This window comes from Bacillus sp. JK62, assembly GCF_053663455.1.
Genome location: NZ_JBSJQA010000003.1, coordinates 114,453 through 170,855 on the forward strand (window position 1 = coordinate 114,453; position 56,403 = coordinate 170,855).

General features: G+C 47.7%; 57 protein-coding genes and 1 pseudogene (2 of these 58 running past the window's edge). 30 read left to right on the plus strand and 28 right to left on the minus strand.

Going from position 1 to position 56,403, the window contains the following annotated elements:
* Together ACWJJ4_RS10135 and ACWJJ4_RS10140 are read left to right on the plus strand one after the other, a co-directional pair.
* A protein-coding gene (locus tag ACWJJ4_RS10135; protein WP_007409236.1) for a coproporphyrinogen III oxidase crosses the window boundary here: on the plus strand, positions 1–1,099 show its 3' portion. 404 nt of this gene lie to the left of the window's left edge; 1,099 of the gene's 1,503 nt are visible here — the last part of the coding sequence; its start codon lies beyond the left edge, outside the window; its stop codon occupies positions 1,097–1,099.
* A gap of 101 nt (positions 1,100–1,200) precedes the next feature.
* Positions 1,201–2,490, plus strand: coding sequence for a lysine N(6)-hydroxylase/L-ornithine N(5)-oxygenase family protein (locus tag ACWJJ4_RS10140; protein WP_003155267.1), 1,290 nt, complete (start codon positions 1,201–1,203; stop codon positions 2,488–2,490).
* 26 nt (positions 2,491–2,516) lie between these two features.
* On the opposite strand, the gene ACWJJ4_RS10145 is transcribed toward ACWJJ4_RS10140, so the two are convergent.
* Genes ACWJJ4_RS10145 through ACWJJ4_RS10155 form a run of 3 tightly spaced genes read right to left on the minus strand, consistent with a single transcriptional unit; the run spans position 2,517 to position 4,617 of the window.
* Positions 2,517–3,731 (minus strand): cation:proton antiporter, encoded by a 1,215-nt coding sequence (locus ACWJJ4_RS10145; RefSeq protein ID WP_326360262.1) that lies wholly within the window; start codon positions 3,729–3,731, stop codon positions 2,517–2,519.
* 7 nt (positions 3,732–3,738) lie between these two features.
* On the minus strand, positions 3,739–4,236 hold the full coding sequence (locus tag ACWJJ4_RS10150; RefSeq protein WP_061890517.1) for a cation:proton antiporter regulatory subunit: 498 nt from the start codon (positions 4,234–4,236) through the stop codon (positions 3,739–3,741).
* A gap of 27 nt (positions 4,237–4,263) precedes the next feature.
* Positions 4,264–4,617: a hypothetical protein gene (locus ACWJJ4_RS10155; RefSeq protein ID WP_007610381.1), complete on the minus strand. Its 354-nt coding sequence runs from the start codon at positions 4,615–4,617 to the stop codon at positions 4,264–4,266.
* Between the two features lie 184 nt (positions 4,618–4,801).
* Here ACWJJ4_RS10155 and ACWJJ4_RS10160 point away from each other — a divergent pair, with 184 nt between their 5' ends.
* Positions 4,802–5,569 carry an enoyl-CoA hydratase gene (locus tag ACWJJ4_RS10160; protein WP_454021629.1) on the plus strand — a complete coding sequence of 256 codons (768 nt, stop codon included), beginning with the start codon at positions 4,802–4,804 and terminating at the stop codon, positions 5,567–5,569.
* 24 nt (positions 5,570–5,593) lie between these two features.
* Here the strand turns inward: ACWJJ4_RS10160 and ACWJJ4_RS10165 are convergent, their stop codons facing one another.
* Positions 5,594–5,779 (minus strand): YhzD family protein, encoded by a 186-nt coding sequence (locus ACWJJ4_RS10165; protein WP_071392043.1) that lies wholly within the window; start codon positions 5,777–5,779, stop codon positions 5,594–5,596.
* A 105-nt stretch (positions 5,780–5,884) separates the two neighbouring features.
* On the opposite strand from ACWJJ4_RS10165, the gene ACWJJ4_RS10170 reads away from it, so the two are divergent.
* From ACWJJ4_RS10170 to ACWJJ4_RS10195, 6 genes are all read left to right on the plus strand, one after another.
* Complete coding sequence (locus ACWJJ4_RS10170) at positions 5,885–6,781, plus strand: ABC transporter ATP-binding protein (RefSeq protein WP_003155257.1); 897 nt, start codon at positions 5,885–5,887, stop codon at positions 6,779–6,781.
* Positions 6,774–8,033 (plus strand): ABC transporter permease, encoded by a 1,260-nt coding sequence (locus ACWJJ4_RS10175; RefSeq protein ID WP_102421684.1) that lies wholly within the window; start codon positions 6,774–6,776, stop codon positions 8,031–8,033. The genes ACWJJ4_RS10170 and ACWJJ4_RS10175 overlap by 8 nt, the downstream gene beginning before the upstream one ends.
* A gap of 110 nt (positions 8,034–8,143) precedes the next feature.
* Positions 8,144–9,367: a metallophosphoesterase family protein gene (locus tag ACWJJ4_RS10180; protein ID WP_454021630.1), complete on the plus strand. Its 1,224-nt coding sequence runs from the start codon at positions 8,144–8,146 to the stop codon at positions 9,365–9,367.
* The gene (locus tag ACWJJ4_RS10185) at positions 9,364–12,246 is read left to right on the plus strand and encodes an ATP-binding protein (RefSeq protein ID WP_327968531.1); all 2,883 of its coding nucleotides are present in this window, start codon (positions 9,364–9,366) and stop codon (positions 12,244–12,246) included. Before ACWJJ4_RS10180 ends, ACWJJ4_RS10185 begins: the two co-directional genes overlap by 4 nt.
* A gap of 73 nt (positions 12,247–12,319) precedes the next feature.
* A complete protein-coding gene (gene yhaM, locus ACWJJ4_RS10190) occupies positions 12,320–13,264 on the plus strand; it encodes a 3'-5' exoribonuclease YhaM (protein WP_003155251.1) in 945 nt (314 codons plus the stop codon).
* Positions 13,265–13,378: 114 nt separating this feature from the next.
* Positions 13,379–13,606, plus strand: coding sequence for a sporulation YhaL family protein (locus ACWJJ4_RS10195; protein WP_025649547.1), 228 nt, complete (start codon positions 13,379–13,381; stop codon positions 13,604–13,606).
* Positions 13,607–13,644: 38 nt separating this feature from the next.
* Here ACWJJ4_RS10195 and ACWJJ4_RS10200 read toward each other — a convergent pair whose 3' ends face one another.
* Complete coding sequence (locus ACWJJ4_RS10200; protein ID WP_101562859.1) at positions 13,645–14,496, minus strand: peptidylprolyl isomerase; 852 nt, start codon at positions 14,494–14,496, stop codon at positions 13,645–13,647.
* Between the two features lie 158 nt (positions 14,497–14,654).
* On the opposite strand from ACWJJ4_RS10200, the gene yhzE1 reads away from it, so the two are divergent.
* Together yhzE1 and yhzE2 are read left to right on the plus strand one after the other, a co-directional pair.
* Positions 14,655–14,741 (plus strand): sporulation protein YhzE1, encoded by an 87-nt coding sequence (gene yhzE1 / locus ACWJJ4_RS10205; protein WP_017417375.1) that lies wholly within the window; start codon positions 14,655–14,657, stop codon positions 14,739–14,741.
* Between the two features lie 124 nt (positions 14,742–14,865).
* The gene (gene yhzE2, locus ACWJJ4_RS10210; RefSeq protein ID WP_003155248.1) at positions 14,866–14,952 is read left to right on the plus strand and encodes a sporulation protein YhzE2; all 87 of its coding nucleotides are present in this window, start codon (positions 14,866–14,868) and stop codon (positions 14,950–14,952) included.
* Between the two features lie 56 nt (positions 14,953–15,008).
* Here yhzE2 and ACWJJ4_RS10215 read toward each other — a convergent pair whose 3' ends face one another.
* Entirely contained in the window at positions 15,009–15,227 is a 219-nt protein-coding gene (locus ACWJJ4_RS10215) for a hypothetical protein (RefSeq protein WP_003155245.1), read from the minus strand.
* Positions 15,228–15,287: 60 nt separating this feature from the next.
* Positions 15,288–15,818 carry a DUF3267 domain-containing protein gene (locus ACWJJ4_RS10220; RefSeq protein WP_007409225.1) on the minus strand — a complete coding sequence of 177 codons (531 nt, stop codon included), beginning with the start codon at positions 15,816–15,818 and terminating at the stop codon, positions 15,288–15,290.
* Positions 15,819–16,029: 211 nt separating this feature from the next.
* On the opposite strand from ACWJJ4_RS10220, the gene ACWJJ4_RS10225 reads away from it, so the two are divergent.
* A complete protein-coding gene (locus ACWJJ4_RS10225; RefSeq protein WP_003155243.1) occupies positions 16,030–16,371 on the plus strand; it encodes a YhaI family protein in 342 nt (113 codons plus the stop codon).
* On the opposite strand, the gene ACWJJ4_RS10230 is transcribed toward ACWJJ4_RS10225, so the two are convergent.
* Positions 16,368–16,979, minus strand: a complete 612-nt coding sequence (locus tag ACWJJ4_RS10230) for an HTH-type transcriptional regulator Hpr (RefSeq protein WP_454021631.1) — start codon at positions 16,977–16,979, stop codon at positions 16,368–16,370. The two genes, ACWJJ4_RS10225 and ACWJJ4_RS10230, sit on opposite strands and share 4 nt — an antisense overlap.
* A gap of 179 nt (positions 16,980–17,158) precedes the next feature.
* The gene (locus ACWJJ4_RS10235) at positions 17,159–17,515 is read right to left on the minus strand and encodes a YtxH domain-containing protein (RefSeq protein ID WP_007409224.1); all 357 of its coding nucleotides are present in this window, start codon (positions 17,513–17,515) and stop codon (positions 17,159–17,161) included.
* Positions 17,516–17,632: 117 nt separating this feature from the next.
* On the opposite strand from ACWJJ4_RS10235, the gene ACWJJ4_RS10240 reads away from it, so the two are divergent.
* A complete protein-coding gene (locus ACWJJ4_RS10240) occupies positions 17,633–17,824 on the plus strand; it encodes a hypothetical protein (protein WP_003155235.1) in 192 nt (63 codons plus the stop codon).
* Between the two features lie 57 nt (positions 17,825–17,881).
* On the opposite strand, the gene ACWJJ4_RS10245 is transcribed toward ACWJJ4_RS10240, so the two are convergent.
* From ACWJJ4_RS10245 to ACWJJ4_RS10255, 3 genes are all read right to left on the minus strand, one after another.
* Complete coding sequence (locus tag ACWJJ4_RS10245; protein ID WP_003155234.1) at positions 17,882–18,400, minus strand: tryptophan transporter; 519 nt, start codon at positions 18,398–18,400, stop codon at positions 17,882–17,884.
* Between the two features lie 120 nt (positions 18,401–18,520).
* Complete coding sequence (gene serC, locus ACWJJ4_RS10250; RefSeq protein WP_454021632.1) at positions 18,521–19,600, minus strand: 3-phosphoserine/phosphohydroxythreonine transaminase; 1,080 nt, start codon at positions 19,598–19,600, stop codon at positions 18,521–18,523.
* Between the two features lie 136 nt (positions 19,601–19,736).
* A complete protein-coding gene (locus ACWJJ4_RS10255; protein WP_007409220.1) occupies positions 19,737–20,174 on the minus strand; it encodes an HIT family protein in 438 nt (145 codons plus the stop codon).
* Between the two features lie 490 nt (positions 20,175–20,664).
* On the opposite strand from ACWJJ4_RS10255, the gene ecsA reads away from it, so the two are divergent.
* Genes ecsA through ACWJJ4_RS10270 form a run of 3 tightly spaced genes read left to right on the plus strand, consistent with a single transcriptional unit; the run spans position 20,665 to position 23,374 of the window.
* Positions 20,665–21,408 carry an ABC transporter ATP-binding protein EcsA gene (ecsA, locus tag ACWJJ4_RS10260; RefSeq protein WP_003155231.1) on the plus strand — a complete coding sequence of 248 codons (744 nt, stop codon included), beginning with the start codon at positions 20,665–20,667 and terminating at the stop codon, positions 21,406–21,408.
* Positions 21,401–22,627, plus strand: coding sequence for an ABC transporter permease (locus ACWJJ4_RS10265; RefSeq protein ID WP_040238339.1), 1,227 nt, complete (start codon positions 21,401–21,403; stop codon positions 22,625–22,627). Before ecsA ends, ACWJJ4_RS10265 begins: the two co-directional genes overlap by 8 nt.
* Before the next feature lie 42 nt (positions 22,628–22,669).
* A complete protein-coding gene (locus ACWJJ4_RS10270; RefSeq protein ID WP_025649550.1) occupies positions 22,670–23,374 on the plus strand; it encodes an EcsC family protein in 705 nt (234 codons plus the stop codon).
* A gap of 20 nt (positions 23,375–23,394) precedes the next feature.
* Here ACWJJ4_RS10270 and ACWJJ4_RS10275 read toward each other — a convergent pair whose 3' ends face one another.
* From ACWJJ4_RS10275 to hmoB, 3 genes are all read right to left on the minus strand, one after another.
* A complete protein-coding gene (locus ACWJJ4_RS10275; protein ID WP_058906678.1) occupies positions 23,395–24,582 on the minus strand; it encodes a M20 family metallopeptidase in 1,188 nt (395 codons plus the stop codon).
* Between the two features lie 68 nt (positions 24,583–24,650).
* Entirely contained in the window at positions 24,651–26,036 is a 1,386-nt protein-coding gene (locus ACWJJ4_RS10280) for a hypothetical protein (RefSeq protein ID WP_369614349.1), read from the minus strand.
* 118 nt (positions 26,037–26,154) lie between these two features.
* A complete protein-coding gene (gene hmoB, locus ACWJJ4_RS10285; RefSeq protein ID WP_003155224.1) occupies positions 26,155–26,655 on the minus strand; it encodes a heme-degrading oxygenase HmoB in 501 nt (166 codons plus the stop codon).
* Positions 26,656–26,777: 122 nt separating this feature from the next.
* Between hmoB and ACWJJ4_RS10290 the strand changes: the two genes are divergently transcribed.
* The 6 genes from ACWJJ4_RS10290 to ACWJJ4_RS10315 all read left to right on the plus strand — a co-directional run bounded on the left by ACWJJ4_RS10290 (position 26,778) and on the right by ACWJJ4_RS10315 (position 35,704).
* Positions 26,778–28,919, plus strand: a complete 2,142-nt coding sequence (locus ACWJJ4_RS10290) for a transglycosylase domain-containing protein (RefSeq protein WP_102421691.1) — start codon at positions 26,778–26,780, stop codon at positions 28,917–28,919.
* Between the two features lie 123 nt (positions 28,920–29,042).
* On the plus strand, positions 29,043–30,104 hold the full coding sequence (hemE, locus tag ACWJJ4_RS10295; RefSeq protein ID WP_032875175.1) for a uroporphyrinogen decarboxylase: 1,062 nt from the start codon (positions 29,043–29,045) through the stop codon (positions 30,102–30,104).
* Positions 30,105–30,179: 75 nt separating this feature from the next.
* On the plus strand, positions 30,180–31,115 hold the full coding sequence (gene hemH / locus ACWJJ4_RS10300; protein ID WP_058906681.1) for a ferrochelatase: 936 nt from the start codon (positions 30,180–30,182) through the stop codon (positions 31,113–31,115).
* A gap of 27 nt (positions 31,116–31,142) precedes the next feature.
* Positions 31,143–32,576 carry a protoporphyrinogen oxidase gene (gene hemY, locus ACWJJ4_RS10305; protein WP_003155220.1) on the plus strand — a complete coding sequence of 478 codons (1,434 nt, stop codon included), beginning with the start codon at positions 31,143–31,145 and terminating at the stop codon, positions 32,574–32,576.
* A 147-nt stretch (positions 32,577–32,723) separates the two neighbouring features.
* Entirely contained in the window at positions 32,724–33,296 is a 573-nt protein-coding gene (locus tag ACWJJ4_RS10310) for a TetR/AcrR family transcriptional regulator (protein ID WP_032874350.1), read from the plus strand.
* Positions 33,297–33,370: 74 nt separating this feature from the next.
* Positions 33,371–35,704, plus strand: a complete 2,334-nt coding sequence (locus ACWJJ4_RS10315; protein WP_033574487.1) for a YhgE/Pip domain-containing protein — start codon at positions 33,371–33,373, stop codon at positions 35,702–35,704.
* A 50-nt stretch (positions 35,705–35,754) separates the two neighbouring features.
* On the opposite strand, the gene fabHB is transcribed toward ACWJJ4_RS10315, so the two are convergent.
* Positions 35,755–36,732, minus strand: a complete 978-nt coding sequence (fabHB, locus tag ACWJJ4_RS10320; RefSeq protein WP_003155217.1) for a beta-ketoacyl-ACP synthase III FabHB — start codon at positions 36,730–36,732, stop codon at positions 35,755–35,757.
* 137 nt (positions 36,733–36,869) lie between these two features.
* Positions 36,870–37,076: a hypothetical protein gene (locus ACWJJ4_RS10325; protein WP_052585646.1), complete on the minus strand. Its 207-nt coding sequence runs from the start codon at positions 37,074–37,076 to the stop codon at positions 36,870–36,872.
* Between the two features lie 131 nt (positions 37,077–37,207).
* Here ACWJJ4_RS10325 and ACWJJ4_RS10330 point away from each other — a divergent pair, with 131 nt between their 5' ends.
* Complete coding sequence (locus ACWJJ4_RS10330; protein WP_015388474.1) at positions 37,208–38,239, plus strand: M42 family metallopeptidase; 1,032 nt, start codon at positions 37,208–37,210, stop codon at positions 38,237–38,239.
* 40 nt (positions 38,240–38,279) lie between these two features.
* Here ACWJJ4_RS10330 and ACWJJ4_RS10335 read toward each other — a convergent pair whose 3' ends face one another.
* Together ACWJJ4_RS10335 and yhfH are read right to left on the minus strand one after the other, a co-directional pair.
* A complete protein-coding gene (locus ACWJJ4_RS10335) occupies positions 38,280–39,569 on the minus strand; it encodes a cation:dicarboxylate symporter family transporter (protein WP_003155211.1) in 1,290 nt (429 codons plus the stop codon).
* Positions 39,570–39,803: 234 nt separating this feature from the next.
* Positions 39,804–39,944, minus strand: a complete 141-nt coding sequence (gene yhfH, locus ACWJJ4_RS10340) for a protein YhfH (protein WP_012117221.1) — start codon at positions 39,942–39,944, stop codon at positions 39,804–39,806.
* Positions 39,945–40,095: 151 nt separating this feature from the next.
* On the opposite strand from yhfH, the gene ACWJJ4_RS10345 reads away from it, so the two are divergent.
* The 4 genes from ACWJJ4_RS10345 (at position 40,096) to ACWJJ4_RS10360 (ending at position 44,236) form a co-directional block, all read left to right on the plus strand.
* A complete protein-coding gene (locus tag ACWJJ4_RS10345) occupies positions 40,096–40,830 on the plus strand; it encodes an MBL fold metallo-hydrolase (RefSeq protein WP_014304736.1) in 735 nt (244 codons plus the stop codon).
* 12 nt (positions 40,831–40,842) lie between these two features.
* A complete protein-coding gene (lplJ, locus tag ACWJJ4_RS10350; protein WP_003155205.1) occupies positions 40,843–41,838 on the plus strand; it encodes a lipoate--protein ligase LplJ in 996 nt (331 codons plus the stop codon).
* Between the two features lie 80 nt (positions 41,839–41,918).
* On the plus strand, positions 41,919–42,563 hold the full coding sequence (locus ACWJJ4_RS10355) for an SDR family oxidoreductase (protein WP_003155203.1): 645 nt from the start codon (positions 41,919–41,921) through the stop codon (positions 42,561–42,563).
* A 131-nt stretch (positions 42,564–42,694) separates the two neighbouring features.
* A complete protein-coding gene (locus ACWJJ4_RS10360) occupies positions 42,695–44,236 on the plus strand; it encodes a fatty acid--CoA ligase family protein (RefSeq protein WP_014304738.1) in 1,542 nt (513 codons plus the stop codon).
* A 47-nt stretch (positions 44,237–44,283) separates the two neighbouring features.
* Here ACWJJ4_RS10360 and ACWJJ4_RS10365 read toward each other — a convergent pair whose 3' ends face one another.
* Entirely contained in the window at positions 44,284–44,679 is a 396-nt protein-coding gene (locus ACWJJ4_RS10365; RefSeq protein ID WP_003155199.1) for a hypothetical protein, read from the minus strand.
* 154 nt (positions 44,680–44,833) lie between these two features.
* On the opposite strand from ACWJJ4_RS10365, the gene ACWJJ4_RS10370 reads away from it, so the two are divergent.
* Entirely contained in the window at positions 44,834–46,084 is a 1,251-nt protein-coding gene (locus ACWJJ4_RS10370) for a M48 family metallopeptidase (RefSeq protein WP_003155197.1), read from the plus strand.
* A gap of 44 nt (positions 46,085–46,128) precedes the next feature.
* Here ACWJJ4_RS10370 and ACWJJ4_RS10375 read toward each other — a convergent pair whose 3' ends face one another.
* Positions 46,129–47,277, minus strand: coding sequence for a S8 family peptidase (locus ACWJJ4_RS10375; protein ID WP_003155195.1), 1,149 nt, complete (start codon positions 47,275–47,277; stop codon positions 46,129–46,131).
* Positions 47,278–47,764: 487 nt separating this feature from the next.
* On the opposite strand from ACWJJ4_RS10375, the gene ACWJJ4_RS10380 reads away from it, so the two are divergent.
* Entirely contained in the window at positions 47,765–48,643 is an 879-nt protein-coding gene (locus ACWJJ4_RS10380; RefSeq protein ID WP_326374962.1) for an ABC transporter substrate-binding protein, read from the plus strand.
* A gap of 14 nt (positions 48,644–48,657) precedes the next feature.
* On the opposite strand, the gene ACWJJ4_RS10385 is transcribed toward ACWJJ4_RS10380, so the two are convergent.
* The 7 genes and pseudogenes from ACWJJ4_RS10385 to ACWJJ4_RS10415 all read right to left on the minus strand — a co-directional run bounded on the left by ACWJJ4_RS10385 (position 48,658) and on the right by ACWJJ4_RS10415 (position 55,437).
* Positions 48,658–49,233 carry a histidine phosphatase family protein gene (locus ACWJJ4_RS10385; RefSeq protein WP_007610462.1) on the minus strand — a complete coding sequence of 192 codons (576 nt, stop codon included), beginning with the start codon at positions 49,231–49,233 and terminating at the stop codon, positions 48,658–48,660.
* A gap of 50 nt (positions 49,234–49,283) precedes the next feature.
* Positions 49,284–50,375: an acetyl-CoA C-acyltransferase gene (locus ACWJJ4_RS10390; RefSeq protein WP_454021633.1), complete on the minus strand. Its 1,092-nt coding sequence runs from the start codon at positions 50,373–50,375 to the stop codon at positions 49,284–49,286.
* Positions 50,363–51,799, minus strand: coding sequence for an acyl-CoA synthetase (locus ACWJJ4_RS10395; protein WP_326374961.1), 1,437 nt, complete (start codon positions 51,797–51,799; stop codon positions 50,363–50,365). The genes ACWJJ4_RS10390 and ACWJJ4_RS10395 overlap by 13 nt, the downstream gene beginning before the upstream one ends.
* Positions 51,800–51,810: 11 nt before the next feature.
* Positions 51,811–52,368 (minus strand): biotin transporter BioY, encoded by a 558-nt coding sequence (locus ACWJJ4_RS10400; protein WP_326374960.1) that lies wholly within the window; start codon positions 52,366–52,368, stop codon positions 51,811–51,813.
* 130 nt (positions 52,369–52,498) lie between these two features.
* Complete coding sequence (locus ACWJJ4_RS10405; RefSeq protein WP_369719112.1) at positions 52,499–53,014, minus strand: methyl-accepting chemotaxis protein; 516 nt, start codon at positions 53,012–53,014, stop codon at positions 52,499–52,501.
* A 243-nt stretch (positions 53,015–53,257) separates the two neighbouring features.
* Positions 53,258–53,998: pseudogene (locus ACWJJ4_RS10410) on the minus strand (protoglobin domain-containing protein); the annotation flags it as partial.
* Complete coding sequence (locus tag ACWJJ4_RS10415) at positions 53,914–55,437, minus strand: FAD-dependent oxidoreductase (protein WP_454021634.1); 1,524 nt, start codon at positions 55,435–55,437, stop codon at positions 53,914–53,916. The gene ACWJJ4_RS10415 and the pseudogene ACWJJ4_RS10410, both read right to left, overlap by 85 nt.
* 124 nt (positions 55,438–55,561) lie before the next feature.
* On the opposite strand from ACWJJ4_RS10415, the gene ACWJJ4_RS10420 reads away from it, so the two are divergent.
* Positions 55,562–56,403, plus strand: partial view of an SDR family oxidoreductase gene (locus ACWJJ4_RS10420; RefSeq protein WP_007610477.1) — the 5' portion only. 16 nt of this gene lie beyond the right edge of the window; the window shows 842 of its 858 coding nt (coding positions 1–842); its start codon is at positions 55,562–55,564; its stop codon lies beyond the right edge, outside the window.

The following is a 56,403-nucleotide window of genomic DNA, read 5'->3' on the forward strand; positions in this document are numbered from 1 at the left end:
CGATCTGAAAAAAGATTATCTGATCCATGATGAAAAAATCAATCTGATGCAGGAGATTGTCGACCGTCAGCTCGCTGCGGTTCCCGATCTGTACCGGGTCAAAGATGAAGTCAGCATATATATCGGCATCCCGTTCTGCCCGACAAAATGCGCCTACTGCACGTTTCCGGCTTATGCCATTCAAGGACAGGCGGGAAGAGTCGGCTCCTTTTTATGGGGGCTTCACTATGAAATGCAGAAAATCGGAGAATGGCTGAAGCGGCATGATATCAAAGTGACGACCATTTATTTCGGCGGCGGCACGCCGACAAGCATTACCGCTGAAGAAATGGATCTTTTATATGAAGAAATGGTCCGCTCTTTCCCGGATGTCGCGAATATTAGGGAGATTACCGTTGAAGCGGGCCGTCCCGACACGATTACGGAGGAAAAGCTGGCCGTTTTAAATAAGTATAAGATTGACAGAATCAGCATCAACCCGCAATCTTATGAAAACGAAACGCTAAAGGCCATCGGCAGACACCATACAGTTGAAGAAACCATCGAAAAATACCATCTTTCCCGCAAACACGGCATGAATAATATCAACATGGACCTGATCATCGGCCTGCCGGGAGAAGGGACGGCTGAGTTCAGGCACAGTCTTGAAGAAACGGAAAAGCTGATGCCTGAATCTTTGACCGTTCATACGCTTTCTTTTAAACGGGCGTCAGAAATGACGAGAAACAAGCATAAGTATAAAGTTGCCGACAGGCAGGAAGTATCCCGCATGATGGATGACGCCGTCCGCTGGACAAAAGAGCACGGCTATACGCCGTACTACTTGTACCGGCAGAAAAACATTCTCGGAAACCTAGAAAATGTCGGCTACTCTTTCCCGGGTCAGGAGAGCATCTACAACATTATGATTATGGAAGAAGTGCAGACGATTATCGGTATCGGCTGCGGCGCGGCAAGCAAATTCATTCATCCGGAAACCGGAAAAATCACGCACTTCGCCAATCCGAAAGACCCGAAATCATATAATGACCGATTCGAGCATTATACAGAAGAGAAAATCAAATACTTAGATGAGATGTTCGTCAAATCTGCATTATAATATCAAAAACGGCACGGAATCAGCGTGCCGTTTTTTTATGTTTAACCGTCTGTAAAAACGGGAAAAGATCATCAGACTGTTATTCGCAAGAGGTGCATAATATGTATGATGTCATAGGAGCGGGAATCGGGCCGTTTAATTTAGGGCTTGCCGCATTGTTAGAGGATATACCCGGAACAGACGCTCTTTTTTTCGATAAAAAGAAAGAATTTGCGTGGCATCCCGGTCTATTAATTAAAGGAACGGATTTACAGGTGGCGTTTCTGGCGGACCTGGTCACGCTCGCCGATCCGAAAAGCCGCTACACGTTTTTAAACTTTCTCCATGAACATGACCGGCTGTACCGGTTTTATACGTTTAATGAATTTGATATTCCGAGACGGGAATTTAACGACTATTTAAGCTGGGCGGCTTCAGAAATCAAATCATGCCGTTTCGGCTCAGAGGTAATCGGCGTGAAAAATGCCGGCGGACATTATGAAGTCAGCGTCAAAAACATTGAGGACGGAAGCATCAGTGTCTATCAGACGAAGCATTTCGTCATGGGGACGGGGTCTGAACCGCTTATTCCCGCAGAGATTGATGACGGGGCGCGTCAGGACACGATGGTCAGCACGGAATATTTGTTCCGGAAAGACGAGCTCGCCGGCGCCGAATCAATTACAGTGGTCGGCTCCGGACAGAGCGCCGCGGAGATCTTTTCTGACTTATTGCATGATGAACAATACCGCCGCAGCCGGCTGCAATGGGTGACACGCTCCGCCGGATTTCGAGAATTGGAAACCGCCAAGCTCGGGCAGGAAATGTTTACACCTGATTATGTGGAATATTTTAACCGCCTGCCTTTTAAAGAACGGCTGAACACACTCCCTGAGCTGGACGGACTGCGCCACGGCATTGATTCTGACACACTTGCCGCCATTTACGATGCCCTGTATCACAGATCGATCAGCGGAGGTTCACCTGACGTGTATATTCAGCCGATGGCGGAGCTTGAAAAAATTGAAAAGCAAAACGGGCGCTGCGTACTGAGCTTTCATCAATGGCAGATGGATGAAACCTTTACGGCCGATTCAGAAAAAGTGATATTGGCGACCGGCTTTAAACCTCATATTCCGGAATGGTTTACGGCAATTGCCCCCGATATTGAATGGGAGGATGAGAAACGGTTTAAAGTGACGGCCGATTCCCGTCTTGTCTTTAAGGACGACAGGCGGCATCACTTTTTCACATTAACGAATCTTGATCATGCTCACGGAACGGGCGCTACGAATTTGAAGCTGTCTGTTTACAGAAACCAAAAAATCATCAATACCATTCTGGGAAAAGAGCATTTCTCCATTAATAAAAAAACGGCTTTTCAGCAATTTCTTCCCGCTCAAAAAAACTGACCTCTTATGAAGAGGTCAGCTTTTTTTTATGATTTCTGCGGCTTCTTTTCAGGCGTCTTCCATTTGAATATGCTGTTCAGCAGGAGATATATCCGCTTCGATTCTTTCGTGAGCAAAGGGCCGAAGATGGCCAGTATCAAAACATATAAGGCGGCGAAAGGTTTAAGTGAAGCGGACAGGCCGCCGGCGATGCCGAGATTTGCGACGATAATGGAGAATTCGCCGCGGGACACAATGGTCAGCCCGATATTGGACGATGCTTTATGAGAAAGCCCCGCCCGGCGTCCGGCGATCATGCCGGCGATAAAGTTTCCGGCAATCGTCAGCAGAACGGCGCCGAGGGCGAGCCATACCGCATCTCCGAGTGAAAACGGATCAATGCTGAGGCCGAAGCTGAAGAAAAACATGGCGCCGAAAAAGTCACGGAACGGCACGACAAGATGCTCAATCCTGTCAGAATGGGCCGTCTCCGAAAATACGAGTCCGAGCAAGAGCGCGCCGATCGCTTCAGCGACATGAATCGTTTCGGAAAAGCCGGCAATGAAAAAGAGCGCGGCGAAAATGACGATGACAAATACCTCGTTTGAACGGATATCAAGCAGCTTGTTCAGCAGAGGCGGCAATTTCCGAGCGGCAATGAAAAACAGCAGCATATATCCGAAAGCGATCACGATTGACATCAGCGCGCCCCCGACAGACGTCGCGTCTCCCAGAACAAGCCCGGAAACGACGGACAAGTAAACCGCCAGAAAGATATCCTCAAACATAATGATGCCGAGAATCAGTTCAGTTTCCGGATTGGCCGTGCGCTTTAAATCGACAAGCACCTTTGCGACAATGGCGCTTGATGATATCGTGATGACGCCCGCCAATACAAGCACTTCCAAAAAGGAAAAGCCCGTGATAAAGCCGTAGATCAGCCCTAAACTGAAATTAATCAGAATATAAATCGTTCCGCCGGCGGCGATTGAACGTCCGGATTTGACTAATTTTCCGACCGAGAATTCAAGCCCGAGGTAAAAGAGGAGGAACAGGACGCCCATCCGTCCGAAAAACTCAATCACTTCCCGGCTTTCGATAAACGTCAGGTCAATGATGCCCGCTTGGGGCGCGTGCGGCCCGACAAGCATTCCTAAAATGATCAGGAAGGGGATGATCGAGAATTTAATTTTATTGGCGATGACACTCGCAATGGCCACAAGAACTAACGCCGTACCGACTTCAAATACGAGATGATCCATAAACAGATCACACTCCGTCTCTGGAGAGGAAGTCTTGGATCAGTTTTTTCAGATGCTTTCTTTCACCTGAGAGGACGAGTGTATCGTTTGCTTCAAGGAGCGAATCAGCGCCCGGGTTTAAAAACTTTTTCTGGTCATGCTTAATGATGGCGATAACCGTCACGTCATAGTTTTGGCGCACATCCAGTTCGCCGAGCGTCCGCCCTGCCGCTTTTGCCCCTTTTTCAACTTTAAACCATTCGATAATCAGATCGCTGAACGCCATTTCAATCGATTCAAGCGCCTGCGGTTTGTACACCATCCCGCCGATAATCGCGGCAATCTGTCTTGCTTCCGTATCATCAAGTGAAATGCTTGCCAGAAGCTCATCAGGGTCGCGGTCATCAAATCTGTAAATTTCCCGCCTGCCGTCATCATGAATGATGATCGTCATTTTTTCATGATTTCTCGTTTCGATTTCGAATTTTTTCCCGATGCCGGGCAGATCGTTTTCTTTAATATTCATAAAAAATCCCTCCGGAATATACTGTTTTTACACCGTAAATACAGATTGGCAATGAGAAATGGTCTGATGCCGGAGGTAATTTGACTGGTATTGTATCGGAATGGCGCATGTCCTTTCCATTGTGGAATCAATGAATTGATCAAGAGGTTTGACAGATAACAGGGAGATCATCCGGGATAACGCACCGTATCCTTTTGACAGGCCTTGCGGAGCGGTTTTGGTTTGAACCGGCGTCTTTGCCGATTCCGTTTCCTGCGGGTAAACCGAAATTTGTACATGGCTGTCTGTTTCTGTCACCAATTGGGAAGGAAGAGCGACATCCGAAGGGGGGAACAGCACCATAAAAAAGCTCAGTAATAAGCTGAGTATCACATATTTCATTATCGGTGTTTTTCCCCCCTTTTGTTTTGTATATCAATTTCACTATATAAAAATGTATGTTCAGTTTCAAATGATATGCATTTTTCGGTATCTGTTGACCTTGAAAAATAAAGGAGTTTGGCTTCGGGGGAAGGAATATATCATTTGAACAAAATATGTAAGCGGATTCAAGGAGGGAGTAAACATGCAGTATATTTGTTATGAAGAAAAAGGAAAGATCGCAGAGATTGTGCTGAACCGGCCTGACAATTACAACGCGCTGAATGAACAAATGCTCCGGGAATTGGAAAATGCATGCGTTATGGCAGCCAACAGTGAAGCGCTTATCGTCCTCTTGCGGGGGGAAGGCAGGGGATTTTCCGCGGGCGGTGATATCCAGATGATGACGTCTGATCATGATTCAGGAGAATATGAACGGCTCATGAAAATGATTGAATCCATTACGCTGACGCTCTATGATATGAAAAAAATTGTGATAGCCGCCATCCACGGAGCCGCGGCGGGGCTCGGGCTGAGTTTCGCGCTGTGCGCCGATGTGGTGCTCGCCGAAGAAAACGCCCGACTCGCGATGAATTTCATCGGCATCGGATTGGTTCCCGACGGTGGAGGCCATTATTTATTAATGAGACGTGTCGGTGAGATCGAAGCGAAAAAACTGATTTGGAGCGGTGAAAAATTGCCGGCTGAAAAAGCGGTGCGGCTCAAGCTTGCCGACGGGCTGTTCAGCGGCGGCCCTGCGGAGGGGGCACAACCGTATATAGACCGATTGCTGCATGCGCCGCTGTCAGCGATGATTGAAACGAAGGCTATTTATCAGAGCCTTCATATCAGCCGGTTAAAAGACGTTTTGTCTCTTGAACGAAAGGCCCAGGAAAATATGAGAAAAACGGATGATCATAAAGAGGGCATCCGCGCCTTTTTAGAAAAACGGACGCCTCAATTTAACCGGTAAAATACAGAAGCCGGAAAGCTTCTGTTATCTGTGGAATAAAATCAGCTTTCCGGCTTCATTTACCAAGCGGTGAGTACTGTTCTCAAGCTTTTTTTCCTTTAACAAAGCCTCTCCGGCGGCCTTCGCCTCCGCCTCATTATCTGCTTCGATCCGTTCATCCAGCATCGTTTCTCCCGACGCATGGAATGCGGTCAATACATATTGTCCCATCATGTCACCCCCTTTATAGAATGATATTCTGATAAAGAATTTAAAATCCTCCATTAATTTTTACCCATTATTAGTATATAATGGGTCAAGGAAGGAGTTGGATTCGTGCTTACAATTGAAAATGTAACGAAAACATTCGGCAGCTTTACCGCTGTTGACAATTTGAACCTGCAAATACCTGAAAGGGAAATGTTCGGGCTGCTCGGCGCAAACGGCGCGGGAAAAACGACGACCTTTCGGATGATTTTAGGTCTTTTAAGCCTGACTGACGGGCATATCACCTGGAAAGGGAAGCCGGTCAATTATTCCATCAGTGAAAAAATCGGCTATCTCCCGGAAGAGCGGGGGCTGTATCCGAAAGTGAAGGTGAGTGACCAGCTTGTCTATCTGGCGAGACTAAAAGGAATGAGCAAAAAAGAGGCGGAAAAAGAGCTCATGACATGGCTCGAACGCTTCGGCATTACAGATTACAAGAATAAGAAAGTCGAAGAGCTGTCAAAAGGAAACCAGCAGAAAATCCAGTTTATTTCGGCCGTCCTGCATAAGCCTGAACTGCTGATTCTCGATGAACCTTTCAGCGGTCTTGATCCGGTGAATGTCGAGCTGCTGAAAGAAGCGGTTATTTCTTTGAAAAACAGCGGCGTTTCCATCGTTTTTTCAAGCCACCGAATGGAGCATGTGGAAGAACTTTGCGAGAATTTGTGCATTCTCCAGAAGGGAAAACCCGTCGTTCAAGGCAATCTGAAAGACATTAAGCGGTCTTTCGGCAAAAAAAATGTCACCGTTCATTCAGATGATGACCTCAGCTTTTTAAAAACGCATGAAGGTGTCGTGAAATGGAAGGAAACAAATGACGGAATCAGACTGCAGGTCGCGAATGAACCGGTTTCTCAGGATATTTTCCGGGCGCTGCAAGGGAAAGGTTTTATACGGAAGTTCGAATTGGAAGAGCCGTCACTGCATGATATTTTTATAGAAAAGGTGGGGGCCGTATATGAATAAATTTTGGATTATGCTGTTTCATACATATAAAAACAAAATCGCGACAAAGTCATTCATTATTTCGACCGCCATTACCGTTTTATTAGTATTAGCGGTGACCAACCTGCAATCGATTATTTCCGTGTTTCAATCGGATGACGGCAAGCAGCAAATCGCGGTGATTGATGAAACGGGCGGGCTGTACCCGGCGTTTGCAAAACAGCTTAAAGCGGCGGATACAGACAATGATCTGCAGGCAATGGAGACGAAGGAGTCCGAAAAAGATGCCGTAAAGCGTGTCAAAGACGGTGAATGGGACGGACTGTTTATCATCAGACAAGATCAAAAAGGAACGATAACAGGAGCATACAAGGCGCTGACCATTTCCGATGAATCAGCGTATAAACTGCTCAAGCAGGCTTTAACCCAGACAAAAACCGCTGTCGAAACCGCCAAGCTCGGCATTTCGGCAGAAAAAGTCAGCAGCCTCTACACTCCGCCGGAAGTCAGCAAAGACGCGCTGGAAAAAGGGGCGAAATCTGAGGAAGAGCTCGGTCAGGTAATGGGGCTTGTATACATCATGCTGTTTGTCATCTACTTCTCAGTTATCATGTACGCAAGCATGATTGCGATGGAAGTGGCGACGGAAAAATCGTCCCGCGTCATGGAAATTTTAATTTCAAGCATGCCGCCGATTCAGCAGATGTTTGCCAAACTGTTCGGTATCGCGCTCGTGGGGATCACACAGTTTGCGGTGCTGATTGCAGCGGGTTATCTCTCACTGAAGCTGAACCCTCATAATGATGCGTCGTCGCCGATCAGTGCATTTCTCAATTTTACGGATGTTCCTGTCTCGACGATAGTCTATGCCGTCATTTTCTATTTGCTCGGCTATTTTCTTTACGCGACGCTTGCCGCGTTTCTCGGCAGTGTTGTCAGCCGGATAGAGGACGTACAGCAGACGATTCAGCCGATGGTTTTTTTAGTCGTGGCAGGTTTTATGATCGCCATGTTCGGCATCGGTAATCCTGACGCCGGTTTTATTACCGTTACATCTTACATTCCGTTTTTCACGCCGATGATTATGTTTTTACGCGTCGGGATGCTCGATATCCCGTTTTGGCAGGCTGCGGCCGGGATCGCCCTGACACTGGTCACTATCGTGATCTTTGCGGCGGTCGGCGCGAAAATTTACAAAGGCGGCGTATTGATTTACGGAAACGCCAGCGGATTCAAAGCGATCAAACAAGCGCTGCGCATCTCCAAAAAATAAGTGAAACAGCCCGGAACAGCCGGGCTGTTTTTTTATTTTGCAGAACGTGCATTCGTATAAAAACGGTGCTAAAATAAGGGTAATTCAATCTGCAGAAAGGGGAGGGCGAGATGGCTGATCTGACGTTTATTCATGCCGCTGACCTGCATCTGGACAGCCCGTTTTACGGCATTTCGAATCTGCCTGAACCGGTATATGCGCATATTAAAGAAAGCACATTTCACAGCGTCCGCCGTCTGACGGACGGGGCACTCCGGGAGCAGGCAGATTTCATGCTGCTTTCGGGGGATCTGTTTGACGAAGCCAATAGAAGTTTAAAAGCCCAGCTGTTTTTGAGAAAACAGTTTACGAGATTACAGGAAGCGGATATCCAAGTGTTCGTCATATTCGGCAACCATGATCATTTGGGCGGTAAGTGGACGCCGATTGAATGGCCGGAAAATGTACATATATTCACCTCGGGTACACCGGAGGAAAAGTCTTTCTTTAAAAACGGAGAGCTTGCGGCAAGCATATACGGATGCAGCTATCAGGAAAGAAGCGTAACGGTCAATCAGGCGGCCCGTTACCGGAAAATGACCGGAGCGCCTTATCATATCGGCATGCTCCACGGCATGTTATCAGGAGCGGAAGGGCATGACCCGTACTGCCCGTTTACGAAAGAAGACCTTGAAAAAAGCGGCATGGATTACTGGGCGCTCGGACACATTCATAAACGGCAGGTTCTGTCCGCCCAGCATCCCGCCGCTATTTACCCCGGGAATATTCAAGCCCGGCATTTAAAAGAAACCGGGCCTAAGGGATACTATCTCGTCCGGGCGGCAAACGGTGAGATGTCTTGGGAATTCAAAGAAGCGCATGATGTGTTATGGGAGGAAATTGATCTTGATATCTCCGGAGCTGAACATATGACTTCACTTCTGAAAGCCGCATCGGATACATTCTCCGGCTTGCGCGCGGCGGGCCGCCCGGCATGTGTCAGGCTGGTGCTTCGCGGCGCGGCGCCCCGCTTTTGGACGGAGGCGCCCGCAGGCATCGCAGAGGAGTTTCTTTCCGCTTTACAGGAGGAAGAGGCCGAAGAGGAATGTTTCGTCTGGCCGCTCGCGCTTGAGGATCGGACGGATGATACAGACAGCGTGCCGCCCGATCCGTTTTTTAAAGGGCTGCTTCAGGACATAGAACAATGCGCGGACATGAGCGGTGTATTTGAAGCCCTTGAGCGTCACCCCGTATATCGGCGTCAGATCACTTCATTTACAGATGAAGAGATACTGGATATTAAGCAACAGGCTCAAGCCGTTTTAAGACGCCAGATGAAGGAGATTCAGCGATGAAAATAACGGCGATGCATATTTACCAATACGGAAAATTTTCCGATCGAAGTTTTCAGCTGTCAGATTCTCCCGTGCAAGTGATCTACGGATTAAATGAAGCGGGTAAAACGACATTGATGTCCTTCATCAAAAGCGTGCTGTTCGGTTTTCCGAAATCAAAAAAATACGAACCGAAAAACGGCGGGGTTTACGGCGGCACTGTGGAATTGAAGCATGGCGATCACGGTGCCGTCAAAATCGAACGGACAAAAGGCGCTGCCGAAAAAGTCAGAGTGTATACGGCTTCAGGCGAAATCAAGGACGGAGAATGGCTCAAACAGCTTCTCTCCGATACAGACCGGGCGCTGTACGAAGCGATCTATTCGTTCGATGTATTCGGACTGCAGGAGATTCAAGCTTTTAACCGGGACAAAATCGGCGAGTTTCTCCTGTATTCGAGCTTATTCGGGTCGGAAGCGGCGGCAAAGCTTGACGGGCGGCTGGCAAAAGAACTTGACAGGATGTATAAGCCGAACGGGCGGAACCCCCGCTTAAATCAGGAGTTGGATACATTAAAGCGGCTCAGCGCCCAGCTGAAACAGGCGGAAGCTGCGGAAGCGGGCTATCACAGCCTTCTGGAAGAGAAAAAAAGCGCCGGCGGCCGTTTGCAGGATGCTGAAGCACGATTGAAAGACATAACTGAAGAAATCAAAACAGTAAAATCGGCGATAGAAGCAAAGCCGCTCGCAGACAAAAAAACAGCCTTGGAAAGCGAACTTTCTTCTTATCCGGAAGCATTGAAGCAATTCCCGAAGGACGGGATGCATCAGCTTGAAAAATACGAATCGCATCTCCATCCGAAAGCGGCCCGTCTTGAGGGACTTCGGGCAAAAGCGGCTGAACTCAGGCGGCAGGCTGAGCTGCTCGCTCCAAATGAGGACTTGCTGCAAACAGAGCGGCAGCTGCAGGAGCTTTCCGGCGAGCAGCATATGTACGAATCGCGCGGTGAACAGCTTGCCGCCATCCAATCACAGATCCGGCAGACATCTGCCCGCGTTTCGTCAGGATTGCAGCAGCTCGGAAGACATGAGGAAGACGGCATTCTTTCACTGAACACCGATTATGAATATGAATGGCGGCTGCAGGAAGCCGTGCAGAGCGCCGGACAGGCAAGAGAAAGAAAGACACAGCTTGATGCGATTTTCGAACAAGCGCGGCTGGAGCTGGAAGAAGCCGAACGAAAACATGCCTTGACGGCGGAAAACATTTTGGACCCCGCTGTCAGGAAAGAAAAAGAAGCCGCTTTACAATCATATAAGCAAACAGCTGATACAGAAGGAAACGAATGGCAGGCACATGTACAGCAGCTGGAAAAACAGCGCGCCAAACAAAAAAAGCTCTTTCTCGGTGCGGGCATTCTGTTCATTGCGATTTTCGCTATGTTAAAGGAATGGCTGCCCGCCGCCCTTTTTACCGGCGCTCTGCTGCTGTATATGCTGTCCGGCATACAAAAGCCGCTGCCGTCAGAAAGAGGAGGGCCCGGACACAAGAAAAAGAAGCCGACGATCTCCAAAGAAGCGGCTGATCTTCTGCAGGAAGAGCTTTGGCGTGACGGCCGGCACCGGCAGCAGCTGATTGCGGATCAAGCCGTGCTTGAACAGAAAGAAGCGGCATATGAAAGAGTCATCCGCCAATATGAAGAATGGGAGGCGGAAATGGCGCCGTCTGAAAAACAGGCGGAACTTTTTATGAAGGAACTGGGGTTTTCAGGAAGTCCTTCCCATCTTCTTGACGCATATCATGTGATGAAAGATGTCAAAAAAGAAATCCTTAACAAGCATGAGCTGACCATTGAAGCGGGCCGGCTGCAAAAGCTGCAAAGAGCATTTGAGGACCGGGTCAAAAAGCTGAGTCCTTCAGACGGAAGGGAGCTGTCCGTAAAAGAAAGACTGCGCGTTTTGCTGGTACAGGCGGAACGAGCCCGTGAGGAAGCAAAACGAAAGCAGGCGCTCGAAACGGATCTGCTGCATGCACAAGAGCAAATGCGTGAATTAAACGAAGAAGTCCATTACTACGAACAGCAGGTCAAACAGCTTTTCATGGCGGCAGGCGCAAAAAACCGCGAACACTTTTGTGAACTCGCCAGGCTGAATGAAAGCCGCCGGGAAACAGAGCGGCAGCTGCGCGAAATCAAAACGCACTTGTCCGGCATAGGCGGAAAACAGCTTGAGCCGTTTATGAGCCGCACAGTGTCCGAACTTGAACATACAGTCGTTCAGAAGGAAACAGAGAAAAAAACGCTTGAGGAAAAAAGCGCGCAGCTCCGTGAGAAAACCGCTTTATTAACGGTGAAACAAGAGCAGCTGGAGTCCTCGGGGCTTGTATCCGATTTAAAACAGCAGACAGAAATGCAGAAGGAGCGCGTGAAAAAAACCGCTAAAGAGTGGGCCGCATTACAGACGGTCAGACACATCATCAGGGAAAAAATGGAGCGGCATAAAAAAGTGACGCTTCCCCGTCTGTTAGAAACCGCCGGTGCATTATACGGGCCGCTTACGGACGGACGCTACCACAAATTGTATTTCTCCGAGGCGGATGATTCCATTATGGTCATGCGGAAAGACGGAACGGTGTTTTCTGCTGGCGAACTCTCACAGGCGGCATGCGAGCAGCTTTATGCGGCGATCCGTTTTGCCCTTGCGTCAGAGAGAGAATCTGCGGTATCATTGCCGTTTTTACTTGATGACAGTTTTGTCCATTTTGACAGGCAGCGGCTGCAGCGGCTGTTTGATGTGCTGAATCAGCTCTCAGAAGGCGGGCGGCAGATACTTTATTTCACCTGCCATGAGCATGTCAGCCGGTCTTTTCACAGCGGACAAGTCATGCGGCTCCTGTCATAAAAGAGTTTATTTTCAAAAAAGAGGTATGTGCTATACTGGTATTATGTAAGATATGGAGGGAGCTTTTAATAGAATGGCAAAAGGTATTATGCTGCACGAGGTCGGCGAGCAGGTCGATCAGTACTTTCTGATTAAATCTTCGACTAAAGGAATCGCAAGCAACGGAAAACCATTCCTGACGTTAATGCTGCAGGACCAATCAGGAGATATCGAAGCGAAGCTGTGGGATGCCAAACCGACTGATGAAGTAACGTACGCGGCGCAGACGATCGTGAAGGTGATCGGAGATGTCCATCACTATCGCGGACGAAACCAGCTTAAGCTGAGAAACATCCGGCCGGCCGGCGAGAACGAAAATGTCAGTATTGATGATTTTCTGGAAACGGCGCCGATTCCGAAAAATGAAATGATGGAAACCGTCACTCAATACATTTTTGAAATGAAAAATCCAAACATCCAGCGGATCACAAGACATCTGGTCAAAAAATATGCGGCGGAGTTTATGGATTACCCGGCGGCGGCTAAAAACCACCATGAGTTCGTCTCCGGGCTCGCGTATCATGTAGTGTCCATGCTGAACCTGGCAAAAGCGATTGCCGATCTGTATCCGTCTCTTGACCGGGATTTACTGTATGCCGGAGTCATTCTGCATGATCTCGGCAAAGTAAAAGAGCTTTCAGGCCCCGTCTCCACGACGTACACCGTGGAAGGGAATCTGCTCGGGCACATTTCGATCATGGTGACAGAGCTTTCAAAAGCGGCCGAAGAGCTTCAGATTGACGCTGAAGAAGTGCTGATTCTGAAGCATTTGATTTTAAGCCATCACGGAAAAGCGGAATGGGGAAGCCCGAAACCGCCGATGGTGAAAGAAGCGGAAATTCTGCACTACATTGACAATCTGGATGCAAAAATGATCATGATGGACAGAGCGCTGGAACGGGTGAAGCCGGGCGAATACACAGAGCGTGTATTTGCGCTTGAAAACCGTTCTTTCTACAAACCGACGTTCCATCAATAAGATAAAAAGGCCGATTCTCTATGATCGGTCTTTTTTACGTTCAGCTCTCATAACTTGTCTTTATCAAGCATAGCTTAGAATAAAGACTCTTGGTGAAAAAGGGAGGAAACCGACGTGCTATTTTTTCCTTGGTGGGTATACCTTTGCATTATCGGAATTATTTTCAGCGCCTATAAGCTTTTCACAACAGCTAAAGAAGAGGAAAAGCTTGACCAGTCGTTTATTGAAAAAGAAGGAAGGGTGTATATTGAACGGATGGAACAGGAACGCGAGCGCCGTATGGCGGCGCCCGTAAGTGAAAACGCGGATGCGGAAGAAAACTCCAATCATTCCATCGCATAAAAAAACTGTGCGGCTCGCCGAGAGCCCGCACAGTTTTTTTATTTAGATTCAGAAGAAGTTGAAGTGTTAAACGTGTCTTTTAAGTCTTTGTCTTCCACTTTTACGTCAGCTTTTTTCATGACTTTTTGAATTGCCGCCTGTACAGCTGAGTTGTCGTTTAATTTCTGTTTAAGAACTTCTTCTTTCAGTTCTTTTTTCATGTCATCATATTTGCCGCGTTCTTCTGTCTTTTTGATGATATGATAACCGAATTTTGTTTTGACCGGATCGCTGACTTGTCCGACTTTCAGACCGAATGCAGCTTTGCTGAATGTTTCATCCATTGACTTTTTATCGAACCAGCCAAGGTCGCCGCCGTTGTCTTTTGAGTTGTCAGTTGAATATTCTTTCGCAAGCGTTTCAAACTTCTCGCCTTTTTTCAGCTTTTTCTCCACTTCGTCAGCTGTCTTTTTGTCAGCGACAAGGATGTGGCTCGCACGGATTTTACCTTTTAAGCCGTCGTAATATTCTTTCGTATCAGAGTCAGTCACTTTGATGTTGTCTTTCGCCGCTTTTTGTGCAAGCAGTTCGTACTTCACCTGATCTTTCAGGTAATCTTCGCCGTACTGCTGTTTAAGGGCGCTGTACTGATCGCCGAGCTGCGTTTTGTACTCTTTCAGCTTGTTATCGATTTCTTTATCCGATACTTTGTATTTTTTTGCTAATACTTTTTCTTGTACGAGCTGTGTCAGCACACTTGCGCCCGCGGTTTTTTTCATATTCGTGTAGAGCTCGCCTTTTGTTACATTTCCGGCATCCGTCTTGGCAATCACGTCGTTGTCGCCGCTGCTGCAAGCGCTGAGAGCCAGGACGCTCGTTGCCGTAATAGCTGCTATCGCGATTTTCTTCATTCCTTTAAACACTCCTAATCATCCAAATTAAATTGCATATGCGTATCATAACATATTGTGGCTTTCTGTAAAAAGATTTTAAATAAAGGGCATTCGTCTAGTCAAACTTTTTCCTGATACATACAAATATATTGATCATGAAAAGGAGGTAATGAACCATGGGCGGAGGATATTCAAACGGTTTCGCACTGCTCGTAGTATTGTTCATATTGCTTATCATCGTAGGTGCAGCTTACATTTGTTAAGCGAAACGGATCGCTTTTTCTAAAAGCGGTCCGTTTTCTTACCCGGGCGCCTAATCGTTTCAGAAGTAAATTGCATATGATGTAATTGGAAAAATAAAACGTTTTGTAGGAGGTGCTTTTGGAGATGGGTGAAGTATTTGCAGGCGGTTTTGCATTATTGGTTGTTCTGTTCATCTTATTGATCATCATCGGCGCTTCTTGGCTTTATTAAGAAAAAAATATGGCTGTCGGGGGTCAGACCTCCGTCAGCCATATTTTTTTGCCTGTTTACACAGTAAAGGAGATCTCGACGAATGAAGAGATCAGTAAAATTAAAATAGATACATTAATAAAACGGAATACCTTATCCTGCCGGTCTTCAGGAATCTCTCTGACAAGGCATAATGTATTTGTGAGCCTGTTTATGAAATAAAGAATAAACAGGGCAGCCACGATAAAATAGAATAAAATGATGGGAGATTCCCCCTCTCTCTGAACTGCTCCCATATTACATTACCAAATATTTATTAAAAAAGATAGAATGTAACCTGAAAAATCAGCGGGATATCAAGACTCCGGCACTTTTTTTACTAATATATCAAAACCGTCGGATTCCTGGTCAATCAGACATGATTTGGGCGCTTTGACCAGGTGCAGCGCAAACAGAAGATCAGGCAGGCAATAACCCGCATGAATGCTCGAAATCATATAAAAGTAATGAGCGTGTCTCGGAAATGCCAGTCCGGCATAAAACAATAACGGCGTAATGAATAAAAACGGGCTGATCGTAGAAATCAGCATCGTCGTTTTCGGTATGCCTTTCCATGTCGGCATCCGCAAGAAGTACATTTTCATTTCCTTTTTTCTTTTTTTACAGATCATCGGCAGGACATGTATGACTTTATGTACAAATAAAGTAACAACGAGCAGAACACAAAAAGCAAACACGTGCCCGTCACTTAAACTGATATTCGGACGCAGCAGCCCGAATGCCAAGAAGTTGCATATAAAAAACAGGATCATAAAACCTACAGCAGTCAATAATAAACGAACCGCACCATAATCTTTGATCAGATTAATGGTTTTCCAGCAATTCATCAGAGTCATCCTTCCGTACAAAGATGGAATACAATCTCAAAATAATTTACTCTCTTCAGGAGAAAAAATCAATCCTTTTTTAAAGAAAAAAAATAACCCCGGAAAGGGAAGAACAGAAGAGCTCGGTGAAACATGGAAATGTACGGTTTAACCTTTCTTCTCTATTCATTATCAGCTAAAATAAGATTAAAGATAGAAAGAAGTGAAACGGATGGATTCAATGGATCAGCGTATCGGGCGTTTAGAATATTACATACAATTGCTGGTGAAAACGGTGGATATGGATAAGTACCCTTTTTATGCGATGATGATTGAAAAAGGGCTGACCGAAGAAGAAGGAGAAGAGGTCGGGCGGATCTGCCGCGAATTGGAGGACGAGCTGGAGTCGCAAAAAGCGCAAGGCTTTGTGACGTTTGACAAGCTCCTTGCGCTTTTTGCGGGACAGCTGAACGAAAAATTAGATGTTCATGAAACGATTTTTGCTCTGTATGAGCAGGGGCTTTATACAGCGCTGATGGAAGAATTTATTGAGATTATGAAGCACTTTGATTAACTGTTGATCGGTTCCAGCTCTTCAGCCGTTTCATGGACAGCCGCTTCGTCCGTTTTTTTCTTCAGCCTTCCGTCTTCACTATCAAAATCATTGTTTATGTTTGTCAATGATTTCTCGAATATCTCCATAAAATCTTCGCCGTAAATGTGGCGGATGACACAGGTTAATTCTTCAACTTCCGGAAACTTCCCGAATAAGTGGTAGATCGGCTGTGAGCCTTTAAACACCGCGTTTCTCGACGGGTCAAACTCCTCAAGCAGGCTTTCGAATACATTTTCCCCTTCTTCTGTTAACTGAATGTACGTGTTCCGTTTATCATTCAGCCGCTTGGAAAATTTCAGATATCCCCGTTCTTCAAGCTTTTTTGAAAAGTTAAATGCAGTTGATACGTGCATAACGCCGAATTTGGCGATTTCTGAAATAGAAGCTCCTTTAAGCTGATAGGCAATCCATAATATATGATGCTCATTAATATTAAGGTCGTACGGCTTCAGCCAGTTCTGCCAGTCTTTCTCGATAGATTTCCAGAGCGCTTTGGACAGCTGCGCCATTTTTTGGGTATAGATTAAAGCTTCTTTTAGATCGTAAGGCGGTTCAACACGATTCAATACAGATCACCTGCTTCACATTTTCTTTTCCTCTATTATGCCAATAAAATAAAGATTAATAAAGATGAAAATTTAAGAATTTTATAATAAATTCTTCATCCGTTGCTGGGAAAGGCTTTAAACCGCAAAAAAAAGTGCGGAACGCAATATGTCCGCACTTTTTTTGGTTGTATAGGATATTAGTTTTGTAAGGTTTTCTCCAGCTGTCTGATTTTCTCTTCAATATCAGCGATTTCCTTTTGGAGATCCTGCTGGTGCGGCTTGATTTCCTCCTGCCACCTTTTAATGCTGGTCTGAAGCTCTCCGCCTACGTCTTTAATGACTTCTGCGCTTTCTTTCGCCGTTTGGACAAGCTGGTCCTTAAGCGCCATTCCGTCTTTTTTTAACCGTTTGATTGTGTCCTCAATTGAATTGCAATTTGCTTTGATTTTGCCCCGCAGCTCTTTTCCGGATGAAGGAGCCGAAAGTAACACCGCTGCGCCTCCGATCAATCCGCCTACGAAAAGGCCTGTTAAAAGGGAACGTCCGTCAGCCATTTGAAATCACCCCGTTTTTTTTCTCATAACTTTTATCATTTTTGTTCAGAAGAATAAACTTCTATACATAGCTTGCTTTATTTTAGCATATTTTTTAAGGGAAAAGGAGGGAGAAGGTTGTCTGTCTTTATGATTGTTTTATCTTGTATGGCTCTTGTCTTTGCGGCGGGCGCCGTTTATTACCTGAAACTGCTCGGCCAGGCCGCTTCTTATCCGCCGAAGCGGGTCGTCCGCCAAAAGGCCATCGTCTGCTCAGCAGGAACCGCCCTCACATTGTTCCTTATCTTTTTCACAAAACTTCTCGTATAAAACATGCTGAAACACATTAAAAAACCTCTTCCGGCCGGAAGAGGTTTCGGTATGCGGTTATTTCACCGTTTCAATCATATTGGACCGTTTTAAGATCGTCTGCACAATCGGATGCATAATGATAATGGCGATCGCATTCAGCGCAGCCGCCGGAAGGACGACCGCGAGCACCAAGGCGGTGAATCCGCCCGGCAGGCCGACAATCAGAAGGGCCAGCGCCAGAAAGAGCAAACCGGAGATGAAGGTGCCGGCTATCGTAATGACGGCGGCCGCCGCTGTCTTTACGCTCTTTTTCACCAAAAGCGCCAGCGCGAGAAACAGAAACGCCGTTACCGGTTTTTCAATGATATTCGGAAGCTGTCCGCCCGGAAAAGATGTCGTGAGTGCGGAAATGATTCCCGTTACAATCCCGATCATCAGCACATTCTGCACACGGGGGAATAACAGAATACCCATAAACATCATCACAAGCATCATATCGGGTTTCATTCCGAATAATACCGGCGGCATAATGGAATGAAGCACCGCTCCGATTGCCGCAAACAGGGCCATAATGACTAATTCTTTTGTTTTCATACTAAGCTCTCCTCTGCTAAGCTTTTTCGCCATCCAATAATATGCTCGTCATTTATTGCGATGGCCGGAAAAATTGATATGCAAACAGTATATCAAAGGAACTGTTATGTTAGAAGAAATTTATTCGTTTTCCTGCTGGAACTTTTTCATAAACTGAGCCAGTTTTTCACAATCAGCCAGGCTGAAGGCGTTGTAGATAGACGCCCTGCATCCTCCGACTGAGCGGTGGCCTCCGAGTCCGGTCATTTTAGCCGCTTTCGCTTCTTCAACGAATTTTTTCGTGAGACTGCTGTCGCGGAGGGTGAATGTGACGTTCATGTGAGAACGGCTGTCTTTTGCGGCATGCCCCGCGTAAAACCCGCCGCTTGCGTCGATTGTGCCGTACAGGACGTCGGCCTTTTCCTGATTGCGCCGTTCAGCCGCTTCGACACCTCCGTTTTCAGCCAGCCATTCAAGGACGAGGCTCAGCATATAAATCGCAAATGTAGGCGGCGTATTATACAGTGAATCGGCTTTTGTATGAGTGGAGTATTTCAAAATTTTAGGGACGTTGGCGTTTTCGTTTTCAAGCCATGATTTTTTCATGATGACGACCGTGACGCCGGACGGACCGAGGTTTTTCTGGGCGCCGCCATAGATGACATCAAACGTTTTGACATCAATTTTTCTGCTCAGGATGTCGCTTGACATGTCGGCTACGAGCGGGATCGGTGAATTCGGGAACTCTTTCCACTGCGTTCCGAAAATCGTGTTGTTGGACGTAATATGCAGGTAGGCGCCGTCTTTGATTCCTGTGAGGTCCGCTTCCGGTATGTGGTTATGGTTTGAATCTGCGCTTGTTGCCGTGACGGATGTGTTTCCGAACAGTTTCGCCTCGGCGAGCGCTTTTTCAGACCATGCGCCCGTTACGATGAAGTGCGCCGTTTGCTCCGGCGTTAAAAAGTTCATCGGCAGCATGGAGAATTGAAGGCTTGCGCCGCCTTGAAGAAATAAAATATCATAATCGTCGGGAATATCCATCAGTTCTTTCAGAAGGCTTTTTGCTTTTTGATGCACCGCATCATATTCTTTGCTCCGGTGGGACAGCTCCATGACGGACATGCCGGTGTCATTGAAGTTGACAAATTCTTTTTGTGCTTTTTGCAGCACATCCAGTGGAAGGGCTGCGGGTCCTGCATTGAAATTCGTTGTACGTTCCATGTTTACGATCTCTCCCTGTTTTCCGCTTTAGTGTAAGAAATAATACAATTATCCTATCACAATTTTTTGATTTTTTTGATATGAAAAAATATAATTTTATGTTTTTTGTGTTACCGGACGCAAAAAAACCTCATCTTTAAGATGAGGCAAGCCGTTTTCTGACGGTTGAAGCGATCTCCTGAAGATCGTCAGGCGTATAGTCTTCGGCGTGGGTCTTCCAGACAGCCCCGAAACCGTCGCCTTTTCCGTAACGCGGAATGATATGCATGTGAAAATGGAACACCGATTGGCCCGCTTTTTCACCGTTGTTATTGAGAATATTCAGCCCGATCGGCTCGAATTCATCGCGGATGGCGCGTGCGATTTTCGGCACCGCTTCAAAATATTCTTTAGAAAGCTCAGGCGTAAACTCGTACACGTTTTCAATATGTGTTTTCGGAATCACGAGCGTATGGCCTTTTGTGACCTGGCTGATATCAAGAAACGCCACAACATGTTCATTTTCGTATACTTTTGAAGACGGAATGTCACCGGCAATGATTTTGCAGAAAATACAATCGTCCGCTTTGTGCATAGATGGGTTTCCTCCCTGAAAAGAAATATATGTATATTCTCATCGTACCACAAAAACGGCCAAAACAAAAAACAGGATGAACGGCTGCGCGTTCACCCTGATGCAGAAGTACGAGCTTTATCACAGAAAATTAAATATGCCTTTTGTAAGCACCTCATTTGTTTTTAAAATGAAGACTTATGGGTCTGCTTAATCATTCCTGGGACAAACACCTCATTTGATTATTTCATCATGAATGAAGAACATCATCAAAGCAGTGTGTGAAGAAATTGTAAGCACAGGACATGTTGATTTTCATCCAACTGTTCTAAGACGTCTTTTATAAACACCTCATTTTCAGTTGATTAAAGCTGTTTCCTTCTACATACATTATGATGTCCGCCAAAACGATAACTATGCACGCTTTTCACGTGAGAAAAAAAGGGAATCGTTTCAAATCAGACTTTATTTTTGGTACTATGAAGAAAAACGAATCAGAAGGGGAGAAATTATGTCTCTGCTATCGGTAAAAGACTTAACCGGCGGTTATACGAGAAACCCGGTCTTAAAAAATGTTTCATTCACCCTTGAGCCGAACCAGATTGTCGGACTCATCGGATTAAACGGCGCGGGCAAAAGCACGACGATCCGGCATATTATCGGATTAATGGACCCGCATAAAGGCTCGATCGAGCTGAACGGCAAGACGTTTTCGGAGGATAAGGAAAGCTACCGCTCGCAATTTACGTACATCCCCGAAACGCCGGTGCTGTATGAAGAACTGACGCTCAAAGAGCATCTGGAGCTGACGGCCATGGCGTACGGCCTTTCCAAAGAAACGCTTGAAAAAAGGCTTCCTCCGCTTCTGAAAGAATTCAGAATGGAAAAAAGGCTGAAATGGTTTCCCGCTCACTTTTCCAAAGGGATGAAGCAGAAGGTCATGATCATGTGCGCGTTTCTCGCGGAGCCTTCGCTTTATATCATTGACGAGCCGTTTCTCGGCCTTGACCCGCTGGCGATCAATGCATTGCTGGAGCGGATGGACGCCGCGAAAAAAGCCGGATCAAGCGTGCTGATGTCAACGCATATCCTGGCTACGGCAGAGCGCTACTGTGACGCTTTCATTATTTTACATAACGGCGAAGTGCGGGCAAGCGGCACACTGGAAGAACTGAGAGAGCAGTTCGGCATGAAAGACGCAGCTCTTGATGACTTGTATATTGAACTGACGAAGGAAGACGCCGGCCATGAATAATATGTCTACTATTTGGCAGTCCCGGCTTGAAGAGCATATAAAGGAAACCAGAATGTATATGAAATATATGCTCAATGATCATCTCGTCATTGTGCTGATCTTTTTTATTGCCGGCGCGGCGAGCTGGTACAGCAAGTGGGTCAAAGACATTCCCGTTCATTTTCCCTCATTTTGGGTGATGGCGGTGCTCTTTTCATTTGTGCTGACCGGTTCATACGTCCGGACGCTTTTAAAGGAAGCGGACCTCGTGTTTCTGCTGCCGCTTGAACCGAAAATGGGGACTTACTTTAAGCATGCATTCAAGTACAGCTATCTGTCACAGCTGTTTCCGCTTATTGCTCTGTCGCTTGTATGCATGCCTCTGTTTTTCGCTGTAAGTCCGGGGGCGTCGCTTGCGTCGTATGCCGCCGTATTTATTCAGATGCTGGCGGTAAAAGCGTGGAATCAGGCCATGGAGTGGCGGATGACGTTTATGAATGACAGAAGCATGAAAATGATGGATGCGGTCATACGCTTTATCTGCAATATGCTGCTTTTATACTTCGTCTTACAGTCGTTTTATGTGTACGCTGCCGCCGTCTACATTGTGATGGCCGGCCTTTATGTGTATTTCACATCGGCCGCAAAACATAAATCATTGAAATGGGAAGCTCATATTGAATATGAATTAAGAAGGAAGCAGCGGTTTTACAGAATCGCCAATCTGTTTACCGATGTGCCTCACCTGAAAAAACAGGCAAAACGCCGTGCGTATCTCGACTTTTTGCTCAGAATGATTCCGTTTGAGCAGCGGAAAACGTTCTCCTATATGTATGCGCGGGCCTTTCTGCGTTCAAATGATTATCTCGGCATTCAGGTCAGGCTCACGATTATTTTTATCCTGATTATTATGCTCGTTTCCGCCAATCCGTGGATCACGGCGGCGTTAACCGTATTTACCGTCTTTATTACGGGGATACAGCTTCTTCCGCTGTTCGGGCATTTTCATCATCTTTCTCTGCAGGAGCTTTACCCGGTCAATCAGAAAGCGAAGCTGCAAAGTTTCTTTTCGCTGATGAAATCGGCATTAACCGTGCAGGCGCTGCTGTTCTGCGCAGCGTCAGCCTATGCCGCGGGAGTCAGCGGGGCGCTGTATGCGGCCGTTGCTTCAGCCGTTCTGATTTTTGTGATCATGCCTTCGTATATGGGCGGAAGATTGAAAAAGTACGGCAAGCTGTAATCAATCGGGTTTTTGAAACCTCAATGAAAGAAGGAGACACAGATGACCGACGATCAGCAGCTGATACAGGAAGCACTGCAATGGAAAGCGCGTTTTTTGCGCAAAGATTCCATGCTTGAACGCTTTTCTAAAGGAATGCAGGCGAAAATAAATGAGCGGATTCCCGATAAAATTCATGCCGTCATCACAGAAAGCATTAAAAAAATGACCGAAGCAACAATGGCGGGTTCAAATCTGGTGAAAAGCAAGCGGGATACAAACGGTATGACGCTTGCTGAAAAAGATGCCCTCGCCAGACAAACCATCGCATCGTACCAAAAGGTCGCGGCAGCTGAAGGTATCGGTACGGGGGCCGGCGGAATTTTTTTAGGGATGGCTGATTTTCCTTTGCTGCTATCCATTAAAATGAAATGTCTGTTCGATCTTGCCTCCATTTACGGCTATGATGTGAAAGACAGGGATGAGCGATTGTTCTTGCTGTTTATTTTTCAGCTGGCTTTCTCAAGCGGTGAACAGCGGAAACGCATATACTCAATGATTGAACAGTGGGATTCGAAAAAGCATGATGTCGATTGGAGAGTTTTTCAGCAGGAATACCGCGATTATCTGGACGTGGTGAAATTGTTTCAGCTTTTGCCGGTCGTCGGAGCCGCCGTGGGCGGAGCGGCCAATTATAAACTGCTGTCACAGCTCGGTGAGACGGCAAGGCACGTTTTTCATTTAAGAATCACAACAGCCGGTACGTAATGTACCGGCTGTTTTTTATGTCAGCGGGGGTAGCTTACCGCGGCGCCGATAAGCACCTTGGCGGCCGTCAGCATCGCTTTTTCATTAAAATCAAATTTCGGGTGGTGATGAGGATAAATGGTTTCCGCATTTTCTAAAGCGGCGCCCGTAAAGAAAAAAGCGCCTTTTGTATGCTGCAGATAATAGGAAAAATCCTCTCCCGCCATCTGCGGCTCTCCTTCAACGACTTTCGTAACGCCGTCTGTTTCCGCTGCGGCTGCCGCAGCGTGCGCCGCTTCCTCAGGATGATTGACGACGGCGGGATAGCCGCGTTTGAAACGATATTCATAGGAAGCGGAGTGCATGGAGCAGATTCCTTTTACGACGGCTTCTATTTCTGCTTCGAGCAGGCTGCGCACACTTTCGTCAAATGAGCGGACGGTGCCTGATATGACTGCCTGATCGGCAATCGCATTAAACGGATTTTCAGCGGTGAACGAGCCGGCTGAGATGACGGCCGGCTGCACCGGATTTACCCGCCGGCTGACGATATGCTGAAGAGCCGTGACGATTTGTGAGCCGATTAAAACGGCGTCTTTCGTATCGTGAGGGATCGCACCGTGGCCGCCTTTGCCGATGACTTTAATCGTAAAACCGTCAGCGGCGGCCATTACTGGGCCCGGGCGGCATAAGACCGTTCCGACGGGTTCAGTCGCCCATAGGTGTGTGCCGAAAATGGCATCGACATGTTCGAGGCAGCCGTCCTCAATCATTGCTTTTGCTCCGCCGGGAGATAATTCCTCAGCGTGCTGGTGGATCATCACAAATGACCCTTTCAGTTTTTCCCGGTTGCGGTACAGCACTTTTCCGGCCGCGAGGAGAGCCGCCGTATGGCCGTCATGCCCGCAGGCGTGCATGACGCCGGGAATTTGTGAAGCATAGGGCACATCTTTTTCATCCTGTATCGGCAAAGCGTCAAAATCAGCTCTGAGTGCCACGACCGGTCCCGGTTCACCGCCTTCAATACAGGCTGTGACACCGTTGCCCCCGACATTCGTCCGGATGGGGACGCCGAGCTTTTCATAAAATGAGGCGATGAACGCCGGTGTTTTTTTCTCCTTAAAGGATGGCTCGGGATTCATGTGAAGGTGACGCCTGATTTCAACCATTTCCTCATACAGCCCGTCAAGCTGAGCGTTTAAGCTTTTTTGAAGTGTCGTTAACGTCAAAAGCGATGCCCCCTCGTTTGCTTTTCCCATGATTGTATAGAAAATGTCAGAAGATTTCAATCTTTTTGCTACGGGAGAATGATGATGGCGGCGATCGTCGTGACGATAAGTCCGGCCGCAACCGGGATAAAGTTTTTCCTGGCAAGCTCAAACGGGTCAACTTTACAAATAGCCGCAGCGGGAATCAGTGCCCAAGGGACCAATGTTCCGCCCCCGACCCAGATCGCTGAAATCTGGCCCAGCGCCGTTAAAACGGCCGGGTCCGTATGAAGCGCGGCAGAAAACAGCTTTGCCATCGAGCCTGCAAGAGATATACCGGAAAACCCAGACCCGTCGAGCCCGGTAATCGCACCGACTGCGGCCAGGGCGATGCCGGCGAATTCTCCGGACATCGGAAAAGAATGGGACAGGGCCAGTCCGAGGTCATTGACGATTCCCGCAGACCCTTTCGGCAGCGGGGTGTTCAAAATATTTTTAAACCCCGCGTCACCGAGATAAAAGAAGGCCGCGATCGGAATGACGGGGCCGAATACTTTAAAGCCGAATTGAAAACCGCCGATAAAATACTCGGTGATCTTTTCTAAATGCCGCTCTTTATATACAATGAAATGAATGATCAGGAGAATGCCGATCGCGGTTCCTCCGACGAGTGCCGTCGCATCGTTTCCTTGGAGGCGGTATACGATCATGCAGATAATATCGGCGAGAAAAACAAGCGGAATGAAAACCGCCAGGATCACCCTGAGTTTTTTCGGCAGATACATACTTGTGTCCAAAGAACCGGAGCTGTCCAAGGAGAGGGGGGCCTTCGTTTTTTTTCGATCCCGCATGATGAGGAAGAAAGCGGTGATTGTCGTCGTTAACCCCATGATCAAAACGAGCGGAATACTTGCCTGCATGACATCGCTCACTGGGATGCCCGCGGCATCGGCCGTTAATTTCGGGGCCGCCTGAATGACGTAATCCCCCGATAAAGCGAATCCGTGGCCGAACAGGTTCATCGCCATAGCCGCAGCGATCGGAGAAAGGCCCGCCCGGATCGCTGCGGGAAGCAGCACAGCGCCGATCAGCGCCACCCCGGGTGAGGGCCAGAAAAAAAGAGAGATGGCAAACATCAGACAGCCGATAACCCAATACGCGACAGCCGGCCCTTTCATCAGCTTTGCAAACGGAGAAATCATCGCTTCATTAATACCGGTTTTGGTCAAAATGCCGCTCATCGCCACGATAAAACAAATGATAAAAATCGTCGGCAGCAATTCTCCGGCGGCATACGTAAAGCTGTGAAACAGGCTGCTGACCGAAGCGGAGAATGAATGCGTCGTCCATAGCGCAATCACAAAAATGCCGGCGAGTGAAATAAAGGTTGTATCTTTTCTGAGAAGCATAAAAACGATAATGGCCGCGATAAAAGCAACATAAAGCAGATGTACCGAGTAGACGCCGATCCCCAATTGAACCACTCCGTTTATAAATAGGATTGCTACAGGGTATTCATAGGCGGGCGGAAGGTGCAAAGAAGGATGCGTAAAATCGGGACATCAAAAAAGCCGGAGAATCTCCGGCGGTTTTTTAGTCTATTGCGTAATAAGCGGTTACATAAGACGGACGGGAAAAAATAGACGTCGTGTCGATACCGGCAGATGTTCCGCGTTTTTTATGAGCTTCCTGATAAGAGTTTGACTGCTGCCAATCCTGAAAGGCTTTTTCCTCTTCCCACAAGGTCAAAATGACATACGTATCGCCTTCGAGCGGTCTTAATACGCGGATGGCTTTAAAACCGGGTTCATTTTCCACTTTGCCGGCGCGGTTTTTAAACCGGTTTTCAAACAGCGGACGGCCTTCCTGGGTAACGGCGATGTTGTTGAGGACGGCGTAGCCCGGATTTTTGATTTCCCCGACGCTGTCGATGCTTTCATAGGAATGGGGCGCCTGAAAAACGGTTTCTCCATTTGTTTCATGAATTAAAACCGCATTATCCTCCCCTTGCATCAGCACCATATTCTCACTCGGGTGTTTCTTGGCAATCGTCTTTAAAAAATCGGCTGTCCCGTATGTAATATAAACCTTCATATCAGCCACCTCCTGCTTGCTAGTATATCAAAAGAGTGGTATAAGTTTCTATTGGCGACTCATTCTGACATAATTCGAAACAATATTTCCCATACTACAAGTTAAGAAAGGCGAGGTGACTTATGCTGAAAAAGAAAAAAAGATTCTTTATTCCGGCTGTAATTGCGGCGGCAACCGCTTTTCTCGCGTTAATCGGATACATTATCATTATATTTCTCGGCCATTATGTCATCGATGAAAAGAAATTAATACTGCACGCATCTTCAAAAATCGTCGATCAAAACGGTGATGAAATCGCGAGCCTCTATACGGAAAATCGCGAGCCGGTATCCATTCAGCAGGTTCCGGAAGATGTGAGAGATGCCTTTATCGCCGTTGAAGATAAACGGTTTTACGAACATCACGGCATTGATGTGAAGTCTGTCGGCCGGGCGGTGTTCCGGGACGTTTTAGCAGGCGGCAAGGTGGAGGGCGGAAGCACGATCACCCAGCAGCTGGCGAAAAACATTTTTCTGACTCATGATAAAACATTTTTGCGCAAGACGAAGGAAGTCATTATCGCCATCAATCTTGAGCGTGATTACAGCAAGGACAAGCTGCTTGAAATGTACCTGAACCAGCTTTATTTCGGCCATGGCGTTTACGGCATTCAAGCCGCGTCCCACTACTACTTTAATAAAGAAGTAAAAGATTTAACCGTTGCAGAAGGAGCCGTTCTGGCAGCGATTCCGAAGGCGCCATCTCTTTATTCGCCGATTCAGCATCCGGATAAAAATAAAGAACGCCGCGATACGATTCTTGCAATGATGAACGATCAAGGCTATATCAGCGCCAAGGAAGCCGTCAGAGCCCAGGGCCGGACATTGGGGCTTAATGTCAAGAAAACATCAGAAACGCCTTGGTTTGACAGTTATATCGATCTTGTCATCAAGGAGGCGGAAGACCGTTATTCGATGTCAGGAGAACAGCTGCTTCAAGGCGGCTATACGATCCGGACGTCACTTGATTCCAAGCTGCAGAAAACGGCATATACCCTCATGAAGGAAAGCGGCTATTTTCCGGGGACGGATCAGGCGGCAGAGGGAAGCGCCGTCTTTATTGATAATAAAACCGGAGGCGTGCGCGCGGCGGTCGGCGGACGCGACTATGTGGCAAAAGGATACAACAGGGTTACGGCGAAGCGGCAGCCGGGCTCAACGTTTAAGCCGATTGCCGTATACGGGCCCGCCATGCAGGAAGACAAGTTCAAACCGTATTCGCTTCTCCAAGACAAACTGACGTCCTACGACGGGTATAAACCGAAAAATTATGACGGACAGTACAAGGGGGAAGTGACGATGCAGGATGCGATCACTTACAGCATAAATGCGCCCGCTGTCTGGACATTGAAGCAGATCGGCGTGGATACGGGAAAATCGTATCTTGAGAAAAACGGCATGAACATTTCTGACAACGGACTCGCGATTGCGCTGGGCGGTCTGTCTGAAGGCGTCACTCCGCTTCAGCTTGCCGGAGCTTATCATACCTTTGCGGCAAACGGAATGTATACGAAGCCATTTTTTATAGAGAACATCACAGACGAAGACGGAGAAACGTTATCCGGGCCTAAAAATGGCAAAACGCGCGTCTTCAGCGGACAGACGGCATGGAATATGACGAGAATGCTTCAGCAGGTTGTAAAAGAAGGAACCGCTTCACAAGGCAGCTATCAAGGTGACCTGGCGGGGAAAACCGGCACGACCACATTTACCGGCATCCCCGGCGCGACAAAGGACGCCTGGTTTGCGGGATACACTCCCGGACTGACGGGAGCCGTCTGGATGGGCTATGACAAAACGGATAAAACCCATTACCTGAAAGGCGGCAGCCAGTACCCGGTCAGACTCTTTAAAGATATCGTCACAAAAGCGGGTGAAAACGGCCGGACATTCAAAAAGCCTGAAAATGTGAAGGAACTGGGCAGCCCGATTGAGCTGGAGGCGGTAAAATCCCTGTCGGCCCGTTATACATTTAAGGCGATGGGACTGATTACGGTTCAATTAAAATGGGATATTCAAAAGGATGATCGGGTTGTTTACCGAATATATGAGAAGAAAGACGGAAAAGACAAGCTTCTGGATTCGGTGAAAGGAAAAGGCGGCTTTGACATACCGTACGCCAATCTGTTTTCAGGGGCTTCATACAAAGTCGTTCCATATAATTCACAGACGAATCAAGAAGGAGAGGGAACGGAATACGTTCAGCCGAAGCTTTTTTCTTCTTAATCATGAATTCGGCGATTTTTTGAACATTAAGCCTCAATTCTATACCATTCAGAAAAAACAAGGTATAGTGTAATGGGCGAAGAACACGAACGTATGGTTGCAGGAGGAAAGGTGGAAATTCAGATGAGTAAACGAGAAGCGTTTAATGATACGTTTTTAAAAGCGGCACGGGGAGAAAAAACAAATCACGTCCCTGTCTGGTACATGAGACAGGCGGGGAGGTCTCAGCCGGAATACCGCAAGCTGAAAGAAAAGTACGGCTTAGTCGAAATTACGCATCAGCCCGAGCTGTGCGCGTATGTGACGAGGCTCCCGGTCGAGCAGTACGGAGTGGACGCTGCCATTTTATATAAAGATATTATGACGCCTCTTCCTTATATCGGAGTGGATGTTGAAATAAAAAACGGAATCGGCCCGGTGATCGATCAGCCGGTGCGCTCTGCTGCGGATATTGAAAAGCTCGGCGAACTGAATCCCGAACAGGATGTTCCTTACGTGCTGGAAACGATCCGATTACTCGTAAACGAACAGCTGAATGTTCCGCTCATCGGTTTTTCGGGAGCGCCTTTTACGCTGGCCAGTTATATGATTGAAGGCGGACCTTCTAAAAATTACAACAAAACAAAAGCGTTTATGCACAGTATGCCGCAAGCGTGGCAAATGCTGATGGACAAGCTGGCGGACATGATTATCGTTTATGTAAAAGCGCAGATTAATGCCGGCGCAAAAGCCATTCAGATTTTTGATTCATGGGTCGGCGCGCTGAACCGCGAAGATTACCGGCAGTTTATAAAACCGGTGATGGACAGAATATTCCGGGAGCTTTCAGCAGAGCAAGTTCCGCTGATCATGTTCGGCGTAGGCGCAAGCCACCTGGCCGGGGATTGGCATGACCTTCCTCTTGATGTCGTCGGTCTTGATTGGAGACTCGGCATAGATGACGCCAGAAAACAAGGCATTACAAAAACGGTTCAGGGCAATCTTGATCCGTCGCTTCTTCTTGCGCCTTGGGAAGTCATCGAGAAAAAAGCGAAAGCGATACTTGATCAAGGCATGAAAACGGACGGGTTTATTTTCAATTTAGGGCACGGCGTATTCCCTGATGTCAATCCGGCAACGCTGAAAAAGCTGACGGCGTTTGTACATGAATACTCCGCGGCCCAAAAAACGGAACAATCTTCCTGAGCAGATCGTTGGTTATAAGAAGATTTTCCTGTCAAAATCAAGGTAGACAGACCATCAAAAGAGGTGTTTAACTAAATGAGCAGCAAAAAGAAAATGGGACTTCTCGTCATGGCTTACGGAACGCCTTACAAAGAAGAAGACATAGAACGCTATTATACACATATCAGACGCGGAAGAAAGCCTGAGCCGCACATGCTTCAAGATTTAAAAGACAGATATGAAGCGATCGGAGGCATTTCTCCGCTGGCAAAAATCACGCAGGAGCAGGCGGAGAAGCTCGCACAGCGTTTAAATGAAATCCAGGACGACGTAACATTCAAAGTGTACATCGGATTAAAACATATTGAACCGTTTATTGAAGACGCGGTGGCGGACATGCATAAAGACGGCATTACAGAAGCTGTCAGCCTTGTGCTCGCCCCTCATTTTTCAACATTCAGCGTCCAGTCATACAACAAACGCGCGAAAGAAGAAGCGGAGAAGCTCGGCGGCTTGACCATCAAGTCTGTTGAAAGCTGGTATGATGAACCGAAATTCGTTGATTATTGGGTCGGCCAGGTGAAAAAAACGTATGAGTCAATGCCGAAAGAAGAACGGGATGACGCGATGCTGATCGTCTCAGCGCACAGCCTTCCTGAAAAAATTAAAGAATACGGCGATCCGTATCCTGACCAGCTGGAGAAATCCGCAAAACTGATTGCCGAAGGCGCCGGAATTACCGATTACGCAGTCGGCTGGCAAAGCGAAGGGAACACCCCTGATCCGTGGCTGGGGCCGGATGTGCAGGATCTCACGCGCGAGCTGTATCAAAAGCATCCTTATAAAGCATTTGTATACGTGCCCGCAGGCTTCGTTGCCGATCATTTAGAGGTGCTTTACGATAATGATTATGAATGCAAAGCTGTGACCGAAGAAGTCGGCGCAAGCTACTATCGTCCGGCCATGCCGAACGCACAGCCTGAATTTATCGACGCGCTTGCAGCGGTCGTGCTGAAAGAGCTGGACAAATAGAATTAAACGGTAAAGAAGGCGATAAAAATGAGTGGCGATAAAAAACATCTGGTCATCATCGGCGGCGGCATAACGGGATTAGCCGCCGCCTTCTACATGGAAAAAGAAATCAAGGAAAAACAGCTGCCGCTTGAGGTCACCCTGATCGAAGCGGGCCCGAGAGCGGGCGGCAAAATTCAGACGGCGCATAAAGACGGCTACATCATTGAGCGGGGGCCGGATTCTTTTTTGGAAAGGAAAAAAAGCGCGCCGCAGCTCGTCAAGGATTTGGGGCTTGAGCATCTGCTCGTCAACAATGCGACCGGCCAGTCTTACGTGCTCGTCAATGAGACGCTTCATCCGATGCCGAAGGGCGCGGTGATGGGCATTCCGACCAAAATCGCTCCGTTCATCTCCACCGGTTTATTTTCTGTTCCCGGAAAAGCGCGGGCGGCGCTTGACTTTGTCCTGCCTGCGAGCAAACCGAAGGAAGATCAGTCTCTGGGTGAATTTTTCCGCAGACGCGTCGGTGACGAAGTCGTTGAGAATTTAATAGAACCGCTATTATCAGGGATTTATGCCGGAGATATTGATAAGCTGAGCCTCATGTCCACGTTTCCGCAATTCTATCAGACTGAGCAAAAGCACAGAAGCCTGATTCTCGGTATGAAAAAATCACGTCCGCAGCCTTCGGGACAGCAGCTGACGGCCAAAAAGCAGGGCCAGTTTTTAACGCTGACGACAGGGCTTCAAACGTTGGTGGAGGAGCTGGAAAAGCAGCTTACGCTGACAAAGGTGATGAAAGGAACGAAAGTCACCCATATCGGCCGCGAGGAGAAGGGATATTCCGTGACGCTTGATAACGGCAAAGTGCTCTATGCGGAAGGATGCATTGTGACAGCGCCGCATAAAGCCGCGGCGAAAATGCTTTCTGATCTGCCGGCGGTTTCATGTCTCAAAGACATGCATTCTACGTCCGTTGCCAACGTCGCCTTAGGTTTTCCTGAGGGAGCCGTCAAGATGGAGCATGAAGGTACGGGATTCGTTATCTCAAGAAACAGCGATTTCTCCATCACGGCCTGCACATGGACGAATAAAAAATGGCCGCACGCGGCGCCGGAGGGCAAAACGCTTCTCAGGGCGTACGTCGGAAAGGCCGGAGATGAATCCATCGTAGATCTTTCAGATAACGAGATCATTAAAATCGTAATGGAAGATTTGAAAAAAGTAATGAAAATAAATGGCGAACCGGAAATGACCTGTGTGACCCGCTGGAATGAAAGCATGCCGCAATACCATGTCGGCCATAAGGAGCGCATCAAAGAGTTCAGAGATGCGCTGAAAGCTTCCTATCCGGGCGTATACGCGACGGGCGCGTCTTTCGAAGGGGTAGGCATCCCCGACTGTATCGACCAGGGAAAAGCCGCCGTATATGATTCACTGGCTTATTTATTTGAAACGTACCAGCCTCCGTTATCGTGAAACGGAGGTTTTTTGCATGTTCCCGTTCTGTAAAGGGAACACCAATAAAGAGAAAAAACATTTGAATCTTCTTTGCGACTGTGATAAGTTATCTTATGTACAAAATGACTAAAACGTTCAAACGGTCAATTTAACGAGGTGGGAAACATGTCCGTCGATCGGAAAAAGCTCATTCTGGAAGCGGCAACGAAGTCTTTTACACAATTCGGCTACAAAGCAACAACAATGGATCTGGTGGCAAAGCTTGCAAATGTGGGGAAGGGAACCATCTACACGTTTTTCAAAAACAAAGAAGAACTGTTTGATGATATTTTCACCACTATTTTAAGAGAAATGAAGGAACACGCAGACGAAGCGATGAAACCGGAGCTTTCATTTCACGAAAATGTTCACCGGGCGCTTATCGCGATTTTGGAATTCAGAAAAACACACCAGCTGACTATTAAAATTTTTCAGGAGAACGCTGAGATTGGTACAATAGCCGTTCAGGATGTCATTGCGAAAATGGAGCGGGCCATTCTGTCATACATTAAAGAAAAGATAGAAACAGCCATTGAAAACGGAAGCATTAAACCGTGTGATCCGGAACTGACCGCTTTTGTGATGCTCAAGCTCTACATCGCGCTGATATTTGACTGGGAAAAAAACCATCCGCCTCTTGAAAAAGAGACCATCGCCGAATTGCTGGAAATGTATGTTGGTCAAGGATTATCTAAATAATAGATGATCCTTCACTTTTTAGGTGCCGTGACCGTTTTGTCAAATGAGTCAGTTTGCGGAAGGAGGCAACAGGGTTGAATACAATAAAAAGCCAGTGGAAAGACATTGTAACGAACAAGAAACTGTTAATCCCCATCATTGCCATATTATTCGTTCCGCTGATCTACAGCGGAGTGTTTTTGAAGGCGTACTGGGACCCGTACGGCACGGTGGATCAGCTGCCGGTTGTCGTTGTCAACCAGGATAAAGGGGCGGACTACGAAGGGAAACATCTTCAGATCGGTGACGATCTTGTGAAAGAGTTAAAGAAAAATGATAATTTTGATTGGCATTTTTCAAGCGATCTTGATCAATCGTTAAAGGACTTATTAAATGCTAAATATTATTTATTGGTCGAGATTCCTGAAGATTTTTCTAAAAACGCCAGCACGGTAATGGATAAAAATCCGAAGAAGCTGGATCTGAAATATCATACGAATGCCGGATCAAACTATGTCGGCGCGACAATCGGAGAAAAGGCGATCGACAAGCTGAAAGCCTCCGTGTCGAAAGAAGTGACGGAGCAATACGCAAAAGTCATTTTTGACAATTTTAAAGATATTGCCAAAGGACTCGGCAAAGCCAGCAGCGGCGCCAAGAAAATAGACGACGGCACGAAAAACGCGAAAGACGGCAGCGCCAAGCTGAAGGAAAATTTAGCGAAGCTTACTGAAAGCACCGCCACCATCGGCGATAAAACGCAGCAGCTTGCAGACGGAGCGGCGAAAGTGACAAGCGGAATTCAAACGCTTGACAGCTCTATCGCAAAACTTCAGAGCGCAAGCGCCGAAATTCAAGATAAATCAGGACAGATTGCTTCAGGAGGAGGCCAAGTGGCCAGCGGGCTGAAAACGAGCCTTGACGCACAAAAGCAGCTCCAGCAAAAGCTTCCGGATTTAACGAATGGATTAAGTGCGTTAAACAGCAAGGCGCAGGAAGTGTCGCAAAAAGCGGCGGCATTTGAAGATGCGATCAATTCAGTCAACCTCTCAGATATTGAAAAAGCGGTTGGGGAGCTTGAGCAGACTGAAAAGGAATTGCAGCAGTTTAAGAAAAAGCTTTCTGATCTGAAAAACAGCCTGGATGCCCGGGATGACGCGGTCAAAAAGGTGATTAAGGACAGTGATTTCTTAACGGATGAGCAAAAAGCGAAACTTGTTCAGCTTCTGAATGAGAAGCTTCCGAAGGCCGACCTTCCGGATTTAGACAATATCGTCAGCCAGCTTCCGTCCGGCGGAGATATCCAGCTTCCGGATATGTCAGTCATAAAAAGCGCGCTGGCAGATGTAAAAGCGAAGGCTGATCAGCTGAAAGCACTGCCTCAGTCCACATCGAAACTGTATAACGGCGCGGCGGCGGTACAAGACGCAATTAACCAGCTGACGGCTGGAACTGATAAATTGTACAGCGGAGCGCAGACCGTCTTTGAAAGCCAAAACAAATTAACGGCCGGTATCGGCGAATACAACAGCAAGTTCGGACAGCTTAAATCAGGATCAGAAGCGTTAGTGTCAGGGAGCGGCCAGGTGTCTGGCGGCTTAACGAAACTGCTGGACGCGCAAAACAAAATCCATGACGGCTCGTCCAAAATTGAGCAGGGTCAAGCGTCTCTCGGCACCGGTTTAAGCAAACTTTTAGACGGCACCGGACAATTGTCCAGCCAGCTGAAAGATGCGGCTGATCAAACCGGGGACATTAAGACAGATGACAAAACGTACAGCATGTTTGCCGATCCGGTAAAAACGGACGATAACGCGATTCATTCCGTGCCTAACTACGGTACCGGACTGACGCCTTATATTCTCTCTATGGGCTTGTATGTCGGCGGATTGATGCTGACGGTCGTATTCCCTCTGAGTGAAGCTTCAGGGCGTCCGAGAAACGGTTTTGAATGGTTCCTCAGCAAATTCAGCGTCATTCTGCTCGTCGGACTGATTCAATCCGTAATAGTCGCCACGGTTCTGTTAAAAGGAATCGGGCTTGATGTGGAAAGCACTTGGAGATTCTATCTCTTTACGATGATTACCAGCATCGCGTTCCTGTCGATGATTCAATTATTGGCGACAACGATGGGAAATCCGGGACGCTTTATCGCTGTCATCATTCTGGTGCTTCAGCTTGGGGCAAGCGGAGGAACCTTCCCGCTTGAACTCCTGCCGGGATTCTATCAAGTGATTCACGGGGCACTGCCGATGACTTACAGCATCAACGGGTTCCGTGCCGTCATTTCAAATGGCGATTACGGCTATATGTGGCAGCAGGCATCCATTCTGTTGGGCATCGCCGTTGTCATGATCGCGCTGACCATCGTGTATTTTACGGTGCAAAGCAAAAAAGAACACAAAACGGAAGAAGAAATAACAGCATAAGAAAAAGAGGCGCTGAGCAGATGCTCAGGGCCTCTTTTTTTTGATTTCGATTAAAATCCCCATCTCACCAACAGTCCGGTATACGTCAATCCGCCGCCGAACCCGAACAATACCAGCGTCTGGCCTTCCGACAGTTTTTTTGCTTTCACAGCTTCATCCAAAGCGAGAATAATAGAAACCGATGAAGTGTTGCCGTAATATTCAACGCTTGTCAATGTCCGTTCAAGCGGGAAAGGCAGTTTTTCACAGATGGATTCGATCATCCGCATGTTGGCGCTGTGAGGAACGAACCAATCCAGATCGTCTTTTGAAAAGCCGGCTTTTTCTAAAAGGGCATTGCATTCCTCAGGCACGGTTCTGGCCGCCCATTTATATACTTCGCGCCCGTTTTGCACCATATTTCCTCCGCCTTTAAGCGGCTCGCCGTTTAATTCTGCGCTCAGTCCCGTGCGATACAGCACGTCCGCGCTTCCTCCCGCTGTTCCTTGCACGGCTGCCAAAAAGCCCGGCGCTGATTCGTCGCGTTCCACCAATAGGGCGCCTGCAGCATCTCCGAAAAGAACGCAGGTCGTCCGGTCAGTATAATCCGTTACCTTTGATAATGTTTCACCGGCAATGACAATCACTTTTTGATGGGAACCGGCGGTAATTAATGCGTCTGCGAGCTGAAGGCCGTAAGTGAGTCCGGCGCATGTGGCGTTAATATCAAGCGCTCCTGTGTGCGGCCAGCCGAAGTAAGCCTGCACGCGTGCCGCGGTGCTTGGAAACGCATAGTCCGCCGTCGTTGTGGCGACAAGAATCATATCGACATCATCAAGAGTTCCGCTGTATCGTTCTGCAAGGTTTTTCACCGCTTCCACACACAAATCCGATGTGAATTCATGTTCGCCGGCAATGCGTCTTTCCTTCATACCGGTGCGCTGGACGATCCATTCATCAGATGTATCGACGATGCGCTCCAAATCCGCGTTTGTTAATCGGCGTGCCGGAGCATATGTACCGATTGCTGTAATTTTAGATTTTGACATGAAAAAATCACTCCTTTATATCAGATTATAACACCTGATATTATTACTTGGTACTAATTTTAATAAAAAAACCCAAGCAGCATCCGCTGTTTGGGGAGCATGAGAATTTTATTTGTAAAACGGGCTTGTGTGAACGATTACCAATGACGGCAGCAGCGGCGGCATGAATGATGATGCTTCTTTTTGTCTTTCTTCTTTTTACAAGGGTCTTCTTTTTTCTTTTTACAGTGATCTTTTTCTTTTTTACAGCACCAGAAGGCTGCACCAGACCAATCATCCTCAAACCAATCCTCAAACCAATCATTATGAAACCTTTTCCGCTTGTGCGGTTTACGGCTGATCATACATTTCCCTCCTATGCTCATGCTCCCTTCATTCTATGAAAAAAGAGCAGGAAAAGATTGGACGGGTTATGGATCAAAAGAGTATATTTTAAGAAGAATAAAATTGATAGGAGGAATGACCTGTGGAAAATATGAAACATACGATGGAACTGATTAAAGAATTGGTGTCGATTCCGAGTCCGACGGGCAATACATACGAGGTTATCGCCTATACAGAAAGTCTTTTAAAAGAATGGGGCGTCTCCTCTTACAGAAACCGCAAAGGCGGTCTTTTTGTCACAATTCCCGGCCGTGATGACAAGAAACACAGATTGCTGACGGCGCATGTCGATACGCTCGGCGCGATGGTAAAGGAAATAAAGTCGGACGGCCGGCTGAAGATTGACTTGATCGGCGGCTTCCGATATCACTCGATTGAAGGGGAATATTGCGAGATCCAAACTTCTTCCGGCAAAACCTATACAGGCACCATCTTAATGCATCAGACTTCAGTGCACGTCTACAAGGACGCCGGCAAGGCAGAGCGGAATCAGGAGAATATGGAAGTCCGCCTTGATGAGCCTGTCCGGACGAAGGAAGAGACGTCCGATCTCGGCATCAGGGTCGGCGATTTCATCTCATTTGACCCGCGCGTGCAGATTACGCCGAGCGGCTTTATTAAGTCCCGGCATCTTGATGACAAAGCGAGCGTGGCTCTGCTCTTGAATTTAATCCGCCGCATCACGGAAGAGAAAATCGAACTTCCGTATACGACGCATTTTCTGATTTCTAATAATGAAGAAATCGGCTACGGCGGCAATTCCAACATTCCTCCTGAGACCGTCGAATACTTGGCTGTTGATATGGGAGCGATCGGCGACGGCCAGTCTACGGATGAATATACCGTCTCCATTTGCGTGAAGGATGCGAGCGGACCGTACCATTATCAGCTCAGAAAACATCTGGCCGGGCTTGCGGAGCGCTATGGCATTGATTATCAGCTTGATATTTATCCGTATTACGGTTCTGATGCCTCAGCAGCCATCCGTTCGGGCCATGACATCGTTCACGGGCTGATCGGCCCGGGAATTGACGCTTCACACGCTTTTGAACGCACGCATGAATTATCGCTTCTTAATACGGCGAAGCTTTTGCACCGGTACGTTCTATCGCCGATGGCATAAAAAACCCTGCGCGGAAATCATTCCGTGCAGGGTTTTCATTTTAACCTGAAATGGTTGTGTTTTGTTCTGTTTTGGCGAGGCTCATGACCTTCGCGCCTTTAACGGGATCATACTGGCCTTCCCATTTTGACATCACAACGGATGCCAGCGCGTTTCCGGTCAGATTGACGACCGTGCGGGCCATGTCCATAATCCGGTCAACACCGGCGATGAATGCAAGGCCTTCTGCAGGAATGTTGAATGCGCCTAATGTCGCAAGCAGGACGACGAAAGAAGTCCCGGGCACGGCAGCCATTCCTTTGGAAGTGACCATCAAGACAAGCACAAGGGTAATCTGCTGCCAAATGGACAAGTCAATGTGGTATACCTGAGCGAGGAATAAAGCGGCGATAGATTGGTACAGCACAGATCCGTCTAAGTTAAAGGTATATCCGATCGGCACAACAAAGGAAACAATACCTTTCGGACAGCCGATTTTCTCCATTTTTTCCATAACGCGGGGGAGTACGGTTTCGGAGCTTGACGTACTGAACGCTAATAAAATTTCATCCTTCATATAGGCGAGGAATTTGAAAATGTTTACTCCGGCAAGCTTTCCGACGATTCCGAATACAACAATGAGAAAGAAAGCCAAAGCTACATACACTAAACCGACCAGTTTACCGAGTGAAAGCAGGGAACTGAGCCCAAATTTGGAAACGGTAACACCAATCAACGCAAAAACACCAAACGGCGCAACTTTCATGACGAGGTTCACAACATGGAACATCGCATGAGAAACACCTTCAAAGAAGGCCAAGACAGGCTTTCCTTTTTCACCGATTGCCGAGATGCCGAGTGCAAACAGCACGGTAAAGCAGATGATGGCAAGCAGATCTCCTTCGGCTAATGATTGGAAGAAGTTTGTCGGTACGATATGCAGGAATGTGTCTGCGATAGATTTGTTATTTTGTTCTTTTTCTGTTTCAACATATTGACTGATATCTGTCTTTTGAGCTTCATGTATATTAACGCCTGTTCCCGGATGAAACAGATTCGCCAAAGCCAGCCCGAGAATAATGGCAAAAGTGGTAATGATCTCAAAATACAAAATCGTTTTGAAGCCTAATTTTCCGACTTGTTTTCCGCTTCCCGCGCCGGCAACGCCGATGATTAAGCTGGAGACGACAATTGGAATCACTATCATTTTGATTAAGCGTAAAAACAAATCGCCGATAGGCTGTAAATATGTTGGAATGGCGGGATTGCCGTACCAGATGACACCGACTACAACCCCTAGTATGAGTCCGACGAAAATTTGCGTCGCTAGTCCAAAGCGTAATTTTTTCATAGATTACCTCCCGAAGAAAAAAGTGCAATAAGTATCTAAAAAGATAGCTATTAGAACAAATTATAATAGAAAAGAAAACAATCCGTCTATAGAAAAATATAGATTGAAAATACTGAATCTTTTAAAACGTACAGATAATTGCTAATAATGGTGAATAACGCCCTATTCAGAAAGTATGATGACGGCTGAAAAAAACGGGCGCCGCACAACTTAGAATTGTGCGGCGCCCTATTGTCACATATCCTTAATTTTCAAGCAGTCATTGCACAGATTAATGTGACACTCATACTGCTCAACAATCTCATTTCCGCATTCTTCGCATTTCTTACCGGGTAAATTTCTGAAAAAATCCGACATCTTTTCCAACATACCCATCCCTCTTTCATTGTTTTGTCTCTACATTGTATTATAACAGTTTTGGAAAATCAACGGCTGTTTTGGCACAATGTTTAAAACATGCAATTTGTACGAAAAATAGGTATATTGGAGGAAAGGATCTTTTTATCATAAACATTCGGAGGGTCATATGAAAGTTACAGTTATTGGATGCTGCGGCGGGTTTCCGGCCGCAAACGAAGCAACTTCAGGCTATCTGTTTCAGTCCGGCGGCTATTCTCTGCTCGTCGATTGCGGAAGCGCCGTATTATCAAAGCTGTTTGCCTATGTTCCGGCAGAAGAGCTTGATGCCGTCATTTTGTCCCATTATCACCATGATCACATCGCTGATATCGGGCCGCTTCAATTTGCCAAACAGGTCGGCTCCTTTCTCGGAAAAGGGACGCATGCACTGCCGATTTACGGGCATGATGCTGATATAGAACAGTTTGAGCGTCTTACATATAAAACGCATACGAAAGGAGTGGCCTATCAGCCGGACCGCCCGCTTTCTGCCGGGCCGTTCACCATTACCTTCCTGAAAACGGTGCATCCGGTCACTTGTTATGCGATGCGGATTACTGACGGTTCAGCTTCTGTTGTGTATACGGCTGATTCAAGCTACCAGGACGCGTTTATCCCGTTTGCGGAAAATGCCGATCTGCTGATCTGCGAGTGCAATTTTTACGCGGACCAGGACGGCACGTCAGCCGGCCATATGAACAGTTTGGAAGCCGGACGTATCGCGGAGGAGGCCGGAGCGGGGGAGCTGATTCTCACACATCTGCCTCATTTCGGCGAGCACCGGAAGCTGAAAGAAGAAGCGGAATCCGTGTTCGGGGGCGAAGTGACAATCGCCGCTTCCGGATTGAAGTGGGAGAAATAAAGGAGGAGCACCATGTTATTTATCGACAACCAAAACATAACCGACCCGAGGATCAACCTCGCAATCGAGGAATATTGCGTGAAACATCTCGACCCTGAACAGACATACCTGCTGTTTTACGTCAATCAGCCGTCGATTATCATCGGGAAGAACCAAAACACAATAGAAGAAATCAATACGAAATACGTAGAAGATAACGGAATCATCGTCGTCCGCAGGCTGTCAGGAGGCGGCGCGGTTTACCATGACCTCGGGAATCTGAATTTCAGTTTTATCACCAAGGATGACGGCGACAGCTTCCACAATTTTAAAAAATTCACCGAACCCGTTATTCAGGCGCTGCGCCAGCTCGGTGTGGAAGCTGAATTAAGCGGCCGAAACGACATCGTCGCGGACGGCAGAAAAATTTCCGGCAACGCTCAATTTTCGACGAAAGGGCGTATTTTCAGCCACGGAACATTAATGCTGGATTCCGCCATTGATCATGTCGTGTCAGCCTTGAAAGTGAAAAAAGACAAAATCGAATCAAAAGGCATTAAGTCAATCAGAAGCCGTGTCGCCAATATCAGCGAGTTTCTTGATGACAAAATGACGGCGGACGAATTCAAAAAGCATCTGCTTCACCATATTTTTAATACAAATGATCTTTCCGAAGTGCCGGAATATAAACTGACCGATGAAGACTGGAAAGCGATCCGGAAGATTTCCGAAGAGCGCTATCAAAACTGGGACTGGAATTTCGGAAGGTCGCCCGCATTCAACCTTCAGCATTCGAAACGTTATCCGGTCGGATCGATTGATCTGCGTCTTGAAGTGAAAAAAGGAATCATTCAGGACTGCAAAATTTTCGGTGATTTCTTCGGTGCGAAAGATGTGAGTGAAGTCGAACAGGCGCTGACCGGAAAACAGTATGACAGAACCGCTATCAGGGAGGCGCTGGCCGGAATCGATCTGAAACAGTATTTCGGCAAAATAGAGCTGGAAGATTTCCTCGAGCTGATTTATTAGAACATTTGCCGAACGCATGATTTGAATCAGCGCCCGTTTTTGTGAAATGATAGAACCATAATGAATGGGGAGGGATCATGATGAAAGTATTTCTCATCGGAGCAAACGGACAGATCGGACAGCGTCTGACCGGGCTGTTTCAAAAAGACGGCACGCATACGCTGCGGGCGATGGTCCGGAAAGAAGAGCAGAAAGAAGCGCTTCAAGCCGCGGGAACAGAAGCCGTTCTTGCAGATTTGGAAGGAAGCACGGAAGACATCGCGAAAGCCGCTGAAGGCTGTGACGCGATTGTGTTTACCGCCGGATCAGGAGGAAGCACCGGATACGATAAGACGCTTCTGATTGATCTTGACGGAGCGGCGAAAGCGATAGAAGCGGCAAAGAAGGCCGGCATCAAGCGGTTCATTATGGTAAGCGCCCTTCAGGCTCATAACCGCGACAATTGGAATGAAGCGCTGAAGCCGTATTATGCCGCAAAGCATTATGCGGATAAAATTCTTGAAGCGAGCGGTCTGACGTATACGATTATCCGGCCGGGCGGGTTATTAAATGATCCCGGCACGGGAAATATCAAAGCCGCAGCCGATTTAGAAAGAGGCTCCATTTCAAGAGACGATGTCGCCAAGACCGTTATCGCATCCCTTGATGAACCGAATACGTATGAAAAAGCGTTCGATCTGACAGCGGGCGGCACGCCGGTCAGTGAAGCGCTGAAACAATTATAGTTTCCGGTTTTACGGCACTCGGGGCTTTTTGCCCTTGAGTGTTTTTCTATATTTTTCTATAATAAAAGTGAACGTTTATTCCGGATAAATGAATGACTATTCATTCATTATATTTTTAAAGGGGTGGGAAAATGAATCTGGTTTCCAAATTGGAAGAAACGGCATCGCAGAAACCGGAAAAACCAGCTTGTCTGTTTCAAGATCAGTACATGACGTATGAGGAGCTGGCAGGTAAAATCAAAGCATTTGCAAACGGCTTGGAGGACAGGGGACTGAAAAAAGGGGATCATCTCGCGCTGCTGCTCGGAAATACGCCTGATTTTGTTATTGCGTTTTTCGGCGCGTTAAAAGCGGGAATTGTCGTCATACCTGTTAATCCGGCATACACACCTTCAGAAATCGCATACATGCTGAAAAACGGCGATGTCAAAGCGATCGCCGGCATCGACCTATTAATTCCCGTATTTGAAAGCCTGCACGGCTCGCTGCCGCTGCTGGAGCATATCATTATCAGCCAGACAGCAGAGAACGCTCCATCGACAGAAGACCCTCAATTGCGCTTAAAAATGACAACGTTTACAAAAATGCTCCGCCCGGCGGAGCGCAGCAGAACTTATCCGACATTGTCCAAAGACGATACTGCCGTCATTTTATACACCTCAGGGACGACCGGAAAACCGAAAGGCGCCATGCTCACCCATCAGAATCTTTTCTCCAATGCAAATGATGTCGCCGGATACTTAGGAATGAATGAGAAAGACAAAATTGTGGCGGCATTGCCGATGTTTCACGTTTTTTGTTTAACCGTTTGTATGAATGCGCCTCTGATGAGCGGAGCGTGTGTCTTAATCGAGCCGCAATTCAGCCCGGCTTCTGTGTTTAAACTGATTAAAAGCCGTCAGGCAACCATTTTTGCCGGCGTTCCGACGATGTATAACTATCTGTATCAATACGAGCACGGCAAGGCGGAGGATTTTGCGTCCGTCAGACTGTGCATTTCAGGCGGGGCCTCCATGCCGGTCGCTCTGTTGCAGACGTTTGAACAAACCTTTGACGTCACCATTCTGGAGGGGTACGGACTTTCTGAAGCGTCTCCGGTTACTTGTTTTAATCCGTTTGACCGGGGGAGAAAGCCCGGCTCGATCGGGACGAATATTTTACATGTCGAAAATAAAGTCGTCGATACGCTCGGACGCGAATTGCCCGACCATCAAGTGGGAGAATTGATCGTGAAAGGGCCGAATGTGATGAAAGGCTATTACAAGATGCCCGAGGAGACGGAGCACGCGCTGAAAGACGGCTGGCTGTACACGGGTGATTTGGCGAAGCGCGACGAAGACGGTTATTTTTATATCGTCGACAGAAAAAAAGATATGATTCTCGTCGGCGGATACAACGTCTATCCGCGCGAAGTAGAAGAAGTGCTCTACAGCCATGAGGGCATTAAAGAAGCCGTGGTCATCGGCGTTCCTGACGCCAAAACGGGGGAAGCGGTGCATGCTTATATAGTGCCTGCGGACGGTGAGCTGACAGAGCAGGCGGTTTTCGATTACTGTGAAACACATTTGGCAAAATATAAGCGGCCGGCGGAAGTGGTTTTTCTTGATGAGATTCCGAAGAACGCGACCGGGAAGCTGCTGAGAAGGGCGGTCCGGGACATGCTTCCGAAATGACGGACGAAAAGCGAAGCCGGGGGCTTCGCTTTTACATGCTGATCCGGTCAGCTCTGCGATTCTTCCTTAATGATGCTTTGCACAAGCTTCGTATCATGCCGGGTCAGTTTGTAATACGTGTTTTTATACTTGTACATCATATAATTGCCGCTTTCGAGCCACATGCTGAATGAATCAAAACGGTCTTCATGGTATTTGACCGTTCCGTCGTAATCGGGAGACACGCTTTTGGTCAGTTTGACTTGTTTTCCTTGGTTCAAGATATCGAGCATATCTTTTACATTCTGCCTGTCTTTAATTTTGATTTCTTTTTTTCCGTGCTCTGACAGAATAATCAGATCTGCGTTGCTTGATGGAAACACATCGCCGGTCCGGCTGTATACATAGAAGAAAGCAATAACCAAAAGGGCGATTACTACAATAAACGCGATTATTTTTTTCATATTCATCACTCCGTCTTTTAGTCTTTCCCGCTTCCTGTTGTTCCATTCTTTTCTGTTGTGAAAAGATTAACATCCGTTTCGGAGGCTTGGTTCTATTTATTTGCATTTATGCTTACAATAGGAGTAAGTCATAAGGCTAAGGAGGGAGACTTCCATGCGCAAATGGATAGCGGCAGCGGGACTTGCCTATGTGCTGTACGGCCTTTTTTTCTATTGGTATTTCTTTATGACAGGAGACTCCGCCGTCCCGGAGGCCGTAAAGGGAACAAAAGCCGATCCGTCCTCGTTTATGGACCCGGGCCGCCTGGCAGCCGCTGAAAACTTCTCAAATGTAAAGGATTTTTTATTTTTCATCGGAGCGCCGTTAGATTGGTTTTTATTTTTTCTGCTGCTCATTACGGGGCTTGCCAAAAAAATAAAGCATTGGCTGGAAGCAGCGGTGCGCTTTCGGGTGCTGCAAATCGTAAGCTTCGTATTTGTGATTTCACTCATCGTTACGGCGGCTTCGCTTCCGCTTGAGTGGATCGGATATCGGGTTTCGCTTGCGTATCATATTTCGACGCAGACAGCAGCAAGCTGGATAAGAGACCATGTCATTGATTTCTGGATCAGTTTTCCGCTGTTTGCCGTGTGTGTGCTTGTGTTTTACTGGCTGATCACAAAGCATACAAAAAAATGGTGGTTTTACGCTTGGTGTCTTACTGTGCCGTTTACCCTGTTTTTGTTTTTCCTGCAGCCGGTCGTGATTGATCCTTTATACAATGATTTCTATCCGCTGAAAGACAAGGAGCTGGAAAGCAAAATTTTGTCGCTTGCCGACAAGGCCGACATTCCGGCCAGCCATGTGTATGAAGTAAATATGTCGGAGAAAACGAATGCGCTGAATGCGTATGTGACGGGCATCGGTTCGAATAAGCGGATCGTTTTGTGGGATACGACGCTTAACAAACTGAAGGATCGGGAAATTTTGTTCATTATGGGGCATGAGATGGGGCACTATGTGATGAAGCACGTGTACATCGGACTGGCCGGGTATCTGCTGCTGTCATTAGCCGGGTTTTATATCATTGACAAGCTTTATAAGCGGCTGTCCAAATTCTTCGGCCGAATGCTTCATATAAAGGGGCCTGAAGATCTGGCCGCCCTCCCGCTGTTATTGCTGCTCATATCCGTTCTCAGTTTTGCTTCTGATCCGATTACGAACGCCGTCTCCCGGTATCAGGAAAACGCCGCCGACCGTTACGGCATCGAGCTGACCGGAAACCGGGAAGCGGCGATTGAGACGTTTCAGGACTTGGCCGATACGGGACTGAGCCGGGTCAACCCGCCGTTTCTCGTCAAAATTTTCAGAGGGAGCCACCCGTCGATCATGGAGCGGATTGAACATGCGGAGGAAGAAAAATAATAAAAAAACCGGCGGGGCCATGGCCGACGCCGGTTTTTTATGTTTTACTGAGCTGCCGCCTGTACGTTGATCAGCCCTTTTCCATAGTAGAAAGCATCACCAAGTTTTGTAGTGGTGTTTTCTAAACTGCTGCGGACTTGAGTGTTTGTCCAGTTCGGGTGCTTAGAAAGAATCAAAGCAGCCGCTCCGGCAACGTGCGGAGATGCCATTGACGTACCATTGTACGCGCCGTATTTGTTTCCAGGAAGCGTGCTTTGGATAGAGACGCCTGGTGCCATGACATCAAGCTCAGAACCTACGCTTGAGAAAGATGCTCTTTGGTTGCTGCTGTTAACAGCGCCTACCGCAATGACAGAAGGGTATTTACCAGGGTAGCCCACTGTGCTTGAGCCGCCGGAAGTGCCTTCGTTACCGGCTGCCGCAACCACTACGACGCCGGAAGCAACGGCTTTGTCAACTGCCGCTTTTAACGCTGCAGAACCAGAAGGTCCGCCGAGGCTCATGTTAATAACGTCCATATTGTTTGCGATCGCCCACTCAATTCCGTTAATGATCCAGCTGTACTGGCCGGAACCGTCAGCGCCGAGAACTTTTACAGCGTAAAGAGATGCGCTTGGCGCAACGCCTAATACACCGACTGAGTTATTAAGAGCCGCAACTGTACCGGCAACGTGAGTTCCGTGAGAGTTGTTATCTTGGAAAGGATTTGTTTCAGAAGGAACCATGCTGGCTCCGCCTGCTACCTTTAAATCAGGATGAGAAGAATCGATACCGCTGTCGATAACCGCTACTTTAACATTTGATCCGGTGAAGCCTTGAGAGTGCAGAGCAGGGGCTTTAATCTGTGATACGCCGTAAGGCACGGACTGCGCGTACGCCTGTGCAACGTGATCTTCTTCAACGTAAGCGACGCTAGGGTCTTTTTTCAGCTCTTTTACAGCTTTTTCATTTAATGTAGCTGAAGCTGCGTCTACATATTTGAATTGCTTTTCCACTTTCCCGCCTTTTTCAGAAATGACATCTTTTTTCTTGGCGGCGCTCATCGTGCTCATTGTCTGCTTAAATCCGACAATATATTTCTTTTCCCCGTTCGATTTCCCTGCAGCCTGGGCAGAAGTCGTGCTGCCGAACGCCATCGTAAAGATTAACGCTAAAGCAAACAGCAAACTGATCCATACCTTTTTGCCTCTCACTCTTTATCCACTCCTTTTTTCATTTGCAGAATAACCAATAGACAGATTATTCTGTGGATTAATTGTATAGTATGGAATAATATTTTAGTAGACCCAATTTTTTTCAGTTTGTTTTATTTCTATTTAGGTATATCATCTCTCTTTCGTTTAATAGGAACCCGAAATATTTAAATTTTAATGGAAAAAACCGATGGAAGGACATGAGTATTTGTACACAGCCGCAATCGCTCTCTTGTTTACTGGGTCGAACGGTTTGATTCCATTTTTGGAAGCTGAGGCAAAAACAGGATAAATGTCACCTTTTGTTGAATGCAGAAGTCTGATGGAAACGAAAGCGGAATGAAATAAAGCGGCCGGCATGAATCAGTCTTTGGCTTTCTTGACGGAGAAAGCTGTGAAACCATTTTATGAAAATAATGATATTGAATATCATTGATACTTATATTGTCAATGATATAATTGCGGAAAAACGAAAGAGGGGGAACAGATGAAACCAATTTTCAGTATGCTGATGATCTTATCCGTTCTCTTCATAACGGCATGCTCAGAACGGGAACATGAAACCGCCGTCAGGCACGATCTGGGGACCGCGCATGTGGCTGCGCACCCGCAGCGCATCGCCGTATTGAATGAGGGCTTTATTGACACCCTCCATGATCTCGGCATAAAGCCGGCGGCCGCGGCGGATAACCGGAAAGAGCGAAACGACGGCAGTCCGTCCGTCGGGCCTCCGTCACATCCCGATTTGAAAAAGATCACTTCGTTAAAACCCGATCTCATCATTGCAGACTCAAGCCTGCACAGGGGGATATACCATGAGCTGACAAAGATCGCTCCGACAATCGCTTTAAAAAATGAAGCTGCGGATTATCAGGATGCGGTTGATGCTGCCCTTACCATTGAAAAGGCGGTCGGTAAAGAGGGCATCATAGAGAAACAATTGTCGGCTCAGGAAGAAAAGCTGAATGACATCAAAAGAAAGCTGGATGCAGAAGGCGGCACGATTTTATTAATTGACGCTGCAAATGGCAGCATTTCCGTAAAGGATGACCGGTTTTTCACATCCCGGCTTATGACGCTTGCAGGGTTTACATATGCGGTCCAGACAGATTCCGGCGGGAAATCAGGCGCTATCAAAATGACGCCCGGGCAGCTTTTGCATATCGATCCTGATTACATCGTACTATTGGACGGTGAGAAAGAACTCGAAAAAAATCACCTCTGGAAACAGCTGACTGCCGTAAAAAACGGCCGCGTTTACCGCGCGGACAGGGCGGTATGGACGGAGCGCCGGAGCATTGACGGTGCGGACGCCGTATTACATGATCTGCAGAAAAAAATGCTCGCCAAAAAGGCCCAAAACTAATTCGGGCCTTTTTGTTATGATTCTGATAGGTGGCTGCTTACATTGTAATCTTTGACGCGCCACTTATTTTCAATTCGTTCGATATTGCTCAGGCACGCATTGACAAGCTTTGCGTTTTGTATGTCGGTATCACCGTCAGAAATGGCGGACAAGAGGGCGTGAATGGCTGCGCCGTGAGCGACGATCAGTACTTTTTGCTCAGGAAACCGCTCCTGAACTTTCACTAAACCGGCAAGCATTCTGTCTGTCAGCTCTTCTGCGGTCTCCATGTTCGGGTAGTTTTTATCCGGGTAGCGCTTCGACCGTTCCGGTAAAGACATTCCTTCCGCATCACCGTAGCTCCGTTCTCTGAAATCTTCCATGACGACAATGGGAAGATTCAAAAACCCGTTAATAATGTCAGCCGTTTTTCTGGCCCGTTTCATCGGGCTTGAGACGATGACATCCCATTCGGACCCCTTTAAGTACTCTCCTGTTTCTTTCGCCTGACGCTCTCCCGTCGCATTTAACGGAATATCCGATTTACCTTGAAGCTTCTTTTGGGCATTCCAATCAGTCTCTCCATGTCTTACTAAACAAACGGCAGTCATAAAGTCTCCACTCCGATCATTTTTTATCGATATCATCTATTATACTGCCGTTACGTTAACACTTCAAAGAGAAGCGCCAGTCCGACTCCGCCTCCGCTGCCGATCGCTGCTGCTGCATAGCGGGCATCAGGACGTCTTTTTGCTTCATGAAAAAGCCGGGTGACAAGCGCCGCCCCGGAAGCCCCGTACGGATGCCCGACGGCCAGAGCGCCGCCCCGGACATTTATTTTAGAATACGGCACTTGAAGCTGCTGTGAAAAAACGCATATTTTGACGGCAAACGCCTCGTTGATTTCGTATATATCAATATCATCCGGTGACAGGTCCCGTTCCTTCAAAAGCTTTTTGACGGCATAAACCGGAGCTGCTGACGGATAATGCGGATGGACGCCGCTTACCGCGCTTCCGATAAAACGCAATCCCGGCTTTAAACCGAGAGACCGCGCTTTTTGTTCTTCCATCACACAAACTGCCGCCGCCCCGTCAGAAATTCCGCAGCTGTTGGCGGCGGTGACAGAGCCTCCGGGCTGAAAGACGGGTTTGGCGCGGGCGATGAGAGGCGCCATGTTCCGCTTTTTCAGCATATTTTCGTCAGAGGCGAATCCGTGGCAGGGGAGAATTTCCCGGCGGTACAAGCCGTCTTCGTGCGCTTTGACGCTCCGTTCATAGCTGAGAAGGGCATATTCGTCCTGCATCTTTCTCGTTACGCCGTAAGCCTGTGCCGTATACTCGGCCGCTATGCCCATATCAGGATCGCCGATGTGTTCAGGAGAAAAGCGCGCCCGGGATGAGAAAGGGGAACGGCTGCTGCTCTCCGCTCCTCCCGCGATGTATGTGCTCCCCGCGCCGGCTTTAACAAAGTGGCACGCGATTCTCACGGCGTCCAATCCGGAACCGCACTGCCTGTCGATGGCCGTACCGGACACGCTCAAAGGAAGCCCGGCGGCCAAGGCTGACAGCCGGGCGAGGTTCCCGCCGCGGCCCGTCGCGTTTCCGAGCAGGACTTCATCAATGTCTTCGGGCATGTTCCGGCTCAAATGTCGGATCAGCGGAGCTGCCAAATCTTCAGGGAGACAGTCTTTTAACAGGCCGTTTTCCCGGGCGAAAATCGTCCGCTTCGCATCCGTAATTACAGCTTCCATTCCATCATGTCCTTTGCCTGCTTTTGTACGGCGGCACGGGCGATCTTTCCGCCGGCTGTTTCCGGTATTTCTGAAAACAGCCATTTTTTCGGGATTTTATATGCTGCCAGCTGCTCGCGGCACTGTTTCTTCAGTTCCTTTACATTTGCATGTCCGTCGATCACCGCAACGGCGATGCTGCCCCAATAATCATCAGGGATGCCGATGACGGCCGCTTTTCTGACGCCCGGACAGCGGTTGAGCACACGTTCTATCTCTTCCGGGAATACATTCAGGCCGCCTGATACGATCATCCCGTTTTCACGTCCTTCGATATAAAGATAGCCTTCATGATCGATATATCCCATGTCATCAACCGTCATCCAGCCGGAATCATCAGGCTTTGCGCCGTTGATGTATCCGGAAAATTTCATCGGGCTGTTCACAAAAATCTTCCCCGTTTCGCCCGGCATGCAGCGTTCCCCGCCGGGCCGGCGGATTTCGATTGTAACATTTTCAAACGGACGGCCCGCCGCGTCAGGCTTTCGGGCGCTGTCTTCAGGCGATAAGAACGCCACGAAACTCAGCTCAGACGTTCCGTAAAAATCATACAACCGCAAATGGGGATAGCGCTCTGACAGCGCTTGTTTAGACGAAGCAGGCCAGTCTGCACCGGAAGAAATCACCTTGAGCGGTGTATCCGGAAACGCCTCTAGTGAGAGCAGGGCGTCCGTCATTGTCGGAACGGTATATAGAACGTCAGCTTGTCTGAGCCGGTCTTTCATTCCGGCCGGATTGAATTTTCTTTGAAGGAGGACGGTTCCGCCGATAAACAAAGTGCTGACAGCGCCGTATAAAAAGTGTGATGAGCGCAGCGTGCCCGGCACCAGCACTTTGTCATCAGGGGAAATGCCGAATTCACGTTTCGTACAAGAAAAGCTCTCCAGCCACGAACGGTGAGAGCGGGTGAAGGCTTTCGGCTTACCGGTCGATCCCGAGGTGAATCCGGTATAAAAGGGCAGGCCGGTGTTTTTGATAAAAGCGCCTTCTGCTTTTTCCGCCTCGATCAAAGGCCTGCATTCATCCCACAGGATGACAGGCGTTTTGATGCCGTCCAGTCTGCCGCTCAGCCGGCGGTCACAGATGACGAGATCGGTTTTGCTGATGTGGAGCTGGTCCGCGAGTTCCGCCGCAGCCGAGCGGGGATCTAACGGAACCGCCGTGCAGCCGGCATGCGCCGCCCCTGCGAAAAGTTGTAAAAAAGGGATGCCGTTCGGCAGTAATAGTGCAATGTTTTCCGGCTTACCTGAAAGGCTGCCAAGCCAGTTTGCGGTTTGGTTTACTAGCCTGTTCCAAGTTTGATAGTTGATCTGTTCTGTTTCTGTCTGAATCGCGATCTGTTCCGGCGCTTGTCCGGCTGTATCTGAATATGATGATGTAATCATGATGACTAAAATCAGCTTCCTTTCGTCGGCAAAAGCCGGCTAGCTTGAAGAGTTTTTCTGATTCTTACGGCTGCGAATGAGGCTGCGGCCGCTTTAAGCAGATCTCCGGGCACATAGATGAGGCTGAGCTTTACGGCAGTCAAGATATCAATGTGCATTATAAAAGCCTGAATGGGAATGCCGATGACATACAAAAACAGCACGCCGAACAAGAACTGTCTGATAAACAAATGGGGGACAGCAGCTGAGCGAAGGCCTTGGATGCTGAGGCTCAGCAGGAATGCCGCCAGCGGATATGCGATGAGATATCCGGCGCTCGGCCCGAAAAAAACCCCGAACCCGCCTCTTCCGCCTGAAAGGAGAGGTGCTCCGCATGCCACAATCAGCAAAAAAAGCAATTGGCTTAAAAACGCCGCTTTCGGTTTCAGGATGCTTCCCGATAAGAGCACACCGATCGTCTGGAGCGTAATCGGAACCGGCGTAAAGGATAAGAAAAGCGGCGGGAGCAGCCCCAAAAGTCCCATAATGGCGGTAAACACGGCAATATGCATCATTTCTGTCAATTTCATTATGTATTCCTCCAGCTTATCAAAATATGTTTATACAATAAAGCGAGTCTTTATATATGTCAACTCTATTATATTTTGAGTTGACAATAAAAAGACCGGCCCTTTATGAAAAAGGCCGGTCGGTTTATCTTTATTCTTCTGTAAGGATAACAAGTGAATCAACGGATGATGCAACGTGGGAAACGGCGCGGCTGACTTCTTGAAGGCCGCCGAGAAAGGCCTGCAAATCAACGTCGATTTTGCCTGTCTGGTCTTTGCTCGTTTTCATGCTTTGGACGATGTCATCAAACAGACGGTTGATCTGCGTCATTTTTTCTTTCGTTTCGCTTACAAGTCCGTTTACATCTTTGATATGTTTGGACACGATGTTGATTTGTGTATTGGTATTGTTCACAAGCTCTGATACGGTGGAAACGGTTTTTTTCGTATCCTCTGAAAGCTTCCTTACCTCCGTCGCCACAACGGCGAACCCTTTGCCGTGCTCCCCGGCTCTCGCGGATTCTATTGAAGCGTTGAGTGACAGGAGATTCGTTTGCTCGGCGATCCCCGTCACGATGCCGAAGATTTTTTCGATCTGCTGGGCAATGTCATTCAGCTTGTCCATTTCTTCTTCAATCTGCAGGAGGCTGGCGTCGATTTTATTCATCTGCTGCTGCTGGCTTTCAAGCTCTTTTTTCCCGCCGATTGATTTTTCTTCGACATGTACGGAAGTGACGGTGCCGGCTTTTGACGCCTCGGAAATGCCCTCGGATTTATCGACCAGCTCCTGCACGGCTCTGCTCGTTTCTGAAAACAAATCAGCGAGTGATCCGGATGTTTCCTGGATTTTCTGATGAAGGCGGGCTTTCTTTTCCTCTTGTTCGTCACGCTGGCAGTTATATTCAGTCTGGAATGCTTCAAGGACGAGCTGCTGTTCAAGATTCAATATTTTCGTCGTCGCTTTGATCGCTTTTAAAAGCTCATGCAAATCCGGAATGGTTGCTTCATATATGTTCATCATCGACAGAAGCAGATCCTGAAACGCTCCCATATACCATTTCGGTTCAAGGCCGATCCGCAAGTGGATGGAAGCGATGCGCTGTCTTTTTTCAATGAATTCATCATCAATTGTGCCGGCGAACATCTCATGGATATGACGCCGTAATGTTTTTTTCAGGCGCTCGACCGTGCTGTGGTCGTTAATGATCGTCATTAATGATTTTTCGTGGTCCAGATTTCGGTAAAAGGAATCGACGATTGTTGAGATATGTTCTTTAATTAACGGCTGCAGCTCTTCAAGTACATGAAGTTCTTCGTTTCCGAGCCTGACCATTTTCAGCTGTTTTTGGACATCTGCATATTGATTTGAAAGCGCGATGCGTTTTTTTCCATCGGCTTCTGAAAAATATGCTGTTTCTTTTTTGCGGTCTTTTTTAAATAACAATATAAGTTCCCCCAGATATTCTCTTTTTCTTTTTATCGGTTTGGAAGGAACTTGAATGAAGGAATCTGATAAAAATATTTTAATGCGGAAAAAAATAAAACCATTCGTACAGAATGGTTTAGTCAATCTTGGGTGAGACGTTTCAGCGGCTTGATGGCGGGACCTTCGGCAACCCCGCCGTCGGGTGTGAACCGGGACCCGTGACATGGACAGTCCCACGTCCGTTCGCCGTCATTCCATTCAACCTCACAGCCTAAATGGGTGCATGTCGTATCGACAAGATGCAGACAGCCTTTTTCATCTTTATAGGCGCCGGCCCGTTTGCCGTTTACCGTTACGATTTTTCCCTCCCCGGGCCCAAGACTCTCAGGCGAAGCGTCCGGCCTCTCAAGTTTGCCCGAGATAAGGTGTTTGGCCACGTCGGCATTATAGGAAATCAGTTTTTTCAGTCCGGGATCTGCGTGGAAGCGTGACGGAATAAACAGGCCGGAAAACGGGTTCTTTTTGTTTTGGATATGATCAGCCAAAAGCTTCGCGGCGAGCGCTGAGCTTGTCATTCCCCATTTTTTAAAACCGGTCGCCGCCAAAATATGTTCTTCATCGCCTGAGATGGGACCGATGAACGGAATTTTGTCAATGGTGACAAGGTCTTGTGCAGACCAATGATATGGGATGCTTTCAACTCCGATTGTGTCTTCCGCAAATTGTTTCAGCGCTTCGTAATGCCCGGACATTTCTTTTCCTTGGCCTGTTTTGTGGCTTTCACCGCCGACAAGCACCAGTTTTTCACCGTTCAAATCGGTGTATCGCAGTGATCTGGACGGCTTGTCTATGCTGAGATACATCCCGTCCGGATACGCTTGTTTCGGTTTTACCGCGAGTACGTAGGATCTGCTGGCATACATTCTGGCGGCATAAAGCCCGCCTCCGTCATAAAAAGGAAAGTGGGAAGAGCAGACAATGTAGCTGCACTTGATGCCGTGTCTGTTTTTCGTGACCACTTCCGGCTGCGGTTCTTTTTTTATGTCGATCGCAGCCGTCTGTTCAAAAATCCGCGCCCCGTTTTTAACGATCTCTTTCACGAGCGCCGCACCATATAAAAGCGGATGGAATTGCGCCTGATTCTTCATGGCAAGGCCGAGCCTGCAATCAACGGGGACGGGAAGTTCTTTCACAAGCTCATGTTCAATACCGAGCTTGGTATAAGCTTCCTGCTCACTGCGGATTTTTTTGACGCCTGATTCTGTATTCGTGTAAAGATATGCGTCTTGTTCAATCAGTCTGCAGTCAATCGAAAGGTCCTTGATGATCTGCTTCATGTCTTCCATGGCGCGGAGATGGGCTTCGAAATACAGCCTTGCGCTGGTCAGGCCGATCTGCTGAATAAGATCGGCATAGATGAAATCATGCTGGGCGGTGATTTTTGCGGTCGTGCCCGCGGTCGTCCCGTTTAAAATCCGGTCTGCTTCAATGACAGCGACACGGAAACCTCTTTTCGTCAGTTCGTATGCCGTTGTCAGACCCGTAATTCCTCCGCCGATAACCGCAACGTCGCATTCCGTATCTTCAGTGAGGGCGGGAAAGGAAGGAATGTCAGCTGTTGCTTGCCAATAGGAAGCCGGTTCCTCGTTTGAAAAAGTAGTCAATTCAGATTTACCTCCTCTGTTGTATATTCTTAATTTTTCCAATAAGACTCTGTTCATACATGAAATTCGTATAAGATGCTCAAATTACTCATAATATAGTAATTAATGTAAAGGAGTGATCAAAATGGCGAATCAGAAGAAGAAAACCTTGCCGCCGCAGCATCAAAACCGGCAGCCGGGCTTTGAATATGTAATGGACCCGCGCCCCGTTTTTGACAAACCGAAAGCGGCGAAAAAACTTGAAGGGAAAACGGCGATCATCACGGGCGGAGACAGCGGGATCGGCCGCGCCGTATCCGTTTTATTCGCGAAGGAAGGCGCTAATGTGGTCATCGTTTACTTTGATGAGCATCAGGATGCCGAAGAGACGAAGCAATATGTAGAAAAAGAGGGGGCGAAGTGTCTGCTGATCGCAGGGGATGTCGGCGACGAAGCCTTTTGCAATGATGTCATCCGCCAGGCGGGCCAAGCCTTTCCTTCCATTGACATCCTGGTCAACAACGCGGGTGAGCAGCACGTGCAGCCGGGGATTGAGAAAATCACGAGCCACCAGCTCATCAGAACGTTTCAGACGAATATTTTTTCAATGTTTTACTTAACGAAAGCCGCGCTCCCTCACCTGAAAAAAGGAAGTTCAATCATTAATACGGCCTCCATTACCGCCTATAAAGGCCACAAAACATTGATTGACTATTCAGCGACAAAAGGGGCGATCGTCACGTTTACAAGATCTCTTTCCCAATCTCTTGTCACTCAGGGCATCAGGGTAAACGCAGTGGCGCCGGGGCCGATCTGGACGCCGCTGATCCCGGCGAGCTTCTCGGCGAAGGAAGTGGAAGTCTTCGGCTCAGACGTGCCGATGCAGCGCCCGGGAGAGCCTGTTGAAGTGGCGCCGAGCTATTTGTACTTAGCAAGCGATGATTCTTCCTATGTCACGGGACAGACGATTCATGTGAACGGCGGCAC

Excerpts from the sequence above, each read along its gene's own strand:
- ACWJJ4_RS10160 (WP_454021629.1), top strand. The coding sequence starts at position 4,802 with ATGCAGTATATTTGTTATGAAGAAAAAGGAAAGATCGCAGAGATTGTG.
- ACWJJ4_RS10400 (WP_326374960.1), bottom strand. The coding sequence starts at position 52,368 with ATGAAATTGACAGAAATGATGCATATTGCCGTGTTTACCGCCATTATG.
- ACWJJ4_RS10360 (WP_014304738.1), top strand. The coding sequence starts at position 42,695 with ATGAATCTGGTTTCCAAATTGGAAGAAACGGCATCGCAGAAACCGGAA.
- yhzE2 (WP_003155248.1), top strand. The coding sequence starts at position 14,866 with ATGGGTGAAGTATTTGCAGGCGGTTTTGCATTATTGGTTGTTCTGTTC.
- ACWJJ4_RS10255 (WP_007409220.1), bottom strand. The coding sequence starts at position 20,174 with ATGCACAAAGCGGACGATTGTATTTTCTGCAAAATCATTGCCGGTGAC.
- hemE (WP_032875175.1), top strand. The coding sequence starts at position 29,043 with ATGAGTAAACGAGAAGCGTTTAATGATACGTTTTTAAAAGCGGCACGG.
- ACWJJ4_RS10270 (WP_025649550.1), top strand. The coding sequence starts at position 22,670 with ATGACCGACGATCAGCAGCTGATACAGGAAGCACTGCAATGGAAAGCG.
- ACWJJ4_RS10290 (WP_102421691.1), top strand. The coding sequence starts at position 26,778 with ATGCTGAAAAAGAAAAAAAGATTCTTTATTCCGGCTGTAATTGCGGCG.
- yhzE1 (WP_017417375.1), top strand. The coding sequence starts at position 14,655 with ATGGGCGGAGGATATTCAAACGGTTTCGCACTGCTCGTAGTATTGTTC.
- ACWJJ4_RS10140 (WP_003155267.1), top strand. The coding sequence starts at position 1,201 with ATGTATGATGTCATAGGAGCGGGAATCGGGCCGTTTAATTTAGGGCTT.
- ACWJJ4_RS10355 (WP_003155203.1), top strand. The coding sequence starts at position 41,919 with ATGAAAGTATTTCTCATCGGAGCAAACGGACAGATCGGACAGCGTCTG.
- ACWJJ4_RS10165 (WP_071392043.1), bottom strand. The coding sequence starts at position 5,779 with ATGGGACAATATGTATTGACCGCATTCCATGCGTCGGGAGAAACGATG.
- ACWJJ4_RS10310 (WP_032874350.1), top strand. The coding sequence starts at position 32,724 with ATGTCCGTCGATCGGAAAAAGCTCATTCTGGAAGCGGCAACGAAGTCT.
- ACWJJ4_RS10155 (WP_007610381.1), bottom strand. The coding sequence starts at position 4,617 with ATGAAATATGTGATACTCAGCTTATTACTGAGCTTTTTTATGGTGCTG.
- ACWJJ4_RS10235 (WP_007409224.1), bottom strand. The coding sequence starts at position 17,515 with ATGGCTGACGGACGTTCCCTTTTAACAGGCCTTTTCGTAGGCGGATTG.
- ACWJJ4_RS10385 (WP_007610462.1), bottom strand. The coding sequence starts at position 49,233 with ATGACTGCCGTTTGTTTAGTAAGACATGGAGAGACTGATTGGAATGCC.
- ACWJJ4_RS10200 (WP_101562859.1), bottom strand. The coding sequence starts at position 14,496 with ATGAAGAAAATCGCGATAGCAGCTATTACGGCAACGAGCGTCCTGGCT.
- yhaM (WP_003155251.1), top strand. The coding sequence starts at position 12,320 with ATGGCAAAAGGTATTATGCTGCACGAGGTCGGCGAGCAGGTCGATCAG.
- hemH (WP_058906681.1), top strand. The coding sequence starts at position 30,180 with ATGAGCAGCAAAAAGAAAATGGGACTTCTCGTCATGGCTTACGGAACG.
- ACWJJ4_RS10265 (WP_040238339.1), top strand. The coding sequence starts at position 21,401 with ATGAATAATATGTCTACTATTTGGCAGTCCCGGCTTGAAGAGCATATA.
- ACWJJ4_RS10175 (WP_102421684.1), top strand. The coding sequence starts at position 6,774 with ATGAATAAATTTTGGATTATGCTGTTTCATACATATAAAAACAAAATC.
- ACWJJ4_RS10335 (WP_003155211.1), bottom strand. The coding sequence starts at position 39,569 with ATGAAAAAATTACGCTTTGGACTAGCGACGCAAATTTTCGTCGGACTC.
- ACWJJ4_RS10405 (WP_369719112.1), bottom strand. The coding sequence starts at position 53,014 with ATGAATAAAATCGACGCCAGCCTCCTGCAGATTGAAGAAGAAATGGAC.
- fabHB (WP_003155217.1), bottom strand. The coding sequence starts at position 36,732 with ATGTCAAAATCTAAAATTACAGCAATCGGTACATATGCTCCGGCACGC.
- ACWJJ4_RS10145 (WP_326360262.1), bottom strand. The coding sequence starts at position 3,731 with ATGGATCATCTCGTATTTGAAGTCGGTACGGCGTTAGTTCTTGTGGCC.
- ACWJJ4_RS10245 (WP_003155234.1), bottom strand. The coding sequence starts at position 18,400 with ATGAAAACAAAAGAATTAGTCATTATGGCCCTGTTTGCGGCAATCGGA.
- ACWJJ4_RS10185 (WP_327968531.1), top strand. The coding sequence starts at position 9,364 with ATGAAAATAACGGCGATGCATATTTACCAATACGGAAAATTTTCCGAT.
- ecsA (WP_003155231.1), top strand. The coding sequence starts at position 20,665 with ATGTCTCTGCTATCGGTAAAAGACTTAACCGGCGGTTATACGAGAAAC.
- ACWJJ4_RS10150 (WP_061890517.1), bottom strand. The coding sequence starts at position 4,236 with ATGAATATTAAAGAAAACGATCTGCCCGGCATCGGGAAAAAATTCGAA.
- ACWJJ4_RS10220 (WP_007409225.1), bottom strand. The coding sequence starts at position 15,818 with ATGAATTGCTGGAAAACCATTAATCTGATCAAAGATTATGGTGCGGTT.
- ACWJJ4_RS10370 (WP_003155197.1), top strand. The coding sequence starts at position 44,834 with ATGCGCAAATGGATAGCGGCAGCGGGACTTGCCTATGTGCTGTACGGC.
- ACWJJ4_RS10325 (WP_052585646.1), bottom strand. The coding sequence starts at position 37,076 with ATGATCAGCCGTAAACCGCACAAGCGGAAAAGGTTTCATAATGATTGG.
- ACWJJ4_RS10215 (WP_003155245.1), bottom strand. The coding sequence starts at position 15,227 with ATGGGAGCAGTTCAGAGAGAGGGGGAATCTCCCATCATTTTATTCTAT.
- yhfH (WP_012117221.1), bottom strand. The coding sequence starts at position 39,944 with ATGGGTATGTTGGAAAAGATGTCGGATTTTTTCAGAAATTTACCCGGT.
- ACWJJ4_RS10365 (WP_003155199.1), bottom strand. The coding sequence starts at position 44,679 with ATGAAAAAAATAATCGCGTTTATTGTAGTAATCGCCCTTTTGGTTATT.
- ACWJJ4_RS10225 (WP_003155243.1), top strand. The coding sequence starts at position 16,030 with ATGGATTCAATGGATCAGCGTATCGGGCGTTTAGAATATTACATACAA.
- lplJ (WP_003155205.1), top strand. The coding sequence starts at position 40,843 with ATGTTATTTATCGACAACCAAAACATAACCGACCCGAGGATCAACCTC.
- ACWJJ4_RS10330 (WP_015388474.1), top strand. The coding sequence starts at position 37,208 with ATGAAACATACGATGGAACTGATTAAAGAATTGGTGTCGATTCCGAGT.
- hmoB (WP_003155224.1), bottom strand. The coding sequence starts at position 26,655 with ATGAAGGTTTATATTACATACGGGACAGCCGATTTTTTAAAGACGATT.
- ACWJJ4_RS10345 (WP_014304736.1), top strand. The coding sequence starts at position 40,096 with ATGAAAGTTACAGTTATTGGATGCTGCGGCGGGTTTCCGGCCGCAAAC.
- ACWJJ4_RS10395 (WP_326374961.1), bottom strand. The coding sequence starts at position 51,799 with ATGATTACATCATCATATTCAGATACAGCCGGACAAGCGCCGGAACAG.
- ACWJJ4_RS10180 (WP_454021630.1), top strand. The coding sequence starts at position 8,144 with ATGGCTGATCTGACGTTTATTCATGCCGCTGACCTGCATCTGGACAGC.
- serC (WP_454021632.1), bottom strand. The coding sequence starts at position 19,600 with ATGGAACGTACAACGAATTTCAATGCAGGACCCGCAGCCCTTCCACTG.
- ACWJJ4_RS10380 (WP_326374962.1), top strand. The coding sequence starts at position 47,765 with ATGAAACCAATTTTCAGTATGCTGATGATCTTATCCGTTCTCTTCATA.
- ACWJJ4_RS10390 (WP_454021633.1), bottom strand. The coding sequence starts at position 50,375 with ATGGAAGCTGTAATTACGGATGCGAAGCGGACGATTTTCGCCCGGGAA.
- hemY (WP_003155220.1), top strand. The coding sequence starts at position 31,143 with ATGAGTGGCGATAAAAAACATCTGGTCATCATCGGCGGCGGCATAACG.